The organism is Candidatus Aegiribacteria sp. (assembly GCA_021108005.1).
Taxonomy (GTDB): Bacteria; Fermentibacterota; Fermentibacteria; order Fermentibacterales; family JCC-6; genus Aegiribacteria.
Genome location: JAIORS010000211.1, coordinates 1 through 46,169, shown reverse-complemented (window position 1 = coordinate 46,169; position 46,169 = coordinate 1). Strand labels below are relative to the sequence as shown.

Annotated in this window: 41 protein-coding genes and 1 tRNA gene; 14 read left to right on the top strand and 28 right to left on the bottom strand. The window is 47.3% G+C overall.

Annotated features, from left to right (window positions below; genetic code table 11):
• Nucleotides 1-117: 117 nt before the first annotated feature.
• The 7 genes from K8S15_13170 to K8S15_13140 all read right to left on the bottom strand — a co-directional run bounded on the left by K8S15_13170 (nt 118) and on the right by K8S15_13140 (nt 6,756).
• Complete coding sequence (locus K8S15_13170; GenBank protein MCD4776987.1) at nt 118-1,059, bottom strand: YihY/virulence factor BrkB family protein; 942 nt, start codon at nt 1,057-1,059, stop codon at nt 118-120.
• A complete protein-coding gene (glmS, locus tag K8S15_13165) occupies nt 1,056-2,891 on the bottom strand; it encodes a glutamine--fructose-6-phosphate transaminase (isomerizing) (GenBank protein MCD4776986.1) in 1,836 nt (611 codons plus the stop codon). The genes K8S15_13170 and glmS overlap by 4 nt, the downstream gene beginning before the upstream one ends.
• The gene (locus K8S15_13160) at nt 2,879-4,225 is read right to left on the bottom strand and encodes a phosphoglucosamine mutase (protein MCD4776985.1); all 1,347 of its coding nucleotides are present in this window, start codon (nt 4,223-4,225) and stop codon (nt 2,879-2,881) included. The genes glmS and K8S15_13160 overlap by 13 nt, the downstream gene beginning before the upstream one ends.
• Before the next feature lie 22 nt (nt 4,226-4,247).
• Nucleotides 4,248-4,323 (bottom strand) — tRNA-Thr (locus K8S15_13155).
• A gap of 47 nt (nt 4,324-4,370) precedes the next feature.
• Nucleotides 4,371-5,009 (bottom strand): outer membrane beta-barrel protein, encoded by a 639-nt coding sequence (locus K8S15_13150; protein MCD4776984.1) that lies wholly within the window; start codon nt 5,007-5,009, stop codon nt 4,371-4,373.
• The gene (locus K8S15_13145; protein ID MCD4776983.1) at nt 5,006-5,500 is read right to left on the bottom strand and encodes a 3-isopropylmalate dehydratase; all 495 of its coding nucleotides are present in this window, start codon (nt 5,498-5,500) and stop codon (nt 5,006-5,008) included. Before K8S15_13145 ends, K8S15_13150 begins: the two co-directional genes overlap by 4 nt.
• Nucleotides 5,497-6,756, bottom strand: coding sequence for a 3-isopropylmalate dehydratase large subunit (locus K8S15_13140; protein ID MCD4776982.1), 1,260 nt, complete (start codon nt 6,754-6,756; stop codon nt 5,497-5,499). Before K8S15_13140 ends, K8S15_13145 begins: the two co-directional genes overlap by 4 nt.
• 123 nt (nt 6,757-6,879) lie before the next feature.
• Here K8S15_13140 and K8S15_13135 point away from each other — a divergent pair, with 123 nt between their 5' ends.
• Nucleotides 6,880-8,322 carry an FAD-binding oxidoreductase gene (locus tag K8S15_13135; GenBank protein ID MCD4776981.1) on the top strand — a complete coding sequence of 481 codons (1,443 nt, stop codon included), beginning with the start codon at nt 6,880-6,882 and terminating at the stop codon, nt 8,320-8,322.
• A 19-nt stretch (nt 8,323-8,341) separates the two neighbouring features.
• On the opposite strand, the gene K8S15_13130 is transcribed toward K8S15_13135, so the two are convergent.
• From K8S15_13130 to pepT, 5 genes are all read right to left on the bottom strand, one after another.
• The gene (locus tag K8S15_13130; protein MCD4776980.1) at nt 8,342-9,784 is read right to left on the bottom strand and encodes an aminoacyl-histidine dipeptidase; all 1,443 of its coding nucleotides are present in this window, start codon (nt 9,782-9,784) and stop codon (nt 8,342-8,344) included.
• Nucleotides 9,781-10,524 carry a type 1 glutamine amidotransferase gene (locus K8S15_13125; protein MCD4776979.1) on the bottom strand — a complete coding sequence of 248 codons (744 nt, stop codon included), beginning with the start codon at nt 10,522-10,524 and terminating at the stop codon, nt 9,781-9,783. Before K8S15_13125 ends, K8S15_13130 begins: the two co-directional genes overlap by 4 nt.
• 7 nt (nt 10,525-10,531) lie before the next feature.
• Nucleotides 10,532-10,948 carry an OsmC family protein gene (locus K8S15_13120; protein ID MCD4776978.1) on the bottom strand — a complete coding sequence of 139 codons (417 nt, stop codon included), beginning with the start codon at nt 10,946-10,948 and terminating at the stop codon, nt 10,532-10,534.
• A gap of 150 nt (nt 10,949-11,098) precedes the next feature.
• Nucleotides 11,099-11,755 carry a hypothetical protein gene (locus tag K8S15_13115; GenBank protein MCD4776977.1) on the bottom strand — a complete coding sequence of 219 codons (657 nt, stop codon included), beginning with the start codon at nt 11,753-11,755 and terminating at the stop codon, nt 11,099-11,101.
• Between the two features lie 196 nt (nt 11,756-11,951).
• On the bottom strand, nt 11,952-13,169 hold the full coding sequence (gene pepT / locus K8S15_13110) for a peptidase T (GenBank protein ID MCD4776976.1): 1,218 nt from the start codon (nt 13,167-13,169) through the stop codon (nt 11,952-11,954).
• A gap of 116 nt (nt 13,170-13,285) precedes the next feature.
• Between pepT and pyrB the strand changes: the two genes are divergently transcribed.
• A complete protein-coding gene (gene pyrB, locus K8S15_13105; protein MCD4776975.1) occupies nt 13,286-14,209 on the top strand; it encodes an aspartate carbamoyltransferase in 924 nt (307 codons plus the stop codon).
• Nucleotides 14,206-14,667: an aspartate carbamoyltransferase regulatory subunit gene (locus K8S15_13100; GenBank protein MCD4776974.1), complete on the top strand. Its 462-nt coding sequence runs from the start codon at nt 14,206-14,208 to the stop codon at nt 14,665-14,667. The genes pyrB and K8S15_13100 overlap by 4 nt, the downstream gene beginning before the upstream one ends.
• An 89-nt stretch (nt 14,668-14,756) precedes the next feature.
• On the opposite strand, the gene pruA is transcribed toward K8S15_13100, so the two are convergent.
• Entirely contained in the window at nt 14,757-16,382 is a 1,626-nt protein-coding gene (pruA, locus tag K8S15_13095) for an L-glutamate gamma-semialdehyde dehydrogenase (GenBank protein ID MCD4776973.1), read from the bottom strand.
• 280 nt (nt 16,383-16,662) lie between these two features.
• Between pruA and K8S15_13090 the strand changes: the two genes are divergently transcribed.
• Nucleotides 16,663-17,649, top strand: coding sequence for a class I SAM-dependent methyltransferase (locus K8S15_13090; protein MCD4776972.1), 987 nt, complete (start codon nt 16,663-16,665; stop codon nt 17,647-17,649).
• Nucleotides 17,650-17,693: 44 nt separating this feature from the next.
• On the opposite strand, the gene K8S15_13085 is transcribed toward K8S15_13090, so the two are convergent.
• Entirely contained in the window at nt 17,694-19,196 is a 1,503-nt protein-coding gene (locus tag K8S15_13085) for a hypothetical protein (GenBank protein MCD4776971.1), read from the bottom strand.
• Nucleotides 19,197-19,461: 265 nt separating this feature from the next.
• On the opposite strand from K8S15_13085, the gene K8S15_13080 reads away from it, so the two are divergent.
• Both K8S15_13080 and K8S15_13075 read left to right on the top strand, forming a co-directional pair.
• Entirely contained in the window at nt 19,462-19,758 is a 297-nt protein-coding gene (locus tag K8S15_13080) for a hypothetical protein (GenBank protein ID MCD4776970.1), read from the top strand.
• 27 nt (nt 19,759-19,785) lie between these two features.
• Nucleotides 19,786-20,673, top strand: a complete 888-nt coding sequence (locus K8S15_13075; GenBank protein ID MCD4776969.1) for a T9SS type A sorting domain-containing protein — start codon at nt 19,786-19,788, stop codon at nt 20,671-20,673.
• On the opposite strand, the gene K8S15_13070 is transcribed toward K8S15_13075, so the two are convergent.
• The 10 genes from K8S15_13070 to K8S15_13025 all read right to left on the bottom strand — a co-directional run bounded on the left by K8S15_13070 (nt 20,670) and on the right by K8S15_13025 (nt 30,364).
• Nucleotides 20,670-21,227 (bottom strand): epoxyqueuosine reductase QueH, encoded by a 558-nt coding sequence (locus K8S15_13070; protein MCD4776968.1) that lies wholly within the window; start codon nt 21,225-21,227, stop codon nt 20,670-20,672. The two genes, K8S15_13075 and K8S15_13070, sit on opposite strands and share 4 nt — an antisense overlap.
• On the bottom strand, nt 21,224-22,240 hold the full coding sequence (ruvB, locus tag K8S15_13065) for a Holliday junction branch migration DNA helicase RuvB (protein MCD4776967.1): 1,017 nt from the start codon (nt 22,238-22,240) through the stop codon (nt 21,224-21,226). The genes K8S15_13070 and ruvB overlap by 4 nt, the downstream gene beginning before the upstream one ends.
• Before the next feature lie 11 nt (nt 22,241-22,251).
• Entirely contained in the window at nt 22,252-22,851 is a 600-nt protein-coding gene (locus K8S15_13060) for a hypothetical protein (protein ID MCD4776966.1), read from the bottom strand.
• Nucleotides 22,811-23,341 carry a crossover junction endodeoxyribonuclease RuvC gene (ruvC, locus tag K8S15_13055; GenBank protein ID MCD4776965.1) on the bottom strand — a complete coding sequence of 177 codons (531 nt, stop codon included), beginning with the start codon at nt 23,339-23,341 and terminating at the stop codon, nt 22,811-22,813. The genes K8S15_13060 and ruvC overlap by 41 nt, the downstream gene beginning before the upstream one ends.
• Nucleotides 23,342-24,070 (bottom strand): YebC/PmpR family DNA-binding transcriptional regulator, encoded by a 729-nt coding sequence (locus K8S15_13050; protein MCD4776964.1) that lies wholly within the window; start codon nt 24,068-24,070, stop codon nt 23,342-23,344. It abuts the gene before it with no gap.
• Nucleotides 24,071-24,178: 108 nt separating this feature from the next.
• Nucleotides 24,179-24,859: a hypothetical protein gene (locus tag K8S15_13045; GenBank protein MCD4776963.1), complete on the bottom strand. Its 681-nt coding sequence runs from the start codon at nt 24,857-24,859 to the stop codon at nt 24,179-24,181.
• Between the two features lie 23 nt (nt 24,860-24,882).
• On the bottom strand, nt 24,883-25,959 hold the full coding sequence (locus tag K8S15_13040) for a hypothetical protein (GenBank protein ID MCD4776962.1): 1,077 nt from the start codon (nt 25,957-25,959) through the stop codon (nt 24,883-24,885).
• Nucleotides 25,956-26,651 carry a hypothetical protein gene (locus K8S15_13035; protein ID MCD4776961.1) on the bottom strand — a complete coding sequence of 232 codons (696 nt, stop codon included), beginning with the start codon at nt 26,649-26,651 and terminating at the stop codon, nt 25,956-25,958. Before K8S15_13035 ends, K8S15_13040 begins: the two co-directional genes overlap by 4 nt.
• Entirely contained in the window at nt 26,641-28,155 is a 1,515-nt protein-coding gene (locus K8S15_13030) for a PAS domain-containing protein (protein ID MCD4776960.1), read from the bottom strand. Before K8S15_13030 ends, K8S15_13035 begins: the two co-directional genes overlap by 11 nt.
• Nucleotides 28,156-28,180: 25 nt before the next feature.
• Nucleotides 28,181-30,364, bottom strand: a complete 2,184-nt coding sequence (locus tag K8S15_13025) for a T9SS type A sorting domain-containing protein (GenBank protein ID MCD4776959.1) — start codon at nt 30,362-30,364, stop codon at nt 28,181-28,183.
• A gap of 88 nt (nt 30,365-30,452) precedes the next feature.
• Here K8S15_13025 and K8S15_13020 point away from each other — a divergent pair, with 88 nt between their 5' ends.
• On the top strand, nt 30,453-32,465 hold the full coding sequence (locus K8S15_13020; GenBank protein ID MCD4776958.1) for a urocanate hydratase: 2,013 nt from the start codon (nt 30,453-30,455) through the stop codon (nt 32,463-32,465).
• Here K8S15_13020 and K8S15_13015 read toward each other — a convergent pair.
• Together K8S15_13015 and K8S15_13010 are read right to left on the bottom strand one after the other, a co-directional pair.
• Complete coding sequence (locus K8S15_13015) at nt 32,462-32,881, bottom strand: hypothetical protein (protein MCD4776957.1); 420 nt, start codon at nt 32,879-32,881, stop codon at nt 32,462-32,464. The two genes, K8S15_13020 and K8S15_13015, sit on opposite strands and share 4 nt — an antisense overlap.
• A gap of 74 nt (nt 32,882-32,955) precedes the next feature.
• Nucleotides 32,956-36,243: a sigma 54-interacting transcriptional regulator gene (locus K8S15_13010; protein ID MCD4776956.1), complete on the bottom strand. Its 3,288-nt coding sequence runs from the start codon at nt 36,241-36,243 to the stop codon at nt 32,956-32,958.
• 289 nt (nt 36,244-36,532) lie between these two features.
• On the opposite strand from K8S15_13010, the gene K8S15_13005 reads away from it, so the two are divergent.
• From K8S15_13005 to K8S15_12990, 4 genes are all read left to right on the top strand, one after another.
• Nucleotides 36,533-38,251 carry a T9SS type A sorting domain-containing protein gene (locus K8S15_13005; protein ID MCD4776955.1) on the top strand — a complete coding sequence of 573 codons (1,719 nt, stop codon included), beginning with the start codon at nt 36,533-36,535 and terminating at the stop codon, nt 38,249-38,251.
• Nucleotides 38,252-38,396: 145 nt separating this feature from the next.
• Nucleotides 38,397-39,485 (top strand): hypothetical protein, encoded by a 1,089-nt coding sequence (locus tag K8S15_13000; protein ID MCD4776954.1) that lies wholly within the window; start codon nt 38,397-38,399, stop codon nt 39,483-39,485.
• Between the two features lie 75 nt (nt 39,486-39,560).
• Nucleotides 39,561-40,649 (top strand): hypothetical protein, encoded by a 1,089-nt coding sequence (locus K8S15_12995; protein ID MCD4776953.1) that lies wholly within the window; start codon nt 39,561-39,563, stop codon nt 40,647-40,649.
• 260 nt (nt 40,650-40,909) lie between these two features.
• A complete protein-coding gene (locus K8S15_12990; protein MCD4776952.1) occupies nt 40,910-41,398 on the top strand; it encodes a DUF4878 domain-containing protein in 489 nt (162 codons plus the stop codon).
• On the opposite strand, the gene K8S15_12985 is transcribed toward K8S15_12990, so the two are convergent.
• Nucleotides 41,399-42,196 (bottom strand): Mrp/NBP35 family ATP-binding protein, encoded by a 798-nt coding sequence (locus K8S15_12985; GenBank protein ID MCD4776951.1) that lies wholly within the window; start codon nt 42,194-42,196, stop codon nt 41,399-41,401.
• A 156-nt stretch (nt 42,197-42,352) separates the two neighbouring features.
• Between K8S15_12985 and K8S15_12980 the strand changes: the two genes are divergently transcribed.
• Nucleotides 42,353-43,054 (top strand): HAD family hydrolase, encoded by a 702-nt coding sequence (locus K8S15_12980; GenBank protein MCD4776950.1) that lies wholly within the window; start codon nt 42,353-42,355, stop codon nt 43,052-43,054.
• Between the two features lie 58 nt (nt 43,055-43,112).
• Entirely contained in the window at nt 43,113-43,613 is a 501-nt protein-coding gene (locus tag K8S15_12975; GenBank protein MCD4776949.1) for a hypothetical protein, read from the top strand.
• Between the two features lie 49 nt (nt 43,614-43,662).
• On the opposite strand, the gene K8S15_12970 is transcribed toward K8S15_12975, so the two are convergent.
• Entirely contained in the window at nt 43,663-44,931 is a 1,269-nt protein-coding gene (locus tag K8S15_12970; GenBank protein ID MCD4776948.1) for an MFS transporter, read from the bottom strand.
• A 151-nt stretch (nt 44,932-45,082) separates the two neighbouring features.
• Here K8S15_12970 and K8S15_12965 point away from each other — a divergent pair, with 151 nt between their 5' ends.
• Nucleotides 45,083-46,045 (top strand): phosphoribosylaminoimidazolesuccinocarboxamide synthase, encoded by a 963-nt coding sequence (locus K8S15_12965; protein MCD4776947.1) that lies wholly within the window; start codon nt 45,083-45,085, stop codon nt 46,043-46,045.
• Nucleotides 46,046-46,169 lie beyond the last annotated feature (124 nt).

The following is a 46,169-nucleotide window of genomic DNA, read 5'->3' as shown; positions in this document are numbered from 1 at the left end:
ATCGTGATGCTCAGGACCGAACAGGACGTACAGATATCGAAATGCGTACTGGTGAGGTGACACACTCTCAGTATTGATCCAACCGCCTGAGTTACGAAGTTCAAACTGATTGTCACATTATCGGATGTTCTTCATTGTTCTGGCAACTTTTCGCCATTCGTGTGCGATCTGGCTGATTTCAGCAGCGCCCAGCAGTATCACACACTCCCAGTAAAGCAGGAAGAAAGTTGCCATAAGCCTCGCAAGCGAACCGTATACCACTCCCCACCCGGGATTGTTAATAACCCATATATAGGATTGGGTACCAAGGCCTGTGAATACCATCGCCACAAAGGTTGCAAGTAAAGCCTGCCTGATACCTACTTTCCTGTTCGGAGCAGCCTTGAAAAGCGTCAGGAATAACAGCATAGTGAAGGTAATTCCCAGTATCTGAGCTATACCGCCTCCGGTGAGATGCCCGATTAAAGGCCATTGGGAAACAAGGTCACCCACCGGGCTGTCCACAACCAGCCGGGCCATTGCTGAAAAGATCAGTGAGGACACAAAGCATAATGCTACGAGCAGAGCCAGAAAGAAATCGTACAGTTTCCCAAGTACGATATTTCGGCCCCTGGGTACATCAAATATTCTGTCGAACGCCGTCCTTATTGTGCCGAACAGTCTGCTGACAAGCCATAGAAGAAAACCGAAACCGATTATTCCGGGTATTCCCGCATTACCTGTAAGAATTGTGCTTTCGATTTCGTTTCTTGTGGTCTCGGGAATGAGAGGGTTGGCTGTATCAAGCCAGTTCGTAAGGCCCTGTTGCAGGCCTTCGTCCTCCTGAAGCGCTATACCGCTGAACATGAGTATCATAAGGCCAAGAGGAATTACGGTTATCAGAACATTGAATGAAATGGCCGCAGCCGAGAAGAATACGCTGTCATCGTTCCATCTGTTATAAAGCCTTATGCTGAAGAATCTGATGAAAATCCATAATCCATGAAAGAATCTTTTTATCGATGCTGCTTTGATAAGGGAAATCAGCTGCCATAGTCCTTTATCGGAAGTCAGAATTATTCCACCGTAACGCTTTTTGCGAGATTTCTTGGTTTATCAACATCACAGCCTCTGGCAACAGCGATGTGATAGGATAGAAGCTGAAGGGGGATCACGCTGAGCAGAGGAACAAGCATGTCAGATGTTTCGGGAACTCTGATAATCCAGTCCGAGACCGATTCGATATCGGTGTCCCCCTCGGTGGCTATGGCAAGAACTCTTCCATGTCTTGCCTTAACTTCCTGTATGTTGGAAATAACCTTGTCATAGGCCGCACCCTTAACCGCAATCACCGCTATGGGCATCATTTCATCTATAAGGGCTATGGGTCCATGTTTCATCTCCGCCGCAGGATAACCCTCCGCATGAATGTAGGATATTTCCTTGAGTTTGAGGGCGCCTTCGAGGGCCACAGGGAAGTTCACTCCCCTGCCAAGGTACAGGAAATTCCTTACGTAAGTGAATTCTCTGGCTATTTCCGCTATACTGCTGGAATTCTCAAGAATCTTCCTGACCTTGTCAGGTATGGCCATTATCTCATGTGCCAGTTCAAGGCCCTGATTACGGTCGAGAATCTGTCTGGCTCTTCCAAACGCAAGGGCAATAAGGGTAAGAGCCATTACCTGTGAAGTGAAGGCTTTCGTTGAAGCAACTCCGATCTCGGGGCCTGCATGGATATAAACACCGGCATCCGTTTCACGGGCGATGGTTGAACCAATCACGTTGACTATTCCAAGAGTACGGCATTTCTTCTCTTTAGCCAGTTTCAGGGCTGCAATGGTATCAGCGGTTTCACCACTCTGGCTTATTACAATCATCAACGTATCCGGAGGCAGCACCGGGTCTCTGTATCTGAATTCGGAAGCGTATTCCACCTGAACAGGTATTCTTGAATAGGACTCGATAAGGTACTTGCCTATGGATGCAGCATGCCATGAGGTTCCGCAGGCGGTTATTACTATCCTGCTTATGGACCTCATGTCCTCTTCGGACATCTGGAGACCTCCAAGGTGAGCTGTTCCCTGGACAAGATCCAGCCTGCCCCTGAAAGCGTTCGTAAGTGATTCAGGCTGACTGTAAATCTCCTTCAGCATGAAATGAGGGTAACCATCCTTTTCGATATCTGTGATATCCCAATCCACATATTCAATACGTTCTCGAATTAGGGATGGGTGGCCGTTATCCGATTGAATTCCTTTGAGGCTGACTTCTATAACCTCGCCCTCCTCAAGGTAAACAACGTCTCTGGTATGTGAAACAATAGCTGCTATATCGCTTGCAACGAAATACTCGTCATCGCCTACTCCAGCTACAAGAGGACTTCCGTAACGGGCAGCAACAAGGGTATCCGGTTCATCAGCGGATAGTACTGCTATGCCGTACGCGCCATGAACTTTTTGAAGAACATCTTTTACAGCTCTGAAAAGTTTTTTTCCTTTTGCAACTTCCTGACTGATCAGCTTCGGCAACACCTCGGAATCGGTTTCAGATTCGAAACTGACTCCGGAGTCAATGAGTTCCTGCCTGAGTACCTTGAAATTTTCTATAATTCCATTGTGAACTACCGCTATCTTCCCCGTCATGTCAATATGGGGATGAGCGTTAGCATAGGAGGGTTCTCCATGGGTAGCCCAGCGGGTATGAGCTATCCCTACAGTCGAGGAATCGGCTTCTCCGGGATCGATTTTTTCGAGATCACTGACGCGGCCTTCACGCTTTTTTACAAACAGATTGCCTTTATTCTGAAGCGCGTACCCCGCAGAATCGTAACCTCTGTATTCAAGACGCTTGAGCCCGGCAAGAAGTATTTCCCTTGCCGGTCTGTTTCCTACGTATCCAACTATTCCGCACATAAATTCTCCATTGTAATACTGAATATCCGGAAGTCATTATCAATGTAACCATTTTCCCTGTTCTCGGCAATGAACCTGACCACAGGTTCCGTACCTGATGGTCTGATATGCATCCAGCCTCCATCCCGGGAATACCATAAACCGTCTCTCGTATCGTCCGCCGGACCGAACTCTTCCAGAAGGCGGGATTTCAAGACCTCGAACTCAGCTTTGAATGGAAGCTTTCTCTTGAACATGCTGTAGGATGGATAGCTTTCTGCCCAGGTTCCTATACTGGAACCGGGATAACTTCTTAAAAATGAAACCGCGCAGGCCATTGCCACACCGCTGTCCCGGCCAGCGTGAAAAGCCCGGTCGATGACTCCACCGTTACCCTCGCCGCCTATGATGGCTCCACGTTTTTCCATTTCCTCCACAACGTTGACCTCTCCCACCGGGCTGCGGTACAGCCTGCAGCCATGTTTCCCGGCGGCATCTTCCGCCAGTCTGGAGGTAGAGAGGTTAACAACAGCCGGACCCGGCCTTTCTGCAAGTATAAAATCTATTGCCAGTGCAACCGTGTAATCCTCGCCAATAATTCTTCCATTCTCGTCTACAAGGGCAAGCCTGTCTCCATCCGGATCAAAAGCAAAACCAATATCGGCGTTCTCATCTTTAACCGCGTCGGACAGTTCCCTGAGGCTCTCAACGGTTGGTTCAGCAACCCGTGGGAAATCACCAGAAGGTGTCATTTCGGAATTGATCACGGTGAATTCAACTCCCAGCCTGTCCATCAGCATCGGAGCGAAAGGAGCAGCCGCGCCTCCAGTAACATCAAGAACCGCTGAAAGCGGTCTTCCTTCAGAAACCAGCCATGGCAACGAAAGTACACCTTCGATATGCCTTTCCACGGCTCCGCTCAATTCGCGGGGAATCCCGACTTCTCTGTAATCAGAATGTTTCATTTCGGTGCTGAGTAATACCATCAATCGTTCTCTGTCATCTGACCTCAGGAAAACACCATCACCTCCGATGAGTTTCAGAGCGTTCCATTCACCGGGATTATGGCTTGAGGTAATGGCAATTCCTCCGCGTATTCCTTCCTTCATGGCTTCAAGCTGTACGGTAGGAGTAGGCACAATCCCCAGGAGAATCGGGTCACAACCCACGGACATAAGACCTGCGGATACGGCTGCCTCTACCGCGGGTCCGCTTCTTCTGGTATCTCTGCCGACTACAACAGGCCCCCTGCCGGAGAGAACCCCGAACGCGGAAGCGAATTCCGCGGCGTTGGCAACTGTAAGGGACTTGCCGAATATACCCCTTATTCCTGATCCGCTGATTATTGGTTTCATAAATCTTCCTTGAAGTGAAATGTGGAGCCGGCGAACGGAATCGAACCGTTGACCTGCGCATTACGAATGCGCTGCTCTGCCAGCTGAGCTACGCCGGCTCCGGAGCAATTGATATTATTGAAAAACACACGAATCGTCAATAATCTCAGAAAATCGATCCTTCACTACCGAATAAACTTACGGGGAAAGTAATGCTGAACTGGGAACTTCCAAGATCAGCTTCGGCTGCCGGATAAACCGAGGATTCCACTCCGTCAATTACTGCGCTGTCCATTGTTATATTGGCAAAAGACCGCCTGTACTCCATCCTGCCGGACACGGGACCGAGAAGATTTACCTCGGCTCCAACTGAAAAGGTAAAACCTGCTGAATTTCCCTGAGCTTCAACATATTCTCCAAAATCATCCGTTCCGCTGTACTTCCCGGTTATAAAAACTCCGCCTGCTCCCGCGAAAACGGAGAGCTTTTTGAAAACATTGTACTCCGCCAGGGGCATAATCGAAATCAGAAATGCGCTCAATTCGCCATCCCAGCCGATCGGGGAAGAGTTTTTCCAGAAGTATTCCCCTGTAATTCTGAAGTCCAGTATCCCGGGCGCATCGATATCTACAGCGATGCCTGCCGATGTCCCAGGAGTGAGAAACCTGTTTTCGTAAACCGAATCCATCGGAGCCAGATTCGAAATCATCGGCCCCACGCTGACCGAAATACCATCGGATGCAGCACTCGGTAGAACGGAGACCATTATGAGCAAGGTAATCTGAATCACTGTATTGAATCTCACGCTTCATCTCCCGTAGTGTATTCCTTCTTGATGTGATTAAGCAGTCCGCCATCCTTGAGGATATCGAGCATCTCATCAGGCAGCGGAGGAAAAGTAAATATACTGCTGCCAACGTGCACCTCTCCTGAGGCTGGATCTATCGCTATCTCATCGCCTTCTGTGAAATAATCCACAGCTTCCGGACTCTGGACAAGAAGCAGTCCCTGGTTAATGGCGCTTCTATAAAATATCCTGGCGAATGATTTCGCGATTACGGCTTTTACGCCTACATATTTTAATCCGAGGGAAGGCTGCTCCCTGCTCGATCCGCATCCGAAGTTCTCACCCGCGATTATTATGTCTCCGGGTTGAACAGCTCCAGCAAAGGCAGGATCGAGGTCTTCCAGGAGATGCTCCTTTATCTCGGGACCTGTTGCACAGGTGTAGGTGTACTTGCCCGGAAAGAGCAGATCGGTGTTGATATCGTTCTGAGGATAGTAGAACACAGTCATCTGAGTACCTCCCTTGGATCCACTATTTTGCCTGCTATGGCCGAAGCAGCTGCCGTTTCCGGGCTGGAAAGGTATATCTCAGCCTCTTTTTCACCCATTCTTCCCTTGAAATTCCGGTTTGCTGTTGAAAGACATTTCTCACCGGGAGCCAGAACTCCCTGATGCGCTCCAAGGCATGGTCCGCAACCGGGGGGCAGAACGACCGCTCCCGATTCAACAAGATCCTGCATGACACCCATTTTCATCGCCCTGAGGTATTGCTTTCTGGAAGCCGGGGCAATTATCATCCTTACGCCTGCGTGAACCCTTTCACCTCTGAGGATGTCTGCTGCCGCTTTTAAGTCCTCCGCCCTGCCGTTGGTGCAGGTTCCAAGGAAAACCTGGTCTATCTTCATGCCGGCCATTTCTTCGACCGGGACAACGTTATCAACCTGATGGGGACATGCAATAACAGGGATTATATCCGAAAGGTCATACTCCAGCGAACTCGCGTATTCAGCGTCATGATCACTCCAGACGGCACCACTGGTATCCATACCCAGATCCTGTAAGTATTTACTTGTTAACATATTGGCCGGGAATGCGGCGATCTTGGCACCCATTTCAATTCCCATGTTGGCGATTGTCATTCTATCGGATATCCTGAGCCCTCCGACAGCTGGACCATTGAACTCAACAGCCATATAGTTCGCGCCGCCCGCTCCCACATCTCCAATTATGGTTAGAATCAGGTCTTTACTGGAAACAGCGGCATCAAAGGATCCGTTAAGTTCGATATTCATCGTTTCGGGTACTCTGAACCAGGTTCTGCCGGTTATCCAGATACCGGCGGCTTCGGTTCTGTCAATACCGGTTGCGAAGCAGTTGAACGCACCGTAAGTGCATGTATGGCTGTCGCTGCCGACGACAATCGATCCTGGTTTGACAAGCCCCATTTCAGGCATGACCTGATGACAAATGCCGGTTCCAATATCGAAAAAGTTGGTTATTCCCTGTTCCCTGACAAATTCCCGTATCTTCATGTGACCCGCTGCGTTCTTGCTTGAAGCTGCGGGTGTGACGTGGTCGAGCACAATAGCCAACCTTCCGGGATACTTTACCTTCCCCCCCGGAACGGTGGATTCGAACTTGCCTATTATCGCTGAACTGTTATCATGAGTAAGGATATAATCCGGTTCAACGAACACTATCTCACCTTCCCTGACCTTCTTTCCAGCTGCCCGGCCAAGAACTTTTACCGCAAAAGTTTCTCCCATAATGCGAGACCTTTCTTAAGAATATTCCTGCTTCTGTGATCGATTCACTATAGTACGAATTATACAATCGGTTCCGTGAGTAGTAACCCCGAACTTTTTATATACAATTCATGAAGGGTTCCCATGAGAATTGTAACCGGAAAAGACAACATATCGGAAATGTGCGCAGACCTTCTTCACGATGAATCAAACCTGTCGGGTGCGTGGTGTGAATCCGCAGCCTGGCCTGAAAACGCGGATGAAGCCGCGGATTTCATAGGAGAATGTTCACAGAGGGGAATGCCCCTTACCTTTTCGGGAGGACTTACCGGTATATCGGGAGGAGCTCTTCCGGAAGGCGGTTCTGTTATATCAGCATCATCTATGAAGGATATCAGAATGCTTGATAATGGAAATGTTACCGCTTCCGCGGGAATAACGATTGAAGAATTGAACGGTTTTTTATCCGTAAACGCGAAAGGCTTCTTTTACCCACCCGATCCTACAGAGGAAACCGCTTCCGTAGGCGGCACTATTGCCACCGATGCCTCAGGAGCGGACAGTTATCTCTACGGATCAACAAGAAAATGGGTGGAAGGGCTTCAGATCGTTCTTCCGGATGGCAGAATTCTGAACATTAAACGTGGTCAGCACTTTTTTAAGAACCTTGCCTGCACCCACCCCGTTCTGGGTACACTTAACCTTCCGTCCCTTGCTCGAGAACAGCCAACTAAGAATGCCGCAGGCTACTACATGCATCCCTATATGGACCTGATAGACCTGTTCATCGGCTCTGAGGGAACACTTGGTTTCATAACCAGGGCCGAACTGAAACTGGCACCTGAACCTGAATACCTTATCGATCTCGCTGTCTTCCCCGAAAAAGCCTCGTCCTTCTGGAAACTGTACGATTTACTGCTGCGTGCCGAATATCCGCTCCGGATAAGAGCTCTGGAAATGATGGATGACAGGTGCATCGATTTCATGCGAATGCATCCAGGGGAGTTTCCCGCTCCGCCGGAGAACGCTTCATTTGTGATGCTTTTAAGAGCTGAAGCTGACAGTGATGAGCATCTTGAAGATACTCTGGTTCTTCTTGATGAGATGCTGACCCGATCCGATGCGAGCCCGGATACCGCATGGGGAGGTTTCGAGCCCTCCGAGAGAAAAAGGATCAAGGACTTCAGACATGCGCTTCCCGAAGCGGTCAACCATTGTATTTCGGAATCGAGAAGGAAGTACCCTCTAATTCACAAATACGGCTCTGACGGCGCGGTTGCGCCATCGAGATTCAGTGAATATTACGACAGAACGCGGAGAGTTCTGGAAGAAAGAGATCTTCCCTTCGTTATATTCGGCCATGCAGGACAGGGTCACATTCATGCCAACGCTATACCTGAAGATTCAATTCAGATGCGGATGGCCGATGAAGCCATGAGAGAAATAGCGGCAGCCGCTGTGGAAATGGGCGGGACAGTATCCGCCGAACATGGACTTGGAAAACTGAAACTCGATTATCTGGACATGATGTACTCTGACGATGAAATCAAAGCCATGGAAGCAATCAGAAATGCGATTGGAACCTGAACTGAACCCGGCACCAAACTTAATCAAGAGTTTCAAGCATAGATACAAAGAACTTCCAGAAACGTTGAAGGGAAGAAATGCTGACTCTTTCTCCGGGTATGTGAACATCCCTGATATCAGGACCCATGGATATCATATCCATTCCCCCTACTCTATCACCAATAATGCCGCATTCCAGTCCGGCATGTATGGATTCGATTCGTGGTTCCTCACCCGAGACTTCTCCGTATATCTCAATCAGTTTCTTAAGCAGTTCGGAGTTCTTATCAGGCATCCACCCGGGATATGAACCACCTGTGGTGAATGTGCATCCTGCCATCCGTGCGATAGCTGCAATTTTATTTCCAAGGGCGATTTTCGCGGTCGCAAGCGAACTCCTTGCGGTAAGTTCAACGGTAAATATGTCATCACTCATGGAGATAATAGCAAGATTGACCGATGTTTCTACAAGCCCGTCTATCACGCCGCTCATCTTTTCGATACCATGTGGAAGGACAAGGAGCAAATCCGCAATTCTCAAACCGGTCGCATAATCTATCGGCTCAGCCTTAAGAGGCTCGTGTTCCATCCGGACTTGAATTCCATTTTCGATGCCCATGAATTCAAGTTCAAGTTCCCCGGATACCTGATTCAGATATTCAATTGCGGAATCAAGCTCTTCATTCGGGAAATGGACAAGAGCGGCTGCATTCCGTGGTATTGCATTTCTCTTTGTGCCTCCTGATATACCAGCTATACGGCAGTTATAATTCAAACAGAGATCTCTGAGAATCCGTCCAAGAAAACGGATCGCGTTCCCACGGTTCTTATCTATTTCCATTCCGGAATGACCGCCTTTTAGTCCTGCAACTTCAAGACGGTAACAGCTAACAGATTTGGATCGTTCCAGGGGCATTTCCAGACAGAAATCCATTCCACCCGCACATCCTACAGTAAATACTCCCTCATCCTCCGAATCAAGGTTTATTAAACGCCTGAACTTTATCCATTCCGGATTAAGGTTCCCGGCTCCAGTAAGCCCCCTCTCCTCGTCGGTTGTAAAAAGACACTCCAATGGAGGATGGGAAATGTCTCTGGAATCCAATACCGCAAGCATAAGCGCAACACCGATCCCGTTATCCGCTCCAAGAGTAGTATCAGGAGAAGTGACCCAGCCATCCTGAATTACCGGAACGATGGGATCTTTTGAATGATCGTGATTACTCTCATCCGTTTTCTCCGGAACTATATCGACATGAGCCTGCAGAACGAGTCCGGGGTGATCAGCTGCTCTGCCTGAGCCTTCAGCATGGATAAGAACGTTGTTTTCATCGTCCCGTTTGTATTCCAGATTCCTTTTCTTCGCAAAATCAACAAGAAAATCAGCAATCCTTTCTTCTTCACCTGACGGTCTGGGAATTCTGCTTATTTCCTCAAACCAGTACCAGACTTCTTTCGGCTCGATTTTTTCCAGTATTCTCATTTATCTAACCTCTCATATCTATCGAATCTATAATGTATGCTTTCCCCCGGACATCCGAATGTGCTGAGAAAATATCCGAAGAAAACGTTTCCCGTGTCAATTGACGGTCCATCATCAAGCACCGACTGCAGATCAATGCCGTTATCCTTCAGGAGTCTGACCTCCTTAGAAAAGAATCTGTTACCTTCACTGCGGCTGAATTCAGGATGGAACTGCATACTGAAAAGGTTCTTCTTCCTGTCAATAAATGCCTGGATTGCTGTATGACCGTTCTTCGCTATTACGGAAGCCGTTTCAGGAATAGTAAGAACTCTGTCAAAATGTGATTGAAGAACTCTGGAAACAGGTGCGATTCCAGGTATCTGCAACCCGGCACCGGCTATTTCCACATCAATCCAGCCAGCCTCCAGGCCGCCCGGACAGCTGCTGACAGCTGACGAACCCAAAAGAGCTCTACAGATCAGCTGATGACCGTAACAGACACCCATCTGAGGAATGCCCTCCGCAACACACTTTCTTACAATCCCTTCCGCACCATCAAGGAATTCCGCATCTGAACATATGGATAAGCTGGATCCTGTGTGCATCACATGTGAATACCCAAGAGGGTCGGGAAGACTTTCACCAAAATAGACATAAACCGCTGTTGAATTGCACCCATCAGGGAACCATCTTCTAAAAAGAGGCGCCTCTGAACGATCCACTGAATAATCGAGTATTAAAACATTTTCAGGATTCATATGTTTTTCAGGGTTCTTCAATGATGATATCGTAGCTGAGTTCCACTTTCCCCCTGAGCATCTCACTAACACCGCAATATTTCTCCTGAGAAAGACTTACAGCCCGTTCAATTTTAGTGCGCGGTAGATCCCTGCCGGTGAAAATGAACTCGATATTTATGTATTTGAATATTTTAGGGTGTTTTTCAGTGGTTTCAGCACTGGCTTTTACGGTAAGCTCGAAATCCTTTACTTTCATTTTTTCAAGGATGGAAACCGCGTCCATGCCTGTACAGCCAATCAGGGCTGTAAGTAAAAGATTCTTGGGTCTTGGCCCTTGATCCTGACCGCCGTGTTCGGCGGATCCATCGATAGTGAATTTGTGATCGTCCTGGCTTATTGAAAATTCAAGGCCTCCCTGCCAGACGGCTGTACTGGTGAACATTATCAACTCCGTTTCCTCAGAATTTGAAGCACCAAATTTTCGATATTATGATACAAACAGGAGAATACAATAGAAACCTCTATCCGCCTCATAGTATACCATGCTCCTGGTTGAATAACTGATATGAGTAAACGCGATGGGGAATGTCGATCAGGGGAAGCTGTTAAGCCCCATGAAATTCGTTACTTTCCACTGGTTATTATCCTCAGTAAGAACAGCATTGTAGGGAAGCTCCATTCCCGATGCGGTACTGAATATCAGTGGAATGACAAGATCGTCTCCGTTGCTGGAATACTCACCTATCTGCATTTCATAAAGTGAATAACGGGCTTTCATTACGGGAAGTTCCATTGTGGTTGTCAGATAGTCCAGTGCTGACCAGTCATCTATCTCATCAGCAGTGGCAGTATAGCCGGCAGCTGTCAATCTGGATAATGTAGATTCTTCGTTGTCCTTGATATTCTCATTTAAAATATCCAGCATTATGTCTATTTCCTCCAGTCCATCGTTGGAGATAAGCTGGGATAACATAAAACTGTTGCCTTCTTTAAGAGCCAGAAAAAATTCCTGTAAAACGAACGACGGGTCGTTGGGAACTAAATCAACAGGCACATCTTCGTCGAGGATATCAACCACTTCCGTGATCTGAAGTGAATCCTGTGATGATGGTTCATCGTCGATCGGGACGTAAACCTCTTCCGTGATCTGAAGTGAATCCTGTGATGATGGTTCATCCTCGGCAGGCTGTGCGCAGAGATTCGCAGAAAAGATGATTAAAACAATCGCTAAAAATGCTATGAGTCTCAAGAACACCCCCCCCTCAGATATCAAAGGCCTACGAACACATAAAAAGAATAGTGAATAAAAGCAAGGAGAGCAAATCACCCATTTCGCTTTTCTCTAGTGTTGCCGGATTTACCACCATCTATTGAATCCATAAGTTCAATCAGAACAATGAGATTAAGCAATTATACCGATGAAAAAGCGAAGCACTCCGTTTCCCTTACTCAGAACCCCAAATGCCGAGCGTTTCAAGAACAATTCTGTAGGATAGCTCAAGTCCATTAGTGGCAACCCACTCTTTTCTGGAATGGAATAGCTCTCCGCCTGTTGGCAGATTAACAGTTGGTATTCCCATGTAAGACAATCTGGAGCCATCTGTACCACCTCGAATTGAGCTTTCCTCCGGATTAAGCCCAGCTTTCTCGGTTCCCCTCAGAGCGAATTCCACCGCCCTTCTGTCCTCCCGAAGGATCTCTCCGGGATTCCTGTACTGCTCTGACATCTCCAGAGATATTTCCGCTCCGGGGTATTTTGCCTTAACCCACTTTTCAAGGCTCCTCATCGTTTCAATTCTTGATTTCATTCCTTCGGATGTAAAATCACGAAGAATCATCTTCAGAACTCCCTCAGAGGTAACAGATGATATGGAAAGGGGGTAGTAATATCCCTCATCGCCCGAACTGTTCTCCGGCATTTCTTCGGAAACTATCGATCCTGCAATATCGGCCAGTACCCTTACCGCGTTTACCATTATTCCCTTGGCGCTTCCTGGATGTACTTCTCTGCCCTTCACATTCCAATTCGCCGACCAGGCGTTAAAGGTCTGGATATCAACTTTTCCTACACAACTTCCGTCGATAGTATAAGCGAAATCAGCGCCGAATCTCCCGGTGTCGAAATTATCCATACCTCTTCCAACTTCTTCATCGGTAGTAAAGGCAATCCGCAGCGGTGGTCTGGGTATTCTTCCGTCACTTATCAGAGTTCGCAATATTTCCATAATGATTGCGACGCCAGCCTTGTCATCGGCGCCAAGAAGTGTTGTCCCGTCTGAAGTGATAATTGTATCTCCAACATATCTCAGCATATCAGTGGTATCCGACGGATTGATAACCACTCCTTCGCAAAGCTCAATTGGATTTCCATTCCAGTTATGATGAAGAACGGGGTTCACATTTTCGCCTGGGGCTTCCGGTGAAGTGTCCACATGGGCAAGAAGGCCTATCACTGTATCTCCGAGTCCGTCTCCTGGGAGGGAAGCGTATAGTGTTCCCTTCTCATCAAGTTCAATATCGTCCATCCCTAATTCCCGGAGTTCACCCTCAAGTACCCGCAGGAAGTCCATCTGCCGGTTAGTAGAGGGTGATGCCGAAGATGATGAATCGGAAGCGGTATCTGTTCGGGTATACCTGAGGAATCTGTCGGTAAGGTCTGACATTGTTTCTCCTTTTCAATCATGGAATATTTGATGTATATATACCCAAGTGCAAATATGGGAACAGTCTCAGATCACTAATTCATGTTGTTTCCATCAACCGGGAAGAAGGTATATGAGTGGCATCGTTCAGGAATAGAAGCATTGTATCCATTAGAGATATGTCGCGTGATGATCTGAATAAAGTCGTGGAAACAACAGAACTTGTAAAAAATGGCGAAATATCGAACTTCCTGGAAGGAAAAACGGTAGCAACTCTTTTCTTCGAGCCTTCAACAAGAACTCGCCTGTCTTTTGAATCGGCCGTATTCAAAAGCGGGGGATCCGTTTTCGGTATCGCCAACCCCAAGGCTTCCTCACAGAGCAAGGGGGAATCCTTTGCCGATTCGATCAAAACTGTCGCTGGTTACTGCGACGTAATCGTTATACGTCATCCTGTTGAAGGAGCAGCACGTATGGCTTCCGAACTATCCAACACACCGGTTATAAACGCTGGTGACGGATCGAACCAGCATCCTACACAGACTTTTCTTGACCTGTTTACTATAAATGAGCAATTCGGACGCCTTGATAATCTGAGAATCGGCATGATGGGAGATCTCAAGTACGGAAGAACTGTTCACTCCCTTGCCCATGCCCTTGCGATGTTCGGCAACGAACTGACATTCATTTCTCCGCCATCTCTCCAGATGCCCGGGCATATACTGAAAGAACTGGATGACAGGAATATCCGGTACAGAAGTATTGTAAACCTTGAAGAAGCGGGAGACTACGATCTTGATATTCTTTACGCTACAAGAATACAGAAGGAACGTTTCGGTGATCCGCAGGAATACGAAAAAGTAGCGGGTATATACAGGATTACACCTGAAACCATAGAACTTCTGGGAAAGAAAATAAGGGTAATGCACCCTCTCCCAAGGGTTGATGAGATTGCCGAAGAGATCGATTCAATGCCCAACGCAATCTACTTCGTTCAGGCACACAATGGTATCCCTACAAGACAGGCGCTGCTCGGCCTGGTAACTGGAGGGCTGGACTGATAGTGAGAACATACAAAGTATACTCTATAGAGAACGGTACAGTGATCGATCATATTCCAACCCCTCTTGCCCTGAAGGTAGTCCGAATACTGGGGCTGGAGAATGAGGGGATAATGACAATCGGGATCGGATTCCGATCGGAGAAACAACCAATCGGTAAGGATATCCTGAAGATCGAAAACCGTGAACTGTCCCATGAAGAAACAAACAAAATCGCCCTTATCGCACCAGACGCGACAATCAATATCATCAAAGACGGCGATGTAGCGGAAAAACGCCAGATCACTCTGCCCTCAGCGGTTAAAGATATACTCACATGCCCCAATCCAAACTGTGCTACCAACATACTTGGTGCCAGAAAACATTTTCTGCTTGAGAACAGGGATACCGTTACCTACAGATGCAAATACTGTGAAAGAGCAACGGTTGTAAACCCGGATATGCTAACAACAAAGTAATAGCACATTAGACCTGAAGTCGTGCAACTCCCGTTTCATCGATTTTGATGCTTAATCGAGCCTGTCATTTATCGTGGATCTGATCCGGATTAATCCATGAATGGATATCCAAAATCAGTTGCCGGAATAAAAGTCTCCTTTATAGTTCTGGGACTCACCCATCTAACAAGGTTCAAGGGTCCTCCGGCTTTGTCATTCGTACCTGACGCCCTTGCTCCTCCGAAGGGCTGAAGTCCCACGACGGCACCGGTGGGTTTGTCGTTTATGTAGAAATTGCCTGCCGCATAACGCAAAATGCGACACGCAGTGACAAAAGCATACCTGTCCCTGCTGAATACAGCTCCCGTCAGGGCGTAAGGCGATGTGTCATTACATATAATCAGAGTTTTCTCGTAATCGTCATCCGGATAAACGTAAATAGTCATCACCGGTCCGAATATTTCTTCGCGCATTGTTACAAATTCAGGATCTTTCGTCAGAATAACCGTAGGCTGTATGTAATAACCCTTCGTCTTGTCACCGATTCCTCCCGAAACTATTTCAGCGGAATCAGATTTCCGTGCCAGTTCAATATAATCCATGATGTTGTCAAAAGATTTCTCATCTATGACCGCGTTGACAAAATTAGAATTATCCATGACATCACCTACTTCGATATTCGATATCATCTTCACCAATGCACCCCGAACAACGTTCCACATGGACTCAGGTACGTACGCTCTTGAGGCAGCGGAACATTTCTGCCCCTGATATTCAAAGGCACCCCTCACGATAGCGGTGGCAGCTTCGATGGGGTCAGCGGATTGGTGTACGAAAATAAAATCTTTTCCTCCCGTTTCGCCAACAAGTCTGGGATAGTTTTTATAGACGCTCAAGTTTTCTGCAACCTTTTTCCAGAGGCCGTTGAATGTGGCGTTGGAACCTGTGAAATGCAAACCTGAAAAACCGGGATGAGCCAGTACATGATCTCCTATCAGGGAACCCCTGCCGGGAATGAAGTTTATCACACCGTCTGGTAATCCTGCCTCCCGGTATATCTTCATTAAATAGTAGCTGGAAAGAAGTGATGTTGTCGCCGGTTTCCAGACGGTTACATTGCCCATCAGTACAACTGACATATTCAGGTTGGATGCAATGGCTGTAAAATTGAAAGGACTGACGGTGAATACAAAACCTTCAAGGGGTCTGTACTCTATTCTGTTCATCTGCTCCGAAGTTGAGGACGGCTGTCCACTGTATATCTGCGACGCGAACCATGCGTTGAATCTGAGGAAATCCACTGTCTCAACTGCAGCGTCTATTTCAGCCTGATAGACATTCTTCCCCTGTCCAAGCATTGTGGCTGCATTAATCACATATCTGTATTTCTCCGCTATGAGATCGGCCGCCTTCAGAGAAATGGAAGCTCTCTCGACCCATGACAGTGTAGCCCATTCCTCCCTGGCTTTCATTGCAGCCTCAATTGCGTCTCTCACCTCCTTTTCACCTGCTTTATGATAAGTCGCAAGTACATGCCGGTGATCACATGGCATAAACACTTTTCCTGTATTTCCCGTCCTTACTTCCCTGCCGCCAATTATCAGTGGTATTTCGACCTCAGTTGAGGCCTGCCTTTCAAGTTCCTCTCCTATATGATCCCTTTCAGAACTTCCCCTGGCGTAACTGTAAACCCTCTCGTTTTCCGGCTCTTTAATTGAGAATATCGTATTGTTCATTGTGCAATTTATCCTTTCATCCGATACGTTATGTTCAGCTAACATAACGTATTCTGCGTATTTTTTCAACTTCCCTGCCGCTGGTTCGTGCCCTTATGCGACAATCCTGCCTTCCGACAGTGATTTACCCAATGCGCTGATTCTGGATTTCTTGAACTGACAGGATCTCTTGATCTGTGCTTGAGACACTTGACTTCGCATTGCTTATGTTGATAAAGTTGAACAGAGAAATACCAGGAAACATATTTAGAACCCCATAATCATTGTTAAGTGAGTAAAAATGGAACATTCTGTGTTGTCCAGGGCATGTAGAATCTGTGGCAACTCGGTGAATAATACTCCTTACATTCTTCATGAAATGATGTTCGGATCTCGAGATGAATTTGAGTATTTCCAGTGTTCGAATTGCGAATGCCTGCAGGCAACTGAAATTCCTGAAACGTTAAGCAAATACTATTCCAATGATTACTATTCATTCTCCAAGCCGAATATCTCAAAACCGAACAAAGCATGGTGGTATCTCAAGCACCGGAGAACAGGTTATTACCTGAGTGGCAAAGGTCTTGCGGGAAGGATCCTGTTGAAACTGTTTGGTGAGCCACGTCTTCCAAAATGGGTAAAATCCTCAGGAGTTCATGTGGACTCCAGAATACTGGATGTCGGATGCGGCGCCGGCCACCTGCTAATGCATCTCCACAGGAAAGGCTTTTCTGATCTAACAGGATATGATCCGTATATTCAGGAAGATTGTTATTATGAGAATGGGGTTAGGGTCTTAAAAAGAGACCTTGATGAAACAAGTGAGTCTTTCGAATTCATTATGCTGCATCATTCTTTTGAACACCTTGCGGATCCGCTGGATACATTAAAAAAACTTCGTAGGAAAGCATATGACAAAGGGCTCGTTCTGATACGAATCCCTGTTGCTTCATCATTCGCATGGAAGCATTACAGAACAAACTGGGTTCAGCTCGACGCTCCGCGGCATCTTTTCCTGCACTCCATTAAAAGCATGACGCTGCTATCCGAAAGTGCCGGCTTTGAGATTGAATCCATTGAATTCGATTCCGATGCATTCCAATTCTGGGGAAGCGAGCAATATGTAAAGGGAATTCCGCTGCACGATAGAAGATCCTGCAAATATGGCATAGACAGCTCCATTTTCACCCGAAACGATTTGGTAAGGTTTCAAGAGAAAGCAGAAGAATTAAATGCCGCTAAACAAGGTGACCAGGCATGCTTCCTTCTGCGGAAGATAACTATTTAACCCAACCGCCATCTCAGGAACAGGAAATATGCATCTGTTCTCCGTCAGTGAAGTACAGTAAGCTTCGTGCAGCATCTGGTGATTCCATCCGGGGAAATAAGCTCAACCAGATATATTCCCGGTCTGTATGTAGAAACATCAAGCAGAATATCCTCTGCGTTACAGATCATCTCGTCAATTATTCTACCGGAAATATCCCGGATCCTGAACAGGCTATCTTCAATATGTCCTGTGTGGAATATGGCGGTTCCGAAACAGGGATTGTTTACGACGGATATATGCACTGATTCCGATAAAAGATCATCATCTTCCTCGACTGAAACCAATGCCATCGATGGAACCAGTGTGGGATCTCCTATCAGCGTCATTCCCAGATGCCATGATCTCTCGTGTCCTACAAACCCATTTGAGACTATCTGATTCCACCAGTCTCTATATCCCTCCCCTATTGATCCGTCGTTGCCCATGGGGGCATAGAAATAGTTGAACCGAAGCATTGCTCCGGATTTGGTGCTTCCAACAGCAGCAAGACCATTGCTGTTCTGAAAAACGTATGCTCCACCCATATAACCGCTGGTTGTAAATCTACAGTTGGAGCATGCAAACAGATTGTAGAAATGAGCCGGTGGCTGTATTGCAGCAATTTCGTAGTTGTAAGTTGGATACATTCCCGGATACCAGAGGTGATAGGAAGGGCATGAATGAACAAAAGGACTTATCCAGGAATAGCTTGCCGGTAAGCGAATGTTCTCATAGTCGGAGTCAGTAGTTACCACGTTATCGTTAACAAGATCTGTATTGGGGTACAGGAGCTGCATATTCTGCTGGAAATCGATACCGTAAAAAGCCCAGTCGTCATCAACGTAACAGAGCGCCTGAAGAGGCTCGGTATCACCCTCATCGCGCCAGCTGTGATTCTGATTCAGATACGATGTTATAAGTGATACTTCATCACCAAGATTGCTTGTGAGAATCCTGCCGATGTAAATCTCAGGATCAAGTTCTCCCGACCATGTATCGTACTTCCCATCCTGACCAGATACTCCTCCGGACGGATATCCAATCCATAAATCCTGCCAGCTTCCATTAAGATCCATAAAAAAGTAATCGGACGGGAACTCTTCGCTTGAATCCAGGATATCGTTGTCTATCATAGACCATGCAACGGGAAGATCTCCAACAAAAACAGCTCCTTCCAGTCCCTGATCATGGCGAACCATAAGGTAATCTTTCAGTTCTTCCGGCGTGCTGTATGTGACTTCAACGACTTCCACGGTAAGCCCATTGCAGCTTATATCTGCAGCCCATCGTTCGATCAGGGATAAACCAACAGCAGAAGCAAGACCGTTTTCGAGAATTACCAGAAAACTGGTTCCATCCCTTTCAGAACCGGTTTGCAGAACTGTATTCACAATCAGCGGTACAGTCGGAGGTCGTGTCGCCTGCCATTCCTCCATTGTTTCAGGAGTGTAGCCTTCAGGATACGTTGTCATAGCAACACCGGAATAGTCAAAACCGGTACTCAGCGTCAAAGTAAACAGCAACATTAACATGAGTCCTCCTTCTACAACGCAAACCATTACTGGAATTCGAACTCGTTGTCTTACGTATATAATGGATTCTTCGATACATATAGTAACTATTCTCACCTTTGTCCCGATGTTTCGCTTGTCCAACGCCATTTCTGGAGAAGACCAGTGTCATCCAGTTCTTTATAGCTGTGAATTGAGTGTGTATTGACAGGGCTGATGCTGAATTGTAAATTTCGTAGTAATCTTATTGGAAATACATATTGTTTGAAAGGAAACACTTATGAGAAAGGCCATTTCAGCGATCATTCTCCTATCCGGTTTCATCATGGCAGGTGCTCCCTCATTCGGCCCCCTCAGCTGGATTGAAGCTTCTGGAAACAGGATTGACGTTGGATATTACGGAGCCCCCTGCATCGCGGACTGGGACGAAGACGGTCTGAAGGATCTGATACTGGGCCAGTTCACCGATGGCAAAATAAGGTTTTATGCAAACTCCGGTTCAAACGATTCTCCAATTTTCACCGGTTACAGCTTCATTCAGTCGGACGGAGCAGATATTAAATTGCCCTCTGGTTGATGCACCGGCGCAACTAATCCACAGGTTGTGGATTTCAACAACGATAGTATCCTCGATATTGTTGTAGGTGATAGAAACGGCTTCGTTAATTACTTCCGCGGTACAGCTACAGGTGTATTAACAGCGGAACCGAATATAAAAGCGAGTGGAACGACCATTGATGTAGGATACAATTCCGCTCCGGTTATTGTTGACTGGAATGAGGATGGGCTTCTTGATCTTATTCTGGGACAGGAAAGCACATCCCCGGGAAGCGTACGCCTGTATCTGAACAGCGGAACACCGGAAAACCATGCATTCACCACATACACCTGGATCCAGAGCAGCAGCACGAATATCAAATGCTCCCGCTGTGCTCCGCAGATAGTTGATCTCAACCTGGATGGAAAAAAGGATCTTATCTGTGGAGAATCCTACGGCAAAGTGCTTTACTACGAGAATGTTGGTTCAAATGCCTCCCCTGTATTCAGCGGTTATGAGTACCTCGAAAGCAACGGATCAATCATTGATATTCATTACGGATCAAGGCTCTGGGTGAATGACTGGGACGAAGACGGACTCCCCGATCTCATTTTAAGTGATTACAACGGCTGGGTATACCTGTGCCATGGCGTTTCTACAGGAATCGAAGCATGCACCGAGCTTAACACCTGCTGTGAATTGAGCATTTCCAGAAGCCCCACAAACGGCCCCTTCAGTGTGGATTTTCTTCTTGAAGCAGACAGCGATGTGCAACTTCGGATATACTCCGCTAACGGCAGGATTGTATCCGAATCAGGAATCGTCCAGTTCACTTCCGGTGAGCACAATTTTAGATTCGATATTTCCGGCGAACCGTCCGGCATATACTTCGTTCGGTTTGTTACTGGAAGTATGGTCCTGTCAGAAAGCGTAGTTCTGCTTTCAGGATATTAGATCTGTCCTGGTGATTTCAATTTCAGATACCTGTCTCGTTCGCTGAAAACGCAGCCGCAGTAAGGCTGCCTGTACATTCCCGCTTCTCTGGAAATCCGTATGGATTCATTGTAGAACTCCCTGAAGTCTCTGTATACGAAACGAACGCCGCTTTTCTTCTCGGCGATCTTTCCCGCTGACATAATAAATGCCTGGTTCTGGTAGGGGCTTACTGAAAGAGTAGTGGAAAAAGTCTCAATTCCACGTTCCGCCGCTCGAGCAGCCGTTGCCGAAAGTCTGTCCTCGAAACAGGCATAGCACCTGTTATCAGAATCCAGCAGCATCCTGATATTCTCTTCAAGAGGGTATTCCTCATCGATCTCAAGAGGTATCTCATTTGAATCGGCGTAGTCTTTAAGTGCCTGAAGCCTTCTCTCCCTCTCCTTCCAGGGGTGTATGTTAGGATTGTAGAAAAAGGCAGTGATTTCGAAACCCTCCATTTGAAGCTGTTCACATACTACAGTCGTACATGGGCCGCAGCATGCGTGAAGTAGAAGGGATTCATCCGTTTTCACAAAGGGAGTTCTTCCTGTATGCTGTACTTCAACCCCAGATGACTGTAAGCTTTGATGGTAGTCATTCTTCCCCTGCTCGTGCGGTTTAAAAATCCTGAAATAAGAAGAAACGGCTCAACAACATCGATCAGAGTATCCTTTTCTTCGTTAAGGGTTGCCGCCAGGGCTGCGACTCCAACGGGGCCTCCGGTATACTGCTTTATTATGACACTGAGGTACTTTCTATCAAGACTGTCAAGACCGGCTTCGTCTACACCATGAATATCCATGGCCTCCACAGCGACGTCCTCAGTAACCACATCCTTGCCTTCAACCTGGGCGAAATCCCTTACCCTCTTTAGTAATCTGTTGCAGATTCTGGGAGTGCCCCGGGACCGTAACGCTATGGTTTCAGCTCCTCCATCGGTCAATTCCAGGTTCAGTATACGGGATGATCTTCTGATTATCTCCGCCAATTCATCTGTATTGTAAAACTGCATATGAAGTGACAGGCCGAACCTGTTTCTCAAGGGTCCGGTAATAAGACCCGCGCGGGTGGTAGCGCCAACAATCGTGAACTCGGCAAGATCAAGTCTTACCGTTCTTGCATGGGGACCGGGATCCAGCACGATATCAATGACGAAATCCTCCATTGCCGGATAGAGGTACTCCTCCACCACCCTGGGAAGCCTGTGAATCTCATCAATAAAGAGGATATCCCCCTGCTGCAGGTTGGTCAGGATTCCAACCAGATCGGCTGCCCTTTCAAGAGCGGGTCCGGAAGTACAAATAAGACCAGCGTTCATTTCATTGGAAACGATATGAGCCAGTGTGGTTTTACCAAGGCCGGGAGGCCCGTGAAACAGAATGTGATCAAGGGGTTCTCCTCTGCCAAGAGCAGCCTTTATCGCGATTGTCAGCTTCTGTATTACAGCTTTCTGACCGATGTATTCATTCAGGTTTTCAGGCCTGAGAGAAGGCAGTGTGGTTTCGTCAGCAGTCTCATCGATCCTCTGAGCTTCTCCTGAGATGATTGATTCTCTGCTCACTTTCTGCTCCTGATTCTCATCGCGCGTTTAACAACAGTCGATATCCCGGCTCCGGAGTCAAGCTCGCTGCAGGCCATTTCAATTAATTTATCCGCTTCAGCTACAGGCACGCCAAGCTGCCTGAGAACCGCTCTGGCTTCGCCATGTGTATCTGGAATGTCACCGACGGACGAAACAGCTCCATACATTTTCTTCATCTGTTCCTGAAGTCCTGCTACTATCTGCCTGGCCCTCTTCTTTCCTATTCCGGGCAGAGTTGTCAGGTAATCGTAGTCCTCCGAGGCTATTGCCGAAGCAATTCTATAAGGAGGTTTTTCAAGCGCTTTAACGGCGGCCTTAACTCCCACACCGGATACCGAGATGAATTTCTCGAAGAATTCCCTGTCGCGAACTTCTGGAAACCCCACCAACAGGGGAACTACACGATTACCTTCAAGCTGTAGATGCAGGTAAACCGGGATATCAAGCTCCTGTCCCGCGGTTACACTTCTGAAAAAGTAGCCCGGAGTCAGAATCCCGATAACGAACGAACCGGTTCTAATATGAATGGTGGAATTAACCGTTCTTTCTACTGAGCCCCTTAAACTTTCTATCATTTTTTTCACTTTCGTAAGCAGCTATTGCAATGGCAAGGGCATCTGAAACATCGTCCGGTCGTATTTCAACGGTCAAACCAAGGAGATGCCTGACCATGCCTGATACCTGTTCCTTGCTGGCTCTCCCGTTCCCTGTAACAAGCTTCTTTATTCTTGTAGAAGGCAAAGAAACAACGCGTACTTCACTTCGAACAGCCGCAAGACTCAATACACCACGGGCATGCGCCATTTTTATTGCCGTAGACGGATGCTTGTAATGAGCATATATCTTCTCAAGCCCCATTGCTACCAGGCTGTATTTATTAATAATCTCCAGCATTCCGCAATAGAGTTCATTCAGTCTTTCGGGAAGCGTATCATTTGCTGATGATGTTATTGTCCCGCCGTCAAGAAGTTCGATGTAACCGGATGAGAAGCGAAGCACTCCGTATCCTGTTGTGCCCAACCCGGGATCTATACCCATATAGATGGAAGATCCAGTTTCAGGCAATTAATCCTCCTGTATCTCAAAATTGGTATGAATCGCCTGAACATCATCATTTTCTTCAAGTATTTCAAGAAGAGCAACAGCCTTTTCAGCTTCCCTGGAGCTTAACCCTATAAAGTTATCCGGTTCCTTTGTAACCTCTGCGCTTTCAGGTACTACACCCATCTCCACCAGGGCATTCTTAACATCGAATACATCTGAAGGCGAAGTTGAAGCTACTATTATATCATCAATTGTCTGGACGTCTTCAAGACCGGCTTCAAGGCCTGCCTCAAGTACCTGGTCCTCGGAATACCTGGCACCATCGATGATTATCTTTCCGACCCTGTTGAACATATAGGCTACACTGTTCCTTGAACCGAGATGACCGCCATGCTTTGAGAGGGAATGTCTTATTTCCGCTGCGGTTCTGTTCTTGTTATCCGTCAGTACTTCAATGATTATCGCGACTCCGCCAGGGCCGTAGGCTTCGTATGTCATTTCCTCGTAAGTGATGCCTTCAAGGGCGCCTGTCCCTCTCTTTATAGCCCGCTCTATATTGTCGGAAGGCATATTGTGGGATTTCGCGGTCTCTACCCCAACCCTTAATCGGGCGTTCGTTTCTACGTCTCCTCCACCCTCCCTTGCGGCAACAGATATCTCTTTAACCAGTCTACTGAAAATCTTGCCCCTCGCAGCGTCAGCTTTCGATTTCTTATGTTTTATACTGCTCCATTTATTGTGTCCTGACATGCATTACTCCTGTTCAGTAAAACTATCCGATTTCTTCCTTCTGTAATATCAACATTAGATATTAAACCTTCTTCAGTCAAGAAGGTGAGAACTATATGAAAAATTTATTTAACTCCGCTTAAAATATTCATCGGAATCCGGTGCGGCAGTGTAGGGAATACCGATTTTCGAGCCGTTGATACTGAAAACGGTTTTCTCGGGCGTACACCCGATTGCATAAATACCTGCCGCGTGAACTTCGATATCAAGGTCAACCGATGCAAGGAAATCAGATCTGTTGACCTCAACACCCACAGCAACCCCTCTGGCCAGAGAAACGGCATCATCCCTTCCTACAGAACCGCCGATTACGCTGAAACGTTTCCCATGCTCCATTTCCTCAGGCAGGAAGTTCTCTCCGTGCATTCTGACTCCGGTGGAGAGAACCAGGCTTGTCGAAAATGCCGGAAAAATGAATCTGTCTTTGTGATAGCCTGAGTCGGACTCTGTAAGCCCTCTTTCCCTGCCGGTGAATTTCCTGGGTCCATTAACTCCCGATGTCAAAGATTTCTTGCGGGATAAGCGGCTGTGTATGGTAACGGTAGCGTCAACTCTCCAAAAAGGCAGGAAAACAGAGCTGGAATCACTATCCCTCATGAATTCAATACTGACTGGTTCGAACCGTTCGCCGGAAATCCAGCATCTGCCGCACTCAGAGCAGTAAAAAACAACATCTGAAGAAAGCCCACGAAGATCGCTTCCGCAGTTGGAACATCGAAGAAGAGTCATCTTTGAAATATTACGTCGCATCGGAAATAACCATCCTGATAAAATTAGTAAATAACATGATCGTTTCCTTTTCCAACCACTCTGCCAAGTATTTTAAGTAGATGCCAGGTTCCGTATGCCAGGGCACTCATAATGAGAATAATTGTCGGTAAACAGCTGGACTGATTCCCGGAGGGGGTTTTGTAATTGAGTTGTCCACTGAAAAGAAGATCAAGAATGAAAGGAAGAATCCCGGCCCATAGCAGTGCGGCAGCGATGGTAATAATTTTTTTGTCCTTGCCTGAGGATGGGAACCTTCCGCGCAGAACACTTCCAGAACGCCCATCAACAACCACCTGATAGGATCTCCCATCGAATCTGAAATCGGTTATCCATAGAGGATAATAAACAAGTGCGTCACGATATCCGGAAATGACAATATATTCCCACCTCTCTTCGAGTCCGAAACCGACACCTGAGGCAAGTCTGCTGAAATAACTGGCTGTCTGCTCATGGGCATCGGCAACGGTAATGACCGGATCAACGAATACACCGTTTCTGGAACTCTCATCCTCAAGAACTTCCAGCCCCTCAGGAAGAGTAGTACGTTGGATATCAAGCCCCTGTATGGAAAGCTGCGAGTCGGATGAAAGAGTGGGGATGCCTAGGGGTTCGAGGTCAGCCGCGCTTATGTTCACGCTTCCGGACAGCTGAACCTCCCGCTCAATAGCGTTGGATCCCGTTCGAGTCTTAACCTTTCTGGTGATTGAAACGATACGAGCAGCTGGATTCCGACCGTCAGTATCGATTGTGGGAATTTCTCTTTCATGATAAACGGGCTCCACTCCCAGTATGTAACCGTTTGCCTGTGCGTTGCAGTGCCAGAAAGGTACATAATAAAGCACCGGTTTACTTACCCTGGCCTTCCCAATGCTGTCGGAATTCACTTTCTTAAGTTCACTTCGCACCGACCGGAGAATATTTATAGCCTCTACCGTTGATGGCAGCACGTATCTGCTCACCGCATTCGGAAGCAGCAGGCTGCTGGCACAGTTCGGGCAGATTGTATGGGTATCCCCTTCTCGAATACTGAGGGGTCCGGCGCACGATGGACAGGTAAAGGCGACTGTTACTTTGTTCATCTTCTGCCAGTCTTTATCTTGAAATGATAGAATGCCAGAACCAGAGAGACAATGATCATGAATGTCCAGATTCCGGAAAGAAAGAACTCACTGAAACCCTTTGTAAGGAAATAGACGGGAACCGTGAAAACAAGGCCAGCAGCCAGAGTTATTAAAAAAGTTCTGTACAGTTTCTGCACCGAATCATCATCATTTTCCACCAAAGGGGATTCGCTGATGAGTTTTCCGGATACACCGTCTACCAGCAAACCTTCTCCGTAACCTTCAAGTTTCAGCATGACAACATACAACGGGTGAAAAACTATCCTGCTCCCGCTTTCTTCAGCCATATCCTTGTCAAATGGTATCAGCTGGTCAGGCTCCGCGAGGCTTTCATCAAATATCTTCCTGTCCCCGGACGGGGGAAGGTAATCTTCAAGCTCCTGCCAGGGCTGGCTGAAGCAGGGGTGAATTTCTCTAACGGAAGACAGGTCATTCTCCAGATACGGAAAGTATTTCATTTCCACCGATGAGACCATATCTGTTGGAAAGAGCCTCCTTACATATTCTTCCCGAACGGCTGGTTCGATCAATGCCGGAGTATTCTCAGGAGGATCAACGATAATCCTGGCGTCACAGTAGGGACATCTGAGGAAAAAATTGCTTTCAATAACAACCTGTTCTGCCCCGCACTGTGTACAGTTAATCTTCACTTCCGCCAACCTTCACCGTTTCTACAGGCCTTGCCCAGGCGCACCTGGTAACAGCCGCGGCAACACTGTCAATCCCTAAAGGCCTTCTGATGAACACTATGTTCGAATCCACGTTATCCGGTACATGATAAGATTCGTTAATGACAGCGATTTTCACATTTTCCAGGATATCCAAATCTGTGAACAGGTCGATTTCTGACATATAGAAATCGTAATCGGTCAGCAGTAGCTTATACTCCGCAGCCTTTGCATCTTCCGGAATCGAATTTTCCTTAATACTTTCAGCTGTTACAGGCAAAACTGTACAGCCAACTGCTTCCAGAATTCTGCTGAGCAGCTGTTCCTCCATTTGTTCAAAGCCTGCGATAAAAACTCCGGGGATAACATCGCTGGCGGTCTCAGTAACAATTCCAGGGGCTGCCGGCAGATATACAGAAAAAGACGAACCCTCACCAAGTTTGGATCTGACAGCGATATAGCCTTTATAACTGTTCACAATTGAATATACGGCAGATAATCCGAGACCGCCCTGCTTTCGCTTGGTGGTGTAGAATGGATCAATAATTCTGGTAAGATTCTCGTCTGAAATACCGCATCCATCGTCATTTACAGATAGAATTACGTAGCTTCCCGCATTTACAGGTTTTATTTCCTGCGGAAGATCTATCCTGCACGCTGTGATACTTATGGTGCCATCACCACTGACTGCCTCCCCGGCATTCATAATGAGGTTCACGACTATCTGCTCCACAAACCCGGAAGGAATGCTTGTATAACCTGTCCGGTCAGGATAGGCCAGCTCTATATTAAGATCTGGAAAAGCAGCAGTAAAAATTTCCAGGCTGCTCCTGATGACATTCTTAAAAAGACAGATATTCTTACTGTTAATGTTCCCCGGATCCTCTCTGGGAGATAGACTGGATATCATCGAACTGATCTTGCCGATAATCTTCTTCGAATCGCGGATGGACCTGAAAACGGCGGTTCTGTCATTATGGTTTCTGCTTATCACGGACAACCTCGCCAGGAGAACTGTAAGAAGATCGTTCAGGTTGTCCGCGATACCTCCTGCAAGAATCCTGATGGCTTCAGCCTTCTGGTTTCTCTGCATAGACGTGTCCATTAACCATCTTGAGCTGACATTCCTGAAAACCACACCTTCAATAGCATCAGGATTTCCCAGCGAATGATCTGACAGGAAGACACCTCCTCTTATCAGTATTTCATCTTCCTTTCTGGGGATGATTACAGTAGCCACGGGAAAATTCAAGTATCCATCCCTTAGCAGTATTTCATCTATATCATCTGTAACCGATTTTCGTGTATTCTGCTCGATAAAGACGCAGACCTCCCAGATATCCTTCCCCGCCGCATCCTCAGCGCTGAATCCTGTAAGTTTTTCCGCTTCCGCGTTCATAAAAGTTATTCGTTTCTTGGAATCAACGAGCACAACAGCGTCTGTGATAGCAGATAGAATATTTCTGATCCCGTCCAGCTGCTTCATATGAATAACCCCTTAAATCAAATCACTACTGTTCTAGAACGACAATTTTCCTTGTCTGCACAAGGTCCGACGCATCAATAACGATGAAATAAATACCTCCGGATACCGCATTCCCGCGGGAATCGCTGCAATCCCAGATAACGGTGTTCAATCCTCTTCCTTCAAGCTGTGAAGACAGATCAATTACCTGCCTTCCCGCAAGGTCGTAAAGGGTCAGTGAGGTCAGCCCTTCGGATGCAGAGGAAATCGTTATCGGAATCGAGGTCGCACATGAAGCTGGATTGGGGCAGAAATGACCAAGACGAGTGATTCCAGTACCCACCACACCACCTGAGATACCTGTGCTGGTTACCTGTGCCGCAACCGCATCGGAAGGCCAGCCGGGACCGAAGTCCGGGTCCATTGCCACTGTTCTGTACCAGAATTCTCCACTCTCATGGGTTGCGAAAGTATAGGAACTGACAGGAACACCAAGATCTACGAATTCGTTCTCCTCCCATATCTCTATTTTTATATCATCGATATAAAGATCACTGGAATTTCCATTGGTTTCCCATCTGAAACTCAGTGTATCCCCCTGCCATTCGTCCAGTTCATGGATGTTATAACGCCATGTCATGTCATTTCGGGTGAAAGTCTGAAGGTAGTACCAGTTGGCCCCACCATCGGTTGAAACTTCAATACTGCCCTGACACGAACCGTTGGGGATGTTGTAATAAGCCCAGAAACTCAGTCTTCCCCCTCCGTTTTCCGGTATGATGGCGGTCTCTGTCCAGGTTATCGTTCCAGTTCCCCCCGAGAGGTAGCAGCTCGGAGAGGAGTGATACTGAGAGGTTGTTGTCGACCAGTTATTCATAGTAAAAGGTCCCCCGCTGCCGTTATCATCAAGGAGAACCTCGTACCCTGACAGCTCCTGAAGAGCGTAGGAGGCTGCCTCAGGAACGTCACTCCAGTTAATCGTAAAGGGTGTGCTGACCGATCCGATATTCTCAATTACAGGAGTACCCGGTACATGAGGATCAAGGGGACAACCGGCCAGAAACGCAGTTACGAGATAGCTTCTTAGATTCCTTCGGGTAAGCTTGACAGTCTCCGTTAACGAGGGCCAGAAACCGGCAAAATCCGCTCCTGTTTCGTGATTCCAGCTCATGGCGTCGTACAGCCCGTAGGAGTGGTCACGGGTGTTACCGGCTGAGGCGTACAGTACGCCCCAGGACTGTCCGTGAACCTCGCCTGTTCCCCATTGAACCATTATCTCAGCATGCTCATCATATTCACTATCGTGCAGGGGAGGGCTGGCTGTGTAACCCCATGGTCTTATGAGAATGTTTCCGTACGTGTGTGTGGAATGCATTTCTACCGGTGGATGATTCTGCCAGAAGGCATCGATATTGTTCGATTCCGGTTCGCTTAGAGCTGCCGTCCCCCTGTACGTACTGGAGGAAGGGCTTCCACTCGATCCTGTGCCTCCCCATCCCACAGTCCAGTTCCTGTTCAGGTCGACACCGTCGCCTCCCGCGCTCCAGTTCATGTTCTTCCTCTGCATCCCGCCACCGCCGGGAGACTCCTGCTGGTTGTAAACGTAGCCGTCCACATTGTTACATGGCAGGCACCAGATCTCACGATTATCAAGTAACCAGGTCGCCTGCAGACCGCAGAAACCGTTTCGCCCGTAGTTGTCGCAGAGCCACAGCATAAAGAACCTGACATTCCGCATACTGGCCGGTTCTCTTGCATGAATGAGAGCATCGTACCAGACGTTCGGCAGCGAGGGGTCGTCGGTCCAGAAATCGTTATTCGAAGATATCTTGACCACCCTCTGCGGCCTTCCTTCGTAAGTATTTCCTATCGAAGTGGGCGCGCTAGTGATATTCGGAAACGTATCGTGAAGATCGTCAAGCCAGACGGAAAGCTCGTCCCATGTGAGATACCCACCCATGGATTCGCCATCGAGCCTACTGCTGTAAAAACTCTCAAGGTCATCGATCCGGGTAGTGAAAGGCAAACCTGTGGCAAGAAGAGAAGTGTAATCATGCTCATTGGCAATTACATCAACCGAGCCGTCTTCGTATACATGAATAATTTCACAGCCGGAATCCATCAGTCTGTGAGCTTCAGTATCATTAACAGGTTTGAAATTCAGAAGAGAATACCGTCCTGCGGTAACCGAAGCGACGGTTACAATTAGAAGTAAAACCACATTTTTCATTATTACCTTCTCTGGGAAAAAGGGAACATGTTGATTATTATCTGTCAATCAACGTCAGTTACTATGAATATATGCAGTGGAGGTTTTCATGTCAGACAGTTTCAGTGAACAAATTTCTCAGGGTATTCCTGATTCGATTCCACCTATGCCACCTGACCTTCCCGGAGTGAACCATGCACCGGCAAGACCGGATGTACTTACAACTGACGAGAAGAAACTCGCATTGAAAAACGCTCTTCGCTATTTCCCGAAGGAATGGCACTCAGAACTTGCTCCCGAATTCGCCGCTGAACTTGAAGATGACGGCAGGATATACATGCGGAGATTCATGCCAACATACGAAATGAAAGCCAGACCCATAGATGAGTATCCCTCAAGAACACGCAAGGCAGCCGGGATAATGCTGATGATACAGAACAACCTTGACACAGCCGTAGCCCAACACCCACAGGAATTGATAACCTACGGAGGCAACGGAACGGTATTCCAGAACTGGGCTCAATACCTCATTACTATGAAATACCTTTCCGAGATGACTGAAAATCAAACCCTTGTCCTCTACTCTGGGCATCCGCTTGGTCTTTTCCCCTCCCATCCCGAAGCGCCCAGGCTGGTGCTTACGAATGGTATGGTGATACCCAATTACAGCTCCAGGGAGGATTACGACAGGATGGCTGCTCTGGGTGTGACATCGTACGGTCAGATGACAGCTGGGAGTTTCATGTACATAGGCCCCCAGGGAATCGTTCACGGAACTACCATAACGCTTCTTAACGCTGGCAGAAAATACCTCGGACTGCCTCCCGAGGCGGACCTGTCGGGAAAACTGTTTGTCACCTCGGGACTTGGCGGTATGAGCGGAGCCCAGGCTAAAGCTTCGGTTATAGCGGGAGCAGTATGCGTGATTGCCGAGATCAACCCGATAGCGATAAAAACAAGGCACGAACAGGGGTGGCTTCAGGAAGTTGAAGATGACCTCGACAGGGTTCTTGTCAGAATCGAAAAGGCACGCAGAGCCGGAGAGCCTCTTTCTCTGGGGTATACAGGAAATATCGTGGATCTATGGGAAAAGCTTGTGGCCGAAGGTATTTCCGTTGATCTGGGAAGCGATCAGACTTCCCTCCATAATCCCTATCTTGGCGGCTATTATCCGGTCGGCCTCTCCCTCGATGAATCGAACAGAATGATGGTTGAGAACCCTGAGGAATTCAAAGAAATGGTGCATGAATCCCTCCGCCGGCAGGTAAGGGCAATAAACACCCTTCATGACCGTGGCATGTTCTTCTGGGATTACGGTAACGCCTTCCTTCTTGAAGCATCAAGGGCAGGGGCACAGGGAATTCTGCTCGAGGACGGAACTTTTGCATACCCATCCTATGTGGAAGACATAATGGGTCCCATCTGCTTCGATTACGGATTCGGCCCGTTCAGATGGGTCTGTACGTCCTGCGACCATGAAGATCTGAAAAAAACCGACAGGATTGCCGCCAGTGTTCTTGAGAAAATGGCAGAGGAAGCTGACACTGAGATCAAACGACAGATGCTGGACAATGTCCGATGGATAAGGCAAGCTGAAGAGAACAGAATGGTAGTTGGTTCCCAGGCACGAATTCTCTACGCTGACAGGGAGGGTAGAATCAATATCGCCAGGGCTTTCAACGAGGCGATAGCCAGTGGTGATATTACCGCTCCCATAGTTCTCGGCAGAGACCACCACGATGTTTCCGGAACGGATTCCCCCTACAGGGAAACCGCGAATATTAAAGACGGAAGCATGTTCACAGCTGACATGGCAGTTCAGAATGTCATAGGCGATTCTTTCAGGGGCGCCACCTGGGTATCACTTCACAACGGCGGAGGGGTAGGCTGGGGTGAAGTAATCAACGGTGGCTTCGGCCTTCTTCTCGACGGTTCACCGGAAGCTGCGGAACGAGCGTCCGGCATGGTGACCTGGGATGTCACAAACGGTCTGGCAAGGCGGTCATGGGCTCGAAATCCGGGAGCCATTTACGCGATAAGAAAAGCTATGGAAGCCGAACCTGATATGAAAATAACAATTCCCGAAATAGCCGATGACAGTGTAGTAGACAACATTTTCTAATTTGACTGACCTTTCGCATGCCTGTCAAATAAAGCACAGTACTTGCGAACTGTCTTTGGATCGCATTCAAGTATTCTGGAAGCTTCCGCTTTGTTGCCATCACAGGTCCGAACAATACGGTATACATGTTCGCTGATACAATCCTCAAGGGTCTTCAGATCTGTCTTTGCAACAAAGTGAATACCCGCCATCGAAGATATTCCGAATTCAATATCGCCAGCATCTATCATATCGCCTGAATGAAATAGAAGTGCCCTCTGAACGACATTCCTCAGCTCACGGATATTTCCCGGCCATGAATACCGGGACAACTTCGTCAGTGCACCTCTTGAAAACCTCGGAGGTTCTTGTTCGTTCCCTGCTTCGGCGGTAAAATGATTCACAAGAAGTGGAATATCCTCTACTCTGTTCCTCAAGGGCGGTATTCGGAGGATTACGACTGCTATCCTGAAAAACAGGTCTGATCTGAAATCTCCTCCCGATGACTCAACTATATGATAATTCGAAAATCTATGCTTCTCTCTCTAGTCTCACCAAGCCTTCTTACTTTGCCCGTTTCAAGAACCCGAAGAAGCTTAACCTGCAGTGCGGGAGATAGATTACCAATTTCATCAAGAAATAGCGTACCGCCATTTGCGGCTTCCATCAAACCCTCTCTATCCAATCCGCTTCCGGTGTACGCACCTTTTGAAGCCCCGAAAAGCTCTGACTCAAGCAGATTTTCCGCAATAGCTCCGCAGTCCACTGAAACCAGTGAACGGTCTCCGCGGGAACTTTCCGAATGGATTCCCCTTGCTACCAGTTCCTTACCGGTTCCAGTCTCCCCGGTAACAAGCACGGGAATCTGCATTCTGGAAATCCTTCTCATCTTCCTTTTGAGCTCCACTACGATGTTCGAATTCCCAATTATCTCCGGAAACATTTCGGCAGCTTCTCCCTTCATCGGAATTTCAGCAGGTCGAATACCCGAAACGGAAGCTATCACCGGTCCAAGGATCTCAATCAGCCCGAGATCACTTCCGCTGGCGTAGAGGGGAGGATCTTCACAAACCTTCCTCTCTCCGGGTTTTCCGGAAGGTTCGGTATCCAGGGAGACAAGATCGAGTTTATCAGCCAGGTCAGGTAATCTGAGATCCTGGCCTGAGCGGGAAGAAATCCAGTCAGCGGTTTTTTCAATTCCATTTCGAATAAGCTCTATCATATTGTTGTAGGAGAGTTTTTCGAGTTCTTCAACCAGATAACCATGATTATCCAGAAATGCCGTTAGTTCTTCCCCTTCGAGTTTATCTGAAATATTACCGAATGTGTTCAGAATCCTGTTAGAGAGTTTTTTATTCTCAGGAAGACCGAATTTTGATGTGATTTCAATTACTTTCAGCGGGAAAGGGACGTTCAGCATTTCTGCAAGCAACAGACTGAATTCCTCAGCTTTTTCCGCTGCAATCAGCTCACCTTCAAGCTTCTCGATCTTAAGCCCCAGCTCACCTGCCTCCATGACAATCTCCGATGCATCAACCTCCTTTCCCCCAATGGATGATGCCAGATCAATAAGAAGCATAAGATGTCGATCGCCCATAAACCCGGCTTCGGCCCTTGCCTGATTCAGGCTGCTGAAACCCGCGCTGCTGTCACCACTCTGAATCTGCAACTGCCCAAGGTACAGCAAGCTGAGCGCATGTTTCAAATTCATCCTGTCTGATGACGCAATTGCAGCCGCTTTCGAAGCGCTTCTGAGTGAAATGGAACCCAGACCGAGGAGTGCCCCCTTATGCGCCTTCAGAAGGCTGATGAGCTGAATATCTGTATCGGTAGCTTTCCCCCGGAGGTATATTGTCAATTCGTTGAACGTATTCTCCGCTGCCTTGAGATCCCCTGTTTTAACCTCAAGCACAAAAAGATCCACAAGAGCGTACGAGCTTTCCAGATCCGGATCTTCAGCACTGAATGACAGGCTTAACCTGTAATCATCAAGGGAATCATTCCACAATCCCAGGACTTCTTTTATCCTGCCCCTTTCCCTGAGACTGCTGATTATCAGACCGATATCCGACAGGCTGAAGGCCATTTCAACGGCTTCGTGAGAAAGATCCCTTGCTTTTCTGTAATCGCCCATTCTCATCTGAATATTCACTTCGGAACAAAGCAGCCTTACTTTGTCCCCGTTTTCAGCTGATTCAAAAGCTTTCCGAAAAAGAGGAAGAACTTCAGATCCTCTGCCCTGTCGATCAAGTATCCTCGCAAGGAGTAGAACAGATTCAGTTCCATGAAGCTTCAACAGGAGGCTTTCTGCATAATCGTATTCGTTAAGCTCACAAAGCGCACGGGCCAGCAGTAACGCTTTTTTCTTACTGTCGGGATCGGAATTAAGCGATTCGAGAGCCATTTCTCTCGCTTCTACGGCATTCCCAAGCGCCAGGTGAGCTTCCGCTCTCTGTGAAAGGTATGCGTCGTCCGTATATTCGAGTACTTCATCATACCTGCCAAGTTTCAGAAGACTCTCGATTGCGAACTCACGGTCGTGGTCACTATAACTGACGGATCCGCTCAGTATCCTGTATGCACCTTCCCTGAAAAGATCTTCAGTTGTAAGAGATATCTGTTCAGGAACTTCTGAGCCTTCACCACATCGATAGCGTGGCCCGTTACCTGAAAGAAGCGGGTATCCTTTTCCCAGTACATCGGGTGGGAGCTGATCTAACTGCCATTCTATAGCTCTTTCCCGCTTACCCTTAACTTCTATGATCCTGTTAAGATTGAAGTTATCCAGTGAATCCTGACTGGATGAAGTAATGAGCAGATTCAATCCGGCAGATGAAGATCTGCTGAGTCCGGCTGATATCGCAGCCAGATCTTCCGATGCGTATTCTATCTGATCGATAACGAGAAGCCTGTTCACTCCGCTCATTGATGGGAATAGCTCACTGATAAGCGAGGATCCCGAATCGATACATGCTTCTCCACAAGGAAAACGGCCCGGAAGTGGTCTTTGAGATTCAATGGGTGAACAGCGGACGAATCTTACAATCCAGCCTCTGTCGATGGCATCGGTGGAATAGATGGATGCGATACGGTCACGTTCCCGCCAGGATCCTCCATGCAGCAGGATAACGGATTGATCATCCCCTGCCTTTATACTGTCCCTATTATGACCGTACAAATTTTCAGCATTTCCGCAGATTTTCGTGAACGCGTCTATCCTTTCGCTGATGGAACCGGAACACATCCTTTCAACAGATTCAGCGTTGTCACCTGACCAGAGATGTCCACTTCCCTGTCTGATGCTTCTTCCAAATAGTGACAGGTCATAGTAAATAGATGACGGAATACCGGCAGCGAGTTCCGAACCCTCAACAATTCCGCGTGTGAATAGCGCTTCTCCAAAACATATCAGATGTAGATCACCATCTTTTCTGACGAAACACCGAGGTGAGATATCGTAATGAACCCACCCCTTTTCATGCATCGAGACAAGAGGAGCTATAAGCTGCTTTACTGACAGAGCAGGACCTGAATACGAAGAGATAGACCCTTCGGGAACTGAAAGACAGTATCTGCCATCTTCAAGTGAATCGAGTCTATCCGGAAAGATAACATCCTTAACATCCATGCTCTTCAGAAGGTTGAATACGTTCTTTGCAGTACTTGTACCGCCGCTGAAACTGAAAACCCTTCCAAGACGCAATTCACCGGATGGAGTTGAAAATCGGACTTCAATTCTACCTTCTGAGAGGTGTTTTCTTGAAAGCACTTTACCTGTAAAACCGGGTTTTTCTGACATTACGAACCTCCATAGGGAAAATATGTCATACATATTCAAATGTCTATAGGGATTTATAATAATAATTATTCTATAATATTTGCAATGTTAGAATGCAGGATGATCGATTGGAGATTCAAGTAATATATCAGGGAATATTTCCCTAATAGGGAATTATTCACCTATCCATTTTTCATTGAATTGTGCTGAATTTGCCATTAGTGCTTGTCGGAGTTGCGCATAGAGTCCTGGCATTCAAATTGCTATAGGTATTAGTGATAGTTATTTCACCAATCGAAAGGAGAATACAATGAAAACGAACCTTTTCTTACTCGTACTCTTTGCCTGTACTTCCATAGTACTGGCACAGGGTCATCAGGTGGATGGAGACCTGTCGAGTGAATGGGAAGCTACAGGGTTTAACAATGCCAGGAGCATCGTGAGGGATGCCGATGGGTATTTTCACATGGTCTACCATACCCAGATTAATCCCGATGCAACTCCGGGCGGCCCCTGCGATATTTTCTACAGTCATACCATTCTACCGGCACCACCCACTTCATCAATGGACTGGACACCACCTTTCCCCATTGCTTCTATGCCAGAGGATGACAGGTATCCATCAATCGCCATAGAACACGGTTCAGCACTGAATCCAAGTGATGACGATACACTTCATGTTGTATGGCAGCATAAGGATGATATGTCCGGTGTATACGATATCTGGTACGTATCGTGTCCTAACATGCAAAACCCGCCTCCCGACGCGTGGGGAATGCCGGTTCCGATTTACACAAGTCCACGCAACTCGCTAGTCCCGGATATCGACTGTTCACTGGGCAACCTTCTTCATGTAGTATGGCAGGAGGAGGATTACGAAGGTTTGTATTCGGAAATACTGTACCTGATGAGCCCCGACCATGGCATTAGCTGGACAAACCTTACTGACATCAGCCAGACCCCGTCAACGAACAGCCAGATGCCGGATGTGGCAACTGTGATCGATTTCATGGATCCGCCTTCACAGTTCACTTACTATTCGGATCAGGTTCACGTAGTATGGAATGACGATCTGGCTTCTTCTCCACCGAATATCTATTACCGAAGCAGTCCCGACGCCGGATTCTCATGGAATGTATCCGAGAATGTGTCGATCCAGTCCGGAAGTAACAGCGAAGATGGATATCCTTCACTTACAGTAAGCAGGGAAGACATCCCGCACGTTGTATGGATGCATGGAGTATTACCTCATGATCCTGACTCACCTGGACCTTACAAGCCGGGCTTCGACCCTACCGTTCCCACAAGTTTCCCGGGACCACTTGCCGGAATGTACGCGGAAATAACGCAGGAAATCCGCTACAGCAACAGATACGGCGGAGTATGGATACCCTTTGAAACAGTATCCAGCGGAATGATTGACAACGAATTCCCTTCTATAGCCTGCGACCAGTTCGATATGCTTCATACGGCCTGGCAAGCCTGGGATGGCATGGACTATGAGATCTTCCAGGCGCACAGAATAGCTGTTTCTCCTTCGTGGTTCGGCTGGGAAAACATCTCCATGGATGTAGCTCATGACGACCTGTTCCCATCCGAAGCAACGAAGAAGGCCGCGATGTACACCGAGGGCTACGACCTTGTGTGGACAAAAATAGATAGTAATCTCGATGCCGGAGGTCATGGCCCGCCGGCTGCCCTGTCGCCTGCCCATGAGATATGGTTTTCTGGAAATACAAGTTACATGTATGTTCCAATTGCAGGCCACGATGAGAATGAAGCAAATGAAGATTTCTTCGCTGAAAGCAACCCGGTAAGAAGCGGTACCTGGATTAACACAGGCAACAGTTCCGGAAACATCAGTATCTACGATCTCTCCGGAAGGGTTGTGCTTGAGCGAAGTATCGAGTCGGAAGACGGTGGATTCTACTGGAATGTCTCTTCCGGGCTGCCTGCCGGTGCTTACTCGATCCTTTTCGAAAAAGAAGGCTCAAGAGAAACTTCAAACGTAGTAGTGCTCGGACGATAACCCATCACCATCGGAGGGGGCAGTCGCCCCCTCCGCCCTTTCAAATCCTTACCTGAATATGACTCTTGTAATGTTAAGAACAATCGAATATTATTATAGCTAATTCTGATTTTAATGATAATTGCACAATGAAATGGAGAACAGAATGAGGTTAGTACTTCTGTTTGTGGCTTCGCTTATCATATTTTCGTCTACAGTCTCAGCATGGGGATTCCATGACGCCATGGGAAACGGCACTCCCATAATCTGTATAACCCCTAAACAGAGCGCGATGGGTGGGGTCTGGGCTCTTCCATCAAGCGAAGCGGCATCCATTTTTCTTAATCCGGCGGAATTATCCATGATGGACGGTACTTCCATCAAAATTACCACAGCAATCATTCAATGGTACTCGTATATCAGCGGAACCATGGATTACGATCGTTTTGACTCGGGTACCCTGGGAACGGTAACCGCGGCCGTTGGAACTGAAATATCCGATGTGGTATCAATCGGTACCGGGATAGCAAGGGTCTCGCACTTCGGATTCAGCGGTATCAGCAATATACTGGAAGAGTGTGGATTGAATGAATATAGGATTTACGCAATTGATCTGCTGGATTCACGTGGCTCCCTATGGGAGGCGAATACCGGCATTTCGGTGGTTATCAGTGACTGGCTTACAGCAGGTGTATCCGGCGGGCTGCGATTCGGGAACGGATCTTATACACTCAGGCATGAGATCGTAGATCCTTTATATCCCGATGATACAACCGAGGTGGATTGGGATGAATCCGATTTCTGTTTTCACGCGGGGCTTCTCATGCCATTCAGTTTCGGAACATTTGCAGTATCCGGCACGAATCCAACCGGCAGGTACGATTCAAGAGTAGCCTTCGGATTCCAGAAGGATTTCAGTCTTCTGAATGGAAGCACTCTGGGCGTGGAGTTCGATGTTCAGTCCATAGAAGAAAAGAACTGCGCCACATCCGGTAAAGCGTTCGCCTATCTGCCGGAAATAATGCCGAATATCAGATCGATTTACAGCGTAGGCTTCATCAGGGCTGTTGATGCCAATAAGGCGTCTCTCTGTCTTGGAACCGGTGCCTGCGTCGATTTCGGAAAGATGGATCTTGATCTGAGTATTTCATGGATGAGCAGAAGCAGAAGGGGAAACGCTTTCCCTGAACCCTACATTTCCAATATCGATGACAGAGGAACCTATTACACCGCCGGACTAAGCTGGAGCCTATAACATGCAGACCAGTGCGTATTGTACTAATTGCAACTTGAGATGCAATGTAAATTTCGTAACAGAATGGGGAACAATATGAAATTAGTATTTCTGATTACAGCTACGTTTATCATATTCGCATCCGCAGTCTCAGCATGGGGATTCCATGACGCCATGGGAAACGGCACTCCCATAATCTGTATAACCCCTAAACAGAGCGCGATGGGTGGGGTCTGGGCTCTTCCATCAAGCGAAGCGGCATCCATTTTTCTTAATCCGGCGGAATTATCCATGATGGACGGTACTTCCATCAAAATTACCACAGCAATTGCTGAATGTCACTCATATACCAGCGCTGAACTGGATTACGATCATTTAAACACTGGCAACTTTGGAACGGTAACCGCGGCCTTGGGAACTGAAATATCTGAAACCGTATCGATTGCCGCAGGATTATCAAGGGTCTCTCACTTCGGATTCAGCGGTATCAGCAATATACTGGAAGAGTATGGATATTGCGGTTATAAAATTTACGCAACTGATCTGCTGGATTCACGTGGCTCCCTATGGGAGGCGAATACCGGGATTTCAGTGGTTATCAGTGACTGGCTTACCGCGGGTGTATCCGGCGGGATGCGATTCGGAAACGGATCTTATACACTCAGGCATGATATCGTAAATCCTATAGCTCCCGATGATACAACTGAAGTAAGTTGGGAGGAATCCGATTTCTGTTTTCATGCGGGGCTTCTCATGCCATTCAGTTTCGGAACGTTCGGCATATCCGGTACGAATAAAACAGGCAGGTACGACTCAAGGATAGCCTTCGGATTCCAGAGGGATTTCAATATTCTGAATGGAAGCACACTGGGCGTGGAGTTCGATCTTCAATCCCTGGAAGAAAAGAACCCCGCCGTATCCGGTAAAACGTTCATCTGTCTGGCGGAAATGTTACCAAACGTCAGATCGACCTACAATGTAGGCTTTGTCAGAGCCACCGATTACAACAGGGCAGCTCTCTGTCTGGGAACGGGAACCTGCATCTATTTCGGCAGGATGAATCTCGATATGGCTATTTCATGGATGAGCAGAAGCAGGTCAGGATATGCGTTCCCTGAACCCTATATTTCCAATATCGATGACAGCGAAACCTATTACTCCGCCGGATTAAGCTGGAACCTTTAACCCGCATCCATCACAAGCACTTGTAGCGAAGCGCTGCAGATGGTTGTGGATACAAGGCTTGCGAAAGCAGACTCCGGAGGCGTACTTGAACAGTACGTCGAGGACGGATGCTTGAGTATAACGCAGTAGACACGACTATATGCATCGCTGCAGTAAAGTGTTTGTGATGGATGCGGGTTAAGTAGTACACCGTTATTGACAATGGATTTATACGTTTAAGTATAGAACTAATCATTCGATAACCAACAGGAAAGGAAATCATGAAAGCGCTTGCGGTATTTTCCATATTGCTGTTCGCTCTCACAATGGCTTGCGGCGATGGCAACAGCGCCGGTAATCCTGGCGATGCTGTAACCGAAATGTTCGATGCTCTGAAGGCAGGAGATGGCGAAAGAGCGGTCGCTTACATGTCAGAAAGCGCTCTTTCGGAAATGGATTCACAACTGGAAATGATTAAGATGGCCCCCGCACAGTCTGCACAGCAGCTGAGTGCTATGGGTATCGAGATAGATGCAGCGGATATTCCCGACATGACCACAAAGGACTTCATGGTGGCCTTGATTTCCTCTCCCGTGATAACATCCTTAATGGAATCCAGCGAAGTATCAATAGGCGAAGTTACCATTGATGGTAACACGGCACGGGTCGAAGTAACAACAATTGTAATGGGTGAATCCGAAACCAATACAATCGATGTTGTAAAGGAAGACGGTCAGTGGAAGGTTACGGAGTTCGGAATGAATATGTAATCAGACTTTCTCAACTATATCCTTTACAATACCGTTGAAATCCTTTGCGAATGCTGAATTTCCATTATGGTTAACGAAGGGTTTCCCGTTGTCTCCCGATAATACAATTTCCGGTTCTATCGGGATTCTTCCCAGGAAGGGCACTCCCATTTCAGATGCCATTCTCTCTCCCCCGCCTGAGCCGAACAACTCTGTTCTCTCACCACAATGTGGACAGACGAATCCTGACATATTCTCGATGACTCCCAGTACCGGGAGCTTAAGGGTGTGACAGAACTGAATTGAACGCCTTACGTCGGAGAGAGATATTTCCTGTGGAGTGGTTACGATAACAGCGCCTGTAGGTTCAGGGATGAGCTGAACAACCGAAAGGGGTTCATCACCGGTTCCAGGAGGACAGTCAATAATCATGTAATCAAGCTCTCCCCAGTTAACATCTTCAAAAAGCTGCTTGATGACATTCATCTTCATGGGTCCCCGCCAGATTACAGCATCGGTTCTGCTGCCGAGCATGAAATCAACGGAAATCACTTTCAGAGATCCAATTTCTGCGGGATTAAGCCTTTTACCGTCGGGTGATGTAAGAGTCGTTCCCTCCATGCCAAGAAGTTTTGGTATGCTGGGACCGTGAAAATCCGTATCCAGGAGCCCTGTAGCATAACCCTGAAGGGAAAGTGAAATGGCAAGGTTAGCCGCAACGGTACTCTTGCCTACTCCGCCCTTTCCCGAAAGCACCAGAATACTCTTATCCGCCGGGGACTTTTCGAGTTTATAAGGTGCCATTTTTTCGTTACTCATGATATTCGAACCTTTCCTATTTAAATTAATCAGTGTTTTGAAATCAAAATAATATAACGATTTGAAGCAGATTTCGAAACTACGGTGCCGGGCTGGCATTGTCATTGTATTGCTTCCTGAACATGGTTGTAGTTATAAGTAACGGAGGTCAATCAGGTGGATTTCAGTAAATATGCTGCTGTTCTGTTCGATCTGGACGGAACACTCATCGACTACGCCGGAGCGCAGAAGCACGCGGCGAAACATATTATAGAGATACTCGAGCTTGAGGATTCTCCGGATACGCTCAAGAGAATTCATGAATTCCTAGACGGGAAGGTTATACAGGATATCGAAGCCTGTAAACCGTCAGCCATCGAACCAGGTTCGAATGAGATGCGTCAGACCTTCAGAAAAGCAGGGCTTAACGCAGATCCCGATGAATTCATCGAACTCTACTTCGAAGGACTCGAGGAACATGGTGAACCACTTCCAGGTGTCATCGACCTCCTGAAACTTCTTCATGGAAAATTCACGATTGGAATAGTTTCCAACGGTTCTGGACCGGTTCAGCGAAAACGGCTACAGAAATCAGGCATGATGGAATATCTGGACCTTATCGTACTCAGCTGTGAGGTGGAATCAGCGAAGCCTGACCCGGAAATACTCCGTTTCGCAATGAAACTGGCCCAATCAAAAACCTTCGATACTCTTTTCGTGGGAGACAGCGCAGGCAGTGATATGGGAGCCGCAAACGCTGCTGGAATTGATTTTGTTTTCGTTCAGCCGGACGGGAATTATTCGTCTCCCGGCCCGAGGATTCTGGAAATACGGAAGACCGCTGATCTTTCTAAATGGTTGAAGATGGAAACGTGTTAAACCGGTTGATTACTTTTTCAGTATATTGCTGTCTGAAACACAAACAGAAAGGTGTGTTATGATGAAAATAGTATCTCTGCTTCTTATTCTTTCAGTGTCGGCATTCGCTGGCTTTGTGGAATTTGGAGCCCATGCGGGAGCATTTTTCCCCACCGGTAACGGAGGCGATTTCTATTCAACAAGCCCCATCTTCGGAGTGAATATACTGGCTCATATGCCGATATACGCTATCGAGGGAAGCATAAGTTACGGGATTCTTCAATCTAAGAATGACCTTGGTGATTTCTCCGCAAGCATTATCCCGATCCTGGCAGGTATCAGAACCTATACAGGACCTATCTTCTACGGCGGCGGAGCAGGTATGTATATATCATCTTTCAGTTATGAATTGCTTGGTGTAAAGATTGATGACAGTGACAGTGACTTCGGTGCCTATGGGAATCTGGGGATGATCTTCCCAACAGGTTCCATGGATATCGAAGGAAGCATCAAATATCACCTGGTCGACTTCGATACCGATAAAGCCTGGTTCGCGCTTACGGTTGGAACTTATTTCTAGGTAATCTCAACTCTTTTAAAGGGCACGGAATTTCCGTGCCCTTTTCAAGTTATGCTATAATTCCTTCAGCCTTTCTTCTCCGGTACCTTCTCAGAAAAAGAACACCGGCAAGGGCAAAGAAGCCCGAAGACACAAGAAATGCTTCCGAATACCCCCAGAAATGCAGAAGAACGCTGCCCAGTATCGGGGCGAAACTTGCCCTTAGCGCAGTCAGTGTAATATGCAGACCCTGGTATGTGGCTTCCTGCCCCGCAGGAGCGAAGTGCATGCTGGAAATGTTCCAGGATATTCTTACACCCGCCATTCCCACGGCAAATATGGCGAAAGCGATATAGAAGAATGTTATGCCCATATCAGGCATCCAATTTCCGAAGGCCATCGAGAGCGGATAGAAAACAAGAAGCAGGCATACTATACCGGTAAAACGGAATGGATGAAGCTTCTCAAGTCGGACTCCCAATAATGGAGAAAGAAGGAGTATTCCCAGCTGCCCGATTACGCCTTTTGCCAGGGCATACTGTTCGTAGTCAAGACCAAGTTTCTCAGTCGCGAAGAAGGGTATTACCGGTAGAATCATAAGAAATGCAATACCATAGATAAAGAAGTATGTCTCGAACCATGCGAAATCTTTGTCATCCCTGAAAATATTCCACAGGCTTTTGAAAAAGTGACCAGATCCTCTGCCTGTCGATTTTTCAGCCACAGTTGATTCCATGCCCCTTGCCATCATAGATAAAAAGATTGCCTCTCCTGCTCCGAAAATGGCTTCGACCACGAATAGAATTCTGTAGTACTGGAAATCCATATCCAGCAGAGCGCCTGCAAGCATGGCAACTGGAAGGCTGAATAGAGTGAACACGCTTGTCCACCAGCCGAAAAGTCTTGCTCTGTTACTCCGGGAGTACCGTTTCTTCATAATGGTGTTCTGAGCGGGAAGGATGACGCTGTTGGATGCGAAGAATAGTAGGAGAAGCAGCAGCATGAGGTTAACATTCGAAGAGAAGAACATCAGCGCCACCGGAAGCCTGGAAAGAACTCCGAAAACAAGAACAGCTCTGTCGTACCTTCCCCTGCTGTCAAGCCAGTGATTTATAAGAACAGCAAGCAGGTTGCTCACAGGCCAGAGCATCGTAAGGGCCGTTATCTGCCAGTGGGACGCATTCAATCCGTTTACCGCGATGTATTCGTGGTTTATCACCACTCCCATGGATATGCCACCGAAGATGGCTGACAGCAGATGAATCCTGAATGATTTTCTTTCATCACCTCCCAGGGGACGGAAGAATCTCCTCTCGCCGCTGGCCGATTTAATCTGCATTTACTATCTCTCCGCCGGTACTAACTGACATCAGTCAACTCCAGTTTTTCACAAAGTCTTACAAGGTTTCATAAATGGGAAAGTTTGACTATCATACAGGTTCCGGACGAAAATCGCTAACAGGTTTCCAGACAACAACTGAGGAGATTTCATGTTAAGCAGGGATACAATAAATAAAAATATTTCCAGATGCCTTACGGATACATTCGGATTGAATCTTCCAAGTGGAAAACGGGGAAAGGTAAGAGACAGTTACGATCTTGGAGACAGAATTCTGCTTATTACAACGGACAGACAGAGTGCGTTCGACAGGGTGCTGGCTTCGGTTCCTTTTAAAGGACAGGTTCTTAATCAGGTAAGCGCGTTCTGGTTTGAAAACACCAGCGACATCGTTCCAAATCATGTAATTTCCATTCCCGACCCTAATGCCACTCTTGCAATTAAGTGCGATGTCTTCCCTGTTGAATTCATCGTGCGGGGTTACCTTACTGGAAGCACGAGCACATCCGCCTGGACCCTTTACAACGAAGGCAGTCGAAACATCTGCGGTAATAAGCTCCCGGATGGAATGGTTAAAAACCAGAAATTCCCCGAACCTATAATTACTCCCACTACTAAAAGTGAAGAGCACGATGAATCCATAACGCCTGAGGAAATTGTCAGTCAGGGGTTGATGACAGCGCAGGAATGGGACAGAACATCCGAGATAGCCATGAAGCTTTTCAAACGAGGGGTGGAAGTAGCCGCAGAAAACGGCCTGATACTCGTTGATACCAAGTACGAACTGGGCAAAGATGATAGTGGAAACATCATCCTGGTAGACGAGATCCACACCCCCGACTCATCGAGGTACTGGATAGCCGGCAGTTACGAAGAAAGACTCCAGAACGGTCAGGAACCTGAGAACATCGACAAGGAATTTTTAAGGCTCTGGTTCAGGGATAACTGCGATCCGTACAATGATGAAGTTCTGCCGGAAGCTCCGGATGATCTTGTTGTTGAGCTTTCATCAAGATACATAAAACTGTACGAAATGATTACTGGCAAGGAATTCGAACCGGCTACCGGTGATGATCCGCTGCAGAGACTAAGAGAGAACCTTAAAGGAATATAGGATTAGTGGGGTCAAATCAAAAAAGGGGTCAATCAAAAAAGGGGTCAAATCTTTACTCTTGACATTTTTAATGTCAAGAGTAAAGATTTGACCCCTTTTTTGACCCTTTTTACTTTTTCAGATT

Bases quoted from the DNA above. Each gene is read 5' to 3' on its own strand.
- glmS (MCD4776986.1), bottom strand. From the start codon at position 2,891: ATGTGCGGAATAGTTGGATACGTAGGAAACAGACCGGCAAGGGAAATA.
- K8S15_13160 (MCD4776985.1), bottom strand. From the start codon at position 4,225: ATGAAACCAATAATCAGCGGATCAGGAATAAGGGGTATATTCGGCAAG.
- K8S15_13145 (MCD4776983.1), bottom strand. From the start codon at position 5,500: ATGACTGTGTTCTACTATCCTCAGAACGATATCAACACCGATCTGCTC.
- K8S15_13140 (MCD4776982.1), bottom strand. From the start codon at position 6,756: ATGGGAGAAACTTTTGCGGTAAAAGTTCTTGGCCGGGCAGCTGGAAAG.
- K8S15_13135 (MCD4776981.1), top strand. From the start codon at position 6,880: ATGAGAATTGTAACCGGAAAAGACAACATATCGGAAATGTGCGCAGAC.
- K8S15_13130 (MCD4776980.1), bottom strand. From the start codon at position 9,784: ATGAGAATACTGGAAAAAATCGAGCCGAAAGAAGTCTGGTACTGGTTT.
- K8S15_13125 (MCD4776979.1), bottom strand. From the start codon at position 10,524: ATGAATCCTGAAAATGTTTTAATACTCGATTATTCAGTGGATCGTTCA.
- K8S15_13120 (MCD4776978.1), bottom strand. From the start codon at position 10,948: ATGTTCACCAGTACAGCCGTCTGGCAGGGAGGCCTTGAATTTTCAATA.
- pepT (MCD4776976.1), bottom strand. From the start codon at position 13,169: ATGTCAGACCTTACCGACAGATTCCTCAGGTATACCCGAACAGATACC.
- pruA (MCD4776973.1), bottom strand. From the start codon at position 16,382: ATGAACAATACGATATTCTCAATTAAAGAGCCGGAAAACGAGAGGGTT.
- K8S15_13090 (MCD4776972.1), top strand. From the start codon at position 16,663: ATGGAACATTCTGTGTTGTCCAGGGCATGTAGAATCTGTGGCAACTCG.
- K8S15_13085 (MCD4776971.1), bottom strand. From the start codon at position 19,196: ATGTTGCTGTTTACTTTGACGCTGAGTACCGGTTTTGACTATTCCGGT.
- K8S15_13080 (MCD4776970.1), top strand. From the start codon at position 19,462: ATGAGAAAGGCCATTTCAGCGATCATTCTCCTATCCGGTTTCATCATG.
- K8S15_13060 (MCD4776966.1), bottom strand. From the start codon at position 22,851: ATGATAGAAAGTTTAAGGGGCTCAGTAGAAAGAACGGTTAATTCCACC.
- K8S15_13050 (MCD4776964.1), bottom strand. From the start codon at position 24,070: ATGTCAGGACACAATAAATGGAGCAGTATAAAACATAAGAAATCGAAA.
- K8S15_13045 (MCD4776963.1), bottom strand. From the start codon at position 24,859: ATGCGACGTAATATTTCAAAGATGACTCTTCTTCGATGTTCCAACTGC.
- K8S15_13040 (MCD4776962.1), bottom strand. From the start codon at position 25,959: ATGAACAAAGTAACAGTCGCCTTTACCTGTCCATCGTGCGCCGGACCC.
- K8S15_13030 (MCD4776960.1), bottom strand. From the start codon at position 28,155: ATGAAGCAGCTGGACGGGATCAGAAATATTCTATCTGCTATCACAGAC.
- K8S15_13025 (MCD4776959.1), bottom strand. From the start codon at position 30,364: ATGAAAAATGTGGTTTTACTTCTAATTGTAACCGTCGCTTCGGTTACC.
- K8S15_13020 (MCD4776958.1), top strand. From the start codon at position 30,453: ATGTCAGACAGTTTCAGTGAACAAATTTCTCAGGGTATTCCTGATTCG.
- K8S15_13010 (MCD4776956.1), bottom strand. From the start codon at position 36,243: ATGTCAGAAAAACCCGGTTTTACAGGTAAAGTGCTTTCAAGAAAACAC.
- K8S15_13005 (MCD4776955.1), top strand. From the start codon at position 36,533: ATGAAAACGAACCTTTTCTTACTCGTACTCTTTGCCTGTACTTCCATA.
- K8S15_13000 (MCD4776954.1), top strand. From the start codon at position 38,397: ATGAGGTTAGTACTTCTGTTTGTGGCTTCGCTTATCATATTTTCGTCT.
- K8S15_12995 (MCD4776953.1), top strand. From the start codon at position 39,561: ATGAAATTAGTATTTCTGATTACAGCTACGTTTATCATATTCGCATCC.
- K8S15_12990 (MCD4776952.1), top strand. From the start codon at position 40,910: ATGAAAGCGCTTGCGGTATTTTCCATATTGCTGTTCGCTCTCACAATG.
- K8S15_12985 (MCD4776951.1), bottom strand. From the start codon at position 42,196: ATGAGTAACGAAAAAATGGCACCTTATAAACTCGAAAAGTCCCCGGCG.
- K8S15_12975 (MCD4776949.1), top strand. From the start codon at position 43,113: ATGATGAAAATAGTATCTCTGCTTCTTATTCTTTCAGTGTCGGCATTC.
- K8S15_12970 (MCD4776948.1), bottom strand. From the start codon at position 44,931: ATGCAGATTAAATCGGCCAGCGGCGAGAGGAGATTCTTCCGTCCCCTG.
- K8S15_12965 (MCD4776947.1), top strand. From the start codon at position 45,083: ATGTTAAGCAGGGATACAATAAATAAAAATATTTCCAGATGCCTTACG.